This window comes from Paenalicyclobacillus ferrooxydans, from assembly GCF_001399675.1.
In the GTDB taxonomy this organism is placed as follows: Bacteria; Bacillota; Bacilli; order Alicyclobacillales; family Alicyclobacillaceae; genus Alicyclobacillus_B; species Alicyclobacillus_B ferrooxydans.
The window spans coordinates 1-57,671 of sequence record NZ_LJCO01000054.1 but is presented as its reverse complement, the minus strand read 5'-3'; the positions used below and the strand labels follow the sequence as shown (position 1 = coordinate 57,671).

Here is a 57,671-nt window from a genome sequence, read left to right as displayed (position 1 = left end):
GGGTGGATTTGGGCAAAGCCTGGTAAGCGGGCAGCCCGCTCATTGCGCTTTGGATTGTACTTCATCGTACACGACCCGAGTGGATAGAAACCTGAATCGACGCCGTGATTGCGAGTCGACAGGGCAGTAAAGTGACGAATCACGTCTACTTCGCTGAGTTCAGGCAATCTTGGCGCGCTTGTACGTACCATCCCGTTCAGCTCACCGACCGAGCTCTCTGGTACATCGAGTTGTGGCAAGGTATATGCTTTGCGATCCGTTTCACCAATTTCAAAAATCAGTTTTTGGTCGCCATGAACTTGCACCGTCACAGCAATTCCCCCAATCGTCTGACCGTCTCGTCCAGTTCTTCCCGGCTCCGCACCTCAGTGACGCTGATCAACACGCAGTTTTCCAGATCCGGATAAAATGTACCGAGATTCAGGCCAAACAGGATCCCGTCTTGAAGCAACTGATCTTGAACTTCTGCCGCGGATTTTGGGAGTTGCACGACAAACTCGTTAAAAAATGGCCCATCAAACGGTATTTTCACACCTGGAAGAGCCTTCAATGCGTTGTACAAGTAATGAGCCTTATGGAAGTTCTGCAGCGCAACTTCCTTCATGCCGTTGGGACCCATGTAAGACATATACACGGTTGCAGCAAGCGCATTCAACGCCTGATTTGAGCAGATGTTGGAGGATGCCTTTTCGCGGCGAATATGTTGTTCGCGAGCCTGCAACGTGAGCACGAAACCGCGTCTCCCATCATGGTCGCTCGTCTGGCCGACAATCCGACCAGGAAGGCGGCGCATCAAGTCTCTTTTGGCCGCCATAATCCCAAGATACGGACCGCCGTAGGCCATTGGGTTCCCAAGCGATTGACCCTCTGCGACCACGAGGTCTGCTCCCAAGGCACCAGGTGTCTCCAGTAGCCCTAAGGCAATCGGATATGTGCTGACAACAAGCACCGCTCCGACCGCATGCGTTGCATCAGCGATGGCACGCACGTCTTCCACGCGACCAAAGAAGTTTGGATACTGGATGAGTACGCCAGCCACACTGCCGTCAAGGACCTGTGCCAACGCTGCTGAATCAACCACACCGGCAACAGACGGCAATGCCACGACTTCAATCGACTGTCCTCGTGCGTAAGTGTCGAGAACAGCACGGTATTCCGGGTGCACACTTCCAGCGACGACCAGTTTGTCACGTCGAGTGTGCGCACAGCAAACGATACCCGCCTCAGCGAAGGCCGTCGGCCCGTCGTACATCGACGCATTCGCAATATCCATCCCGGTGAGTTCAGATACCATCGTCTGATACTCGAATATCGCCTGCAGCATGCCTTGGCTGACTTCGGGTTGATAAGGTGTGTATGACGTATAAAACTCGGACCGTGAGATAATGGCGTCCACAACGCTCGGTTGATAGTGCTCATAGCTGCCTGCGCCCAAGTAAGATACGACTTGTCCAGCATCTTGGTTTCGTTGTGCCAGCTTGCCTAAATGCCGCTCTAGCTCGAGCTCTGACATGGCCGGCCGCAACTGCAACGCACGCTTCATCCGCAGTTGTTCGGGAATGTCGTCAAACAACGCTTCCGTGTCCGCAATGCCAAGGAATTCAAGCATTGTCGCACGGTCCTTTTCAGTATGTGGAACGTAGCTGAAGCTTCGCACGAAATGACCCTCCTGTGGTCTTAACTACGCCTTCGGGCGCCGGTAAAACGGGGTTTTCACAACCTCTGCTTGCAGTTTTTTGCCACGGACATCGACGAAAAAGCGCGTTCCTGCCGTGGCATGGTCTGCCTCTACAAGCGCGATGCCAATGGCTTCCTTCAGCGTTGGAGACATGGTGCCAGACGTTACGAACCCGATTTCCTTATCTTCTGACAGCACTGTGTACTCGGCTCGTGGGATCGCTTTGTCGATCATCTTGAACCCGACCACCTTACGGGTTACACCTGTCGCTTTTTGTTCGCGTAATGCATCACGCCCGATAAAAGTGTCAGCGTCAAGCTTAACAAACATACCAAGTCCAGCTTCCAGCGGACTGATGCTCTCCGTGAGCTCGTGACCGTACAACGGAAGCTTAGCTTCTAGACGCAAGGTGTCTCGCGCCCCCAAGCCGCATGGAACAAGCCCAACGCTTTTACCGATTTTAAGCAGCGATTGCCAGAGTTCGATGGCATACTCGTTGGCAACGTACAGTTCAAAGCCATCCTCACCTGTGTAGCCTGTTCGAGATAGGACGACGTTTGCATCCCCAATCTTGCTCGTCTGAAACCTGTAGAATGCAATCTCCGAGAGGTCAAACGAAACTAACTGTTGCAAGATGGATTCAGAACGCGGACCCTGTAAAGCAATCAAGGATATCTCTGCACTGCGGTTGATGAGTGTAACTTGTTCGTTTGGTATCATTGCCGCTTGCATCCAAGCGAAATCCTTGTCAATATTTGACGCATTGACAACGGTCATGAACCAGTCCGGTGCGAAACAGTAGACCAGCAGATCATCAACGGTACCGCCATTTTCATAGGTCATGGGAGAATACATGGCCATTCCTGGTTCTAATCGGTTGATATCATTGGTGACCAAACGCTGGAGGAACTTCCTGGCATCCGGTCCTTTGACATCGAACTCACCCATGTGCGACACATCAAACAAACCGGCTGCCGTGCGGACCGCCTCGTGCTCGGCAATGATTCCGGAAAACTGCACAGGCATCTCAAAGCCGCCAAAATCGACTGTCTTGGCACCGAGTTCCTGATAGACCGGATACAGAGGCGTGCGCTTCAATTCAGACACCATTTAGCCCCCTTTGGCCGAACGGGATAGCGTACCAGCAAGAAATCATGCAAGATTCGACGGGAATCGCTCATACTACGGAAACGCGAACTTGCGCGATGACCAAATTTGACGCATTGGCACGTTACAGACTGGTTCGTTATCGGAGGTGTTAAAATGTCTCCCTATCATCAAACCAACCTGTCCCAAATCGCACATACGAACCCGCTGGTACCGCCAGTCGTGTGGCCTGACGAAGATATCAAAACTGCGTTTACAGCATACCTAGAAAATGTACCAGTTGGCAACAGTCAGAACAGGGATTGGGAACTATTCCAACTCGGCAGAATTGCGGCGCAAGCGCGGCTTGTCGAAGATTTTGAAGAGCTGTATGCACTGCAGCATATCCGAGGGTTTACGCCGCTTCCCCACCAAGTGGACACGGCTCGTCAGGTTCTGCAATCTTTGCACGGACGAGCGATTCTTGCAGATGAAGTGGGACTTGGCAAGACCATTGAGGCAGGCTTGATAGCGAAGGAATATTTAGTTCGTGGTCTGGCGAAAAAAATCTTGATTATGGCGCCAGCCTCCCTCGTGTTGCAATGGACGAGAGAGTTTAACGAGAAGTTCGGGATTCGTGCTGTCGCACAAAAGAAAGCGTGGATGTGGACGCAGTACGATGTACTTGTGGCATCCCTCGATACCGCGAAGCGTGAACCGCACCGCTCCATTGTGCTCGGCATGGATTGGGATCTCGTCATTGTGGATGAAGCACACAAGCTGAAAAACCCACGAACCAGGAACTGGCAGATGGTGAACCAAATCCCGAACAAATACATGTTGCTTTTGACAGCAACACCGATTCAAAACCAACTGACCGAACTTCACACCCTAATCACACTTCTTCGCCCGGGTCAGCTCGGCAGCACCGCTCAGTTTGTCGTCGAGCACATGGCATCCAAACGAGAGGCGAAGGATCCCGAGGCCCTTCGCTCGCGTCTTTCCGAGGTCATGATTCGTAATCAACGCAATGATGGAGCGACGACACTTCCACCTCGCCATGTACAGGCAGTCTCACTGTCTCTGAACGACCAAGAACGCACCCTCTACAACGGCGTAGTGCAGTTTCTTCGTGACAGCTACGAAGAACAAAAAGGGAATCGCATCTCAGTATTGCCACTCATCACCTTGCAACGGGAAATCTGTTCCTCTCCACACGCGGCAATGACCACATTGTTAAAAATGCGAAAGAAAGCGCAGAGCCCGCGAAAAATTGAGCAGATTGATGAGTTGCTTGCCCTTTGCCAGAACGTGGAACATCATACAAAGATCGAGACAGTTCTCCAGTTGATTGAACAACTCGGAGGAAAGTGCATCATTTTTACGGAGTATCGCGCAACGCAAGACTTTTTGATGTCCATGCTATACCAACACAAAATCCCCGCAGTTCCGTTTCGAGGCGGGTTTAAACGCTCTAAAAAAGATTGGATGACTGAGCTGTTTCAAAGACGCGCTCAAGTCCTTGTCGCGACGGAGTCCGGCGGCGAAGGCATTAACCTGCAATTCTGCCACCAGATGATAAACTACGACCTGCCTTGGAACCCGATGCGTCTTGAGCAGCGGATCGGGCGCATTCACCGACTCGGTCAAGAACACCCGGTCGCTGTTTTCAACCTGGCTACAAGGGACACGATTGAAGGGCATATCGTAACTTTACTTCAGGAGAAGATTCGAATGTTTGAACACGTCATCGGAGCTCTTGATTACATCGTCGGAGACCCTGCATTCGGAGAGAAGATGGAGCGAGAACTGCTTGACATTGCCTTGACCACCAATTCCGACCGAGACTTGGAGCGGCGCATTGCAGACTATGGTGAGCGGCTGCTAGAACGTCTCAATTCAGGAGGTACACCATCTTGACCCAAGCTCGTCACGCTCTGCTGATGCAGTCTGTGGATGCACGAATTGAATTTTGCGACCGATACTTCACCGCAGTGGAAGCGAAGACGAGATACGCTGCGGATAGCTACCGGGAATACGAACTTCCGCGGGATATCGATAAAGAATTGACTGACCGGCCCTATTACTGGATGTGGGTGGAACAGACAGGCCAGGACGTTCCACCAACCGTCCTCAGACTTGCTTTCGATGACGACGCGCAAGCGAGGGAAAGTACTCGAGTTCGGGAACAGGCCCTCGCGGAAGCATCTCCCTACCTAACGGATATACAACGTCAGTACTTTGTGGCCCCCAAAGTAGAACTTGTAACCCTGGGGAGCTTTCGATTGGACAAGCTCTACAAATCCTCGATGGAACGGGGCCGGTTTGCAAGCATCGCTCCGAGTACGGCCGTTGCTATAGGTGGTCTTGTTCCCTGGTTAATGTTCAATCTGCTCGTTTCCTATCGCTGCGACATCACAGAGCAGACTTTAATGTCCATTGGGATTTGCCTTGAGAACGGTCAAATTGTAGAAAATTTCTATTCGCTGATTGAAAACATCGAGATGAGTGTGCTCAACCCGCACCACATTCGAAACAGAATGCAGATGTCCGTTGATGATGGTTTTCGGAGACTTCGGGAGTACATCGAACGCAAGATTGCAAAATCCGATCATCAGTGGGCAGAAGAAGCTGAGGAGCGGTTGAGCCGCGAAATTGAGCAAATCGAGACTTATTACGACAGTATTCGTCATGAAAAGACGGAAACCGACCAGAAAGTGCTTCAGGCGGAGTGCAGGCGAAAAATTGATCTAGCCATTGCGCGCGGAGCCGCCAAAGTGGAATTGGACGTAAAACAAGTCGCACTCGTCGGTCTTGTCGACAAGGGCGACCTGTCCAGGACACATACCTCCCAGCGCAATCCTATGTGAGCGACTGCAGGTTCCTTTGCCTAGCATCGTCTCCCTCAACTCGCGCAAGTTTTGCCATTTGCATGACGCGGCTGCGCAGCGCCGGAACGCTGTCGTGTACATCAGAGCCATTTTTCCGATACATGTCTGGCGGTGCATAGTTACTGGTGAACCAGGTCGGCAGTTGACTATGGAAGCGATGGTTGATAATCCGAAACAGCTTTTCGAGCGTAAAATCATTCGCGCGTTCCTGCGCAAACTCATCAATCCCAAGCACAGGCACCGTTGCGTAAGCCTCAAGCAGGGGTTCGAGGTCGCCATTGTCAGCAATGAGATGGCGCATCCGGTCGAAGATGGAATCGGAACGGACAAACAAAGCCGGAATTCCACGCTCAGTCAATCGGTTCAACACGCCGAGGAGAAGATGCGTTTTGCCTACACCTGGCGGACCGAACAGGTACAATCCGGACGTTGTCTGACCGACTTCAAACGTCTCGGCAAAGTCGTAAGCGTAGCGAAAAAGCTTTGGATACTTCCGGCGTTGCTCCACTGGGAAATTCCCGAGGCGAAATTCGCTGTCCTGTTTCAGTGCACCGGAGAACTCATGCCATCGGTTGACAGTTTCTCGAAGCTGTGCTTCGAGAAACGGCCGACACCGTCGGACACCAACGGACAAAGTAGGACCATATTGCTCCAACGTTTGAATAAAGCCCTGCATGTCCCCTTCCTTGCCGCAGGCATTAAACCCTTGGCAATGCTCACAAATGGATTGCTGCCGCACGTACTCAAGCAACATGGCACGGTGTGCCAAAATCTGAGCGTCGGACGCGCCCCACTCATTCAATTGTGGAACACGTCGCCGAAAGTACGATGTGTCATATGCCTCGACCTTGGCCTGAACGTCTTCAGGGAACATGGATCGCAGGCTCTGCAAGTTTAGTCGCTGCACGTCATCCACCCTCCCAGTTGACAGATCTCTCGTGCAATCGAGTCGACGTCACGCCCGTCAACTGTTACCGTAAACCGGGCTACGCTTCGATACCAGGCTTCTCTAACTGAAGCAAGTTGCACAATCCGCGAGAGTAAGTCGCTGTCACTATCCAGCATCGGACGGTGGTTCGTTTCCGATTGCAGGTGACTAAGCAATGTGCTCGGTTCTGCATTCAGCCAGATCGTCGTCCAATGCTGACCCAGCACTTCTCGGGCAGCAGCTGTCGTCACAATACCACCACCCGCAGCGAGTACCAGCGAAGTCTCCAATGTTTCGGATGTAACACGCGACAGCAGTTCGGATTCGCGCAGTCGAAATCCAGTTTCACCTTCGCGAGCAAAAATCTCGCGAATGGTCATTCCTGCTTCTGTCTCTATCATTTTATCAAGATCGACCAATGGGCAGTCGAGCATGCGGGTCAGAGCACGACCCACAGAAGACTTTCCTACGCCCATGGGACCAACCAAAGCAATTCTCTGCACATTCATCGTTACCACCTCTAGCAGGGCCATCGTATCACAATCTTAAGCCTCTCGGTAGACGGTGTTGCTAGAGAACGTCGTATATCGATAGTAGACTACGTACCACTATCGACCCACGAAGTCACGGATTTGCTCATTTGGTCGAAAGTAAAGTGTACCGCGTTTGTGGCATGATCTGTCACTGCCCGTACGATAACGGTCCACGGTGTTTGGGTGCTTACGGTCACCGTCACCGTGCTCCCGGAGTCCACCCAAACTGCCTGACTTTCCACGACTTTCCCTTTACCCAAATCCGAAATTACCTGCAGCGCCTCGCTTCTTGCCAGCCAGTATGCCTGCCGCTGAAAATGGTGCAGTTGTTCAATCTCGACTGCACGCAAAGAAACACTCACGAGCGTAAAAGCTACCAGATTGAGCAACATCGTTAAGATCAAGACTTGGATCAACACAATCCCTGAGTCACCAGACTTGTACCAGGACCTTCGAATCTGACGTATGAAATACATTTCATTTCCCACATCGCTTTGCTGGGTCTTTGCACGCCTTGATTCGGGAGCGGAAGCGAAAGTTACTTCCAAACAAGCGTTATTGCAAACCATAGGAAGCAGGCAGGAAAGTCGTATAAAGTTGCTCTGACGAACGGTCTGCAAATTGCAGAGTCACCTTCACACCGTACACATCGACACTTGCGGCCATGGCTTGAACGCCAACGGCAAGGACAGATGTTCCACCGCCAACCTGCGTGCGAACAAGCTCGGCACTCGTGTTGACTTGATAACGATAGACACGCCCATCAGCTTCGGAAACGTCCATGCCTCCGGGAACAGATTGGACAGTCTTTGCGCTGTGCACATCCTCTCGTACAACTCGTGCCGCACTATTCCACATTGCATTTGTGTCCAACCGTTGATAAATCTCCCGTTGTCCGGCGACCAATGCCACAACAACCTCACATACGAGGGCCACCAACAGCGCGCCAATCGTTAGATTGAACATCGCCTCAACCATCAGACTTCCGGCATCATTTCGGAAGTGTAACGTACAGACTTTGCGTCTCTTGTGCGTGTGTCACCACAACCTTTCGTCCCCCGTGTGGGTCCGTGATGACTGACATTTGGTACGTCTGCCCATCTGAACTTGTCCATGTCGATGTCGAGTTCGATGTGAAGGCTTCGGGGTCTGACCAAACAGATGCCAAGACTTGCTCCGCGTAGGAGTCCGCCACATCATCAAGTTGACCCATGACTTTTACCTCGAAAGCTGCATGCGCCGTCTGATACCACAGATCTGCCACCGCGCCTCCGGTCATCGCGAACAGCATCAGGGCAAGCAAGGTTTCCACGAGGGTCATGGGGTTGTACCTAGTTCGTGCAGTGACTGCAAACCGCTGCCCATGTACAGCGTTATATCCGTCTCCAGCGCACCGCTCTCCAGCCGAACGACGCCGCTTTCTTGAGCGTTGCCGGACGGATCATAACTCACCCTTCCAGACGTCATCTGTAAGTACCCATGGTAATAATTCACTCCGGAAGCAAATGTCACGCGGGAGATAGGTGTGGTTCCGTTCAAAATGGTGTAGTCTGGTGTGTATTTTGACAATTGCACGCTCCAGGCATGGCCTGAAGCGAGAGCGCCGGCCTGAGCATAGCGCAAATCCTCAATGAGGCGAATCGATGTCGCTGTGAGTGAGGCCTTTGTCAACCATGCCTGTCCAACCAGTAAAGTGGTTGTGACGAAGATGGATAGAATGAATAGGGTTCCAATGAGCTCGAGGAACGTAAACCCTTTTTCGTTGTTATTTTCCCTGAGCATCGATTCACGGCGCCCCAAGTTGATTGTGAATCGAACACTCTACAGTGACGTTGTTTGCATCTATGTCATTGATGACATAGCTGCCTCCTGACGGCTCTTTCGGTACTGAGTCCAAGATATTGTCGTCAACCAAGGCTTGCAACTGAACCGAGGTGTCGCCGGTTGGATACGCGCCGTGTAACAGGTCGTATTCAGCCAGTGCGGCTCGAATATTGCGCTGGTTTTGTTCACAGGCTGTGGTTTCGGCACGTTGACCGGCGCTGATGAGTCGAGGTGTAACGACGGTAATCATGACAGCAACAATCAAAACCGCAACTACCATTTCAATCAGCGTAAAACCTTGTTCGCTGTCTTTGCCACGGTATTTAGGCATTCTGAGTCCTCCTCTTGGATCACCCGATCGTATCATCCGGCGACATTCGAGATGAGCGTGTACATCGGTACGTATAAACTGAACATGGTGCCCCCAACCAACAATCCAATCATCAGGGACATGGCTGGTTCTAACCACTGCTGTAGCCTGTCAACGCGCCTGGCAAACTCTTGACGAGTAAAAATCTCTGTCTTGCGAAGCGCGTCTGGAAGGTCCCCCGAGACTTCTGCACGACTCATTTGCAGAGCTAACATAGAGTCATAGTCTCCGCGAAAACATTGGGAAAGGGTTGCCCCGTCCGTCACTTGTTTCGCAATCTGCTCTGCTGCTGTTGTCAACCAGTTTTTTGATTTCGTGCGACTGAGCGACGACACCCCGTCAAGCAGCGGAACGCCGGCTTCAGTCAGGAGCGCCAAGGCAAAACTGAGCTGGTAAGTTCTGTGAATCCGGATGAGTTGAGTGCCAGGAAGCCGTTTGCAAAGCCAGTTCCACGCAGCCGATGGCTGCCCACGCCAGAGGCGGGTTGCAAGCCAGAGAAGTGCAAACAAAACGGCTGTTAAAGAGACCGCCTTTGGAAGCACACCCCAAATTGAAGCAATGATTAACGTTGTCGCTGGGACAGGAAGCCCCATTGCACCATACATACGTTCAAACTGCGGTAGTACTACGGTGCCAATGACAACCATGGTGATCACCGTACCGGCCAAAAGCACAAGTGGATAGGACGCCTTTTTCAACAGTTCTGATCGCCATCGGCGTTGCTCTGTCATCTGGGCAGCCCAATTCTGAAAGACCAAGGGTAATTCGCCAGTCATTTCGGCGCTTTGTAACAGCATTGTTAACCACGCGGGCAAGATGTCCCGATAAACACTGGATATTGGGCTCCCATCGCGGACTGCGTTTCGCAGCTCGGCGAGGTATTTTTGCGAAACCTTGCCTCGAGAAACTTTACGCGCATATTCCACCGCTTCTTCAATTCCGATGCCAACGGTCAGAAGTGTGGACAGAAGAACAAACACCTCCGGAAGTTCAGTTTGCAACCTTCGGCGCATGAGCCACCCACCGCGATTTGCATGTATTATCCCAGTCACCCTGTTGCCACGCTCATGAGACCACATATTGATGTCCCCTTACCCACTGAGCCAACTGCTTACGGACTAACGGCCAACTCAAGTCCGATGCAAGCAGCATCGAAAGCTCTTGGGTCATGGCGTGAATCGAAAAGACGCCAACTTTCTCTACCGGTATGTCACTTGAAGACATCGCTGCAGTCTGAGCGGCCGGTTGGTCAAAACTCCTGCTGCGCAGCTCCAGGTTTTGTACTATCACAGCAGTTAGCGCTTCACTCACAAGAGCGCGGTCCAGTCCGAGATCGACGAGGCGAGCCACTGCTCCAACGAGATCGCGCGCGTGTGTTGTGCTCAACACCAAGTGCCCGGTCAGAGCTGCTCTCAACGCGGTTCTTGCCGTCACATCGTCACGAATCTCTCCAACCATAATGACATCCGGGTCCTGACGCAGCGCGGCTCGCAGTCCAACGTCAAACGTAACGCCAATTCTCTCTCGCACCTGCAATTGGTGGCAGTCCTCGAGGACACGTTCGACTGGATCCTCGATACTAATGACGCGCCGTCCCAGACGGACCAATTGCTCCATCATGGCGTACAACGTGGTGGTCTTTCCGGACGAGGTTGGACCGGCCACGAGGAGCAATCCTGCTTCGGAACCGAGCAGATGCCCAACCGTCTGAGCCTGATTTTGGGTCAGTCCGAGCGCAGATAAGTCGAGTTGCCCTCGGCGCTTAGGCAAGAGTCGCAGTACCATCGCCTCGCCATCCACAGTTGGAAGCGAAGCCACACGCACTGCGGATTCATGTGATTCTGACTCCCAGTGAAACGCTCCGTCCTGAGGTATGCGTGTTTCCGCGACATCCATCTTGGCTAATGCCTTGATCCGACGGAGCACACTCGGTCCCTGGCTCGGCAAACGCAAAACCTGCACGAGCCCGCTGCCAACTCGAAATTGCACGACCAATTCTTCGCCAACCGTGAAGATGTGCACGTCGGAGCACTCTTTGTCGAGTGCTTCGTTAAGTACTTGCTGCAGAATCAACCCAACCGACAGCTCTTCCACCGATATCCCTCCTTTGCTAGGAGAGTTCTAGATGCGGGTATCGCGGCCTGTTTTCCATACATCAGGTTCCGTCTTCTTTTGGGGAACTTTTCAAGATTTGAAGGCGGAGATACAAAAAAACACCCTCGCGTCCCGTTGACAGGTAGCGCAGGGTGTTTCAGATGTGTTCTACAATGTGTGTTCTACAATGTCACTAGCTTATGAACATGAGAGTCCACGCATTTGCACGTTTTACTGCGACAGCATGATGTCTGGCCCACATGCGAAGCATCTCATCCCGCTCCGAAAACCGCATCTGACCGCCCGGATGGGAATGAAACGTAGCGATCGGCACTCGGTTTTGTTGTTTCAACTGATATGCAAACTGAATGACTTCCTGTGGATTGGCCGCCACGGAAGTAGGTGAAGCGTACCCGTGAAACAGATGCAGCAAGAGCGAAGATTCATCGTCGATGAAGCCCGTGTGTTGACTCCAACCTGACTCTTGTGATTGGTCCATGTCACTGATCCGCTCTGTAAGCGGAGCCGTAATCAAGCCACATATTTCATTTGGCAGTGCACCTCTGGCTGCGCGGACGCAGGCATCCGTCAGTTTTTGGTTCCACCACCGCGGCGGGTCACTCGACAAACTCGAATTCCATGTCCCCAATTCGAATGACATCCCCCTCCGCAGCACCGCGTTTTCTTAACGCGTCATCTACGCCACTCGTCCGGAGGATCCGCTGAAATCGTTTGACTGCATCGAACTGAGCAAAGTTCGTCATCTTAACGAGTTTCTCGAGGTCCTTTCCCTCAACCACATATACATTTCCGTCTCGACGAATTTCGAACGACTCTTTCGGTTCAAAGCGAAATACCTTTTGCGTTTCCGGAGTAACTTCTTCCTCTGTCCAGAGGGCGGTTTCCGGTGCGCTGTCGAGAGCATTCGCCATCGCATAAACAAGTTCCTGGACTCCAGAGCCGGTCACGCCAGAAATGGCGTAAACCGCCTTGTCAGGATAAGCCTCTTTGAACGACTGCAGGTTCATCTCTGAGTCCGGAAGATCCATCTTATTTGCTGCAATCAGTTCCGGCTGCACCTCGAAGCGTTTATCGTACGCCAACAGTTCTTCGCGGATAACTTGGTAATCCTCGATGGGATTCCGGCCCTCGGTTGCCCCCATATCAAGTACATGGACAATGACCCGTGTTCGCTCAACATGTCGCAGAAATTCATATCCGAGCCCGTGACCTTCATGCGCACCTTCGATCAACCCGGGAAGGTCAGCAAGTACAAAGCTGCGACCGTCGCCCACATCAACAACGCCGAGTTCCGGAGTCAGTGTCGTAAAGTGATAGGCGCCAATCTTCGGTCGAGCAGCTGAAACAACAGACAGCAGTGTCGATTTCCCTACGCTTGGGTACCCAACTAACCCAATGTCCGCGAGAACCTTGAGCTCAAGGATCAGATTCCGTTCCTCACCTGGTTCTCCTTTTTCCGCCATGTCGGGAGCCTTGTTGGCTTCTGTAGCGAACCGCGTATTTCCTCTCCCGCCGCGGCCTCCGTGTGCGACGACGAGAGACTGCCCGTCACGAACGAGATCGCCGAGGAACGCACCTGTATCCTCGTCTTTCACGATGGTCCCCGGCGGCACCTTGACAATCATGTCCGGCGCACCCTTCCCGTGCTGGTTTTTGGTCTTGCCATGCTGACCTCGCTCAGCCTTGAAGTGCCTCTGATATCTAAAGTCAATCAGTGTACGCAGGCCCTTGTCGACGATGAACACAACATCACCGCCGCGACCACCGTCACCTCCCGCTGGTCCGCCAAGCGGCACGTACTTTTCTCTTCGATAGGAAACGATCCCGTTTCCACCGTCGCCGCCTTTCACATAAATCTTTGCTTGGTCGACAAACATTATCTGTCCCCCTTTCTATGTTATCCGTTGGTGTGCCCCTGATGGATCATCTTCGTTTTGATTTCCGCGGTCACCACGACGCCTTGCAAAACGTTAGCTGCCAAACTGGGAGACCACCACTCATCAAGGTCTGGTCCGTCAATCAGAATTTGCCACTTTGCATGGTCTGCCGTTTCTGCATCATCACTCAACGGATGTGCAGGGTTCGACAACGGCTCTTCCGTCCTGTTCGATGGCAGATGGGTAAGTTTTGCGTTTATGTATTTGCTATTGTGTACCGCGGCCTGTTGCTCAAGCCATGCAATTCCTTCGCATAACGGAGATACGTCAAGGACAGGCGAAAAATTCAACAAGCTTACGCGGAGATGGGAACACGTTGCTGCGGTCCAGAGCAACCTTGCTCCACCAGCATCCTCACTCAGCTGACTCTGCAGCCGCGACAAAGAAGTCAGCCAGCCTGCACACTGGTTGGCTGCATCCAAAGCTTTCTCCGGTTTCCCCAACTGAAGGTACGCCTTGACGAGCTGCATGTAATTCTGCAGGTCATGGCGATGCAACTGAAACGCTGTCCATGAAGACTCCGTCACGCCGTTTGCTCCTCCCAGATTGGTAAAAAGGGACCCGGCATCTGCCAGGCCCCTTATCCGATCTCTCTTTGCTTACGCTTGCAGGGTGACCGCTTCGTCAACAGGATAGACGCTGACGCGCTTTTTGTCACGGCCGAGACGCTCGAACTTCACATGGCCCTCAACCTTAGCGAACAAGGTGTCATCCTTGCCAAGACCAACATTGGTCCCCGGGTGAATTTTCGTGCCGCGCTGTCTGACGAGGATGCTTCCTGCTGTAACGAGCTGTCCATCAAAACGCTTCACGCCAAGGCGCTTCGATTCGCTGTCGCGACCGTTGCGAGTACTGGACACGCCTTTCTTATGCGCAAAACGCTGCAGATTAAATTGCAACATGCCGTTCACTCCATTTCCTGTCTGTACTTTACCTTCACGTGCTTCGGATACGACTCGGCCATCTGTTCGATGCCAAACTGCAAACTGTGCAGTAAAAGTTGTACATTTGCATCAGAACGATAGGCTCTCGGGACCTGGCAATACAGCCTATCCTTTGTATCCGAGGCATCTAGTTCAATGCCAAGCAATGCCTCACAGCTGTTCACTGCATTGTATACCAAGGCGCTGACGCCCGCACATACAATGTCTGTACCTGCCTCGCCATATCCTGAATGTCCTGTCACAGTAAACTCAAGGATATTATCGCCAGACTGGCATACTGTAAACCGTATCATGGGCGACACCCAAATTACGCTTCGATGTTTTCAATCTGAAGCTTCGTAAACGGTTGACGGTGTCCCTGCTTCTTGTGGTAGTTCTTTTTGGATTTGTACTTGAAGACGATGATCTTCTTGCCGCGGCCGTGATCGACCACTTTCGCAGTAACCTTCGCTCCAGCTAAGGTCGGTGCCCCTACCTTCACGCCATCATCGGCACTGACAAAGTAGACCTTGTCCAGAACTACACTGTCACCGACAGCTGCTTCTAACTTCTCGACATAAATGGTGTCTCCCGGTGTGACTTTGTATTGCTTGCCACCGGTTTCTACGATTGCGTACATTCGTGCAACTCCCTCAAGTAGACTCGCTGAAACAGGCGCTCAATCGAGACTTTCGACCGCAATCGGTCGCCTCGCTTCATGCGGCAAAATGTGCACCCTATGTGCACACTGCCCCAAGTATAGCATAGGGTCTGCTCAAGACTCAACCACAGAAACATGTGATTGCCAGGAAGCCGCAACTCGTCCGTAGTGTGCATCTACTCGACAATAGACCGCAGTGTCGACAACAAGTGCCCTGCAAAGACCTCATCTAAGAGTTCGTCCTCTTCGAGGATGGTAACGACCGCTCCTTCACTGTTTCGAACGTAAACCATATGATAGCGATCCGGTGCAAATTGCCTCACCACATCGCGTACGGTGGCGTCAAGTGGAGCCGCGAACGCACGCACGACTTCCGGTGATCTGTCGTGGCGTCTCCGTTTCGCATCGAGAAACCGGATGGTTTCCGTGCTTATCTCCCGCCGTCCCGTGATGGCGCTGACCAGTAAGAATCCTCCGAGCAACAGCGCACCCAGATGGGGGTATCCGGCCCATAAGGATGATGCACCAACAACGAGCAGCAGACCTGCCAGCACCAGTCCCATTCGATACGCCTCCCTCGTCGCAGCTGCAAACCCAATACTCCGAGCCCGGGCTGCACGCAGGATCCGACCTCCATCGAGAGGGAGTCCAGGCAGGAGATTAAACACTGCAATCCACACATTCAGCTGAATCACCATGACTACGAAATCTCGCGGCCAGAGTGAGACTACTTCGCAGAACCATGCCAATCCCACCATCACGAGATTCACAAACGGCCCTGCAATGGCGATATAGGCTTCATGCTTGGGCCGAAAACCAATGCTTCCGTAAGACAGCTTTGCAACACCGCCAAACGGCAGCAAACTGACTTCCTCAATCTGATATCCCAACTGATTTGCAACCGCAGCGTGCCCTAACTCATGAAGAGATACGAGAGCGAACAAAACCACTGCATCACGCCACATTCCGAGTCCCACGGACACCAGAACCACAATGACGAACAGTGGATGAAGGCGAACCTTTCCGATTCCGAGGCCAGGTAAAGCTTTAGACCGGGTGAGAAATCTCGTCAAGGCAATTTTCACGTTGTACCGGCAGTCGATGAAAATACGATGTACTGATGCGGGTTGACTGCCTTGCCCCCCTGCTCAAGCTCGAACATCAGCTTCGGGTTCTTTGAATTCGTCGGCAGTTTTCCAATGACTTGACCACTCGCGACCGATTCGCCTGTCTTCACTGAGGTCGTACCGAGGCCGAAGTAAAAGCTGTTCCCCAGTGTACCGTGGTCAATGACAACCATGATACCGCTTTGGAGCTTCACAACCCTCGACACAGTACCCGAACCGGCTGCTAGGACAGCTTCACCGGGCGTACCCACGATCGCCATTTGCGGATGTGTGGAAGAATAATCTTCTGCAATCGTACCTTGCAACGGCACGTGTAACTTCATGGCACCGGCATTTGTCAAAAACGCAGGTACTGCAATGTTATGCGACTTTAAAAACTGGCTGATAGCCGGCGCTGCGCTTTGCGTGTAATCAGACGAAAACGCTTTTTGATAGACGGTTCGAATGTTTGTCGCAAGGGGAGTTGATGCGTTGTGGGCATATAAACCGACCAGTGCGAGAACAATCGCCCCTCCAAGTTGAAGCATCCATGTCGATCCAGCTGAGCTCCCGCCAGCACTGGTTCGGATGCCTGTTCCTTGGCTTTGTCTCCGTCTGTTCTCCTGGTCATCATTTTGCCAGCGAGCCCGGGTCTCCCCAAATCCCGTGTGCACTGGTTCTCCAGTTCGGCCTGCAGGCTTATTCCGCGTTCGCGGTACAAACCGACGTGCTTTTGGCCGTTTCACTCGGACCACTCGACGCCAGTTTACACTGTCTATCTCCTTTAAGGTTCCGTCCTCGTCAGAAATCCCATATGGTGACTCAAGTTCACTCAGCCACCGTGGACGGTTCTCACCCTGCACCTCATTCGTTATTGATTTTGCTCCCGTCGGGTGCATGACTGATCTCGCATTTTTTACACCTCGCCGCTCTCCAACGACACCATCTGCGTTCATACTGGCTGCATGTTCATCTTGCGCTGCATACAACTGCTCTGCCGCCTTGTTCGTCTCTTTGGGCTTAGCGGAAAGGAGAACCCACGGTAACGGTTGTTCATCATCGGAGGGAACGAGGACTTCTTCATTCCGGTTGCCTCCATCCTGCTTTAGGGGCCACAACGACCAATTAAATCTGCGGGCTGCCATCATAACGCCTCCCCAATCGCACCATCATGCAACACGACATATTCGGATGACTCTATCACATGTCTATGCCGAAGGTGGACAACTATTCATGCATAGGAGGGACCGCCGTGGATGAAAGCTCGCTTTACAACAAAAAAGCACATGAAAAAGGCACATGATGATTTTCGTCATCCATGTGCCTTAGGCTTGCGTTAATACCCTGTCGTGAACCCTTTACGCACGACTCCCAAACAGCTTACGGACCTTTGCCCACAACCCCTGTTCTTCATCCAATACCATCAGAGGCACGGAATCCCCAAGAATTCGCCGCGCAATGTTTCGGTACGCGAGAGAGGCTTTTGAATCAGGCTTCAGAACGGTCGGTTCCCCTTTGATGTTGTGGGCAATCACCGTCTCATCGTCCGGCACAATGCCTAGCAAATCAATGGATAAGACCTGGACAATTTCATCGATGTCGAGCATGTCACCAGCACGCACCATTTTCGGGCGAATACGGTTAATGACGAGTTTCGGCGAACGAATTTGCTGGCCCTCGAGGAGGCCAATCACACGGTCTGCGTCTCGTACGGCTGCCGTCTCTGGCGTTGTTACGACGATGGCTTCATCAGCACCAATCGTGGCTACCTTGAACCCGTGCTCAATGCCTGCAGGAGAGTCGATGATGACAAAGTCAAATTTTTCTTTTAACTGCTGCACAATTGCAAGGACCCTGTCCGCATCGAGCGCAGTTTTATCCTTGGTTTGCGACGCCGGTAAAATAGACAACTGATCTACTCGCTTGTCTCGAATCAGCGCTTGTTCGAGTCTGCAACCACCGGTGGCAACATCAACGATGTCATAGATGATCCGGTTTTCCAGTCCCATTACCACATCCAGGTTTCGAAGGCCGATATCAGCGTCAATCATGCACACGCTCTTTCCCAGCAGTGCAAGCGCCGTTCCGATGTTCGCGGATGACGTGGTTTTACCGACGCCTCCTTTTCCCGAGGTTATGACGATGGCAGTTCCCACAGAACATCTCTCCCTAAGTCTGAATCGATCCCGCTCTCAGTTAACCTGACCCTTTACTTACGCACACTGTGAACGTACAACAGCTTATCCACAGCCATACCGTCCTCGCGAAGATAGGCAAACTCCATAAAAGTTCGGAGAGGTTGACCATCTAGCTCCGGGGCCCGCGATACCCAGTCGGCAATCTTCAACTGCATTGGAGAAAATTCCGCAGCTGCGATGATGGCCGTTTGATTTCCCTGAACACCGGCATGAACTACCCCGCGAAGCCTGCCAAGAACATATACGTCTCCGGTCGCGGCCACTTCTCCACCAGGATTGACATCTCCAATGATTACCACGTCACCGTCAAACAGGAGCTGTTGGCCTGCCCTCACGGTTCCCTTGTATATATGCTCTTTGACTTGACTCATTTTATCCTTGTGATGATAGAACAACGAGTTGCGTGCGCGTGTTTCGTTGCCAAATTCTTTCACGATAAAGTTCTCTTTGTCAATGAAGATGCGCAACAAGTCACGCGTCTCTTCTATCGACAGCTTACGAGCGCCGTAATCGATGAAGACGTTTGTTTCAGGTCCAGAAAACAGAGTGGACAGTTCGCCGTGGAACATTTCCGTCAAATGATTCAGCAGTTCGTCGTGAGGACAGTGATCATCCAGTACGAATAACAAACCACCCTTAACGCCCTTTACAGATACGGGCGGTTTTTGATCTATCTGTCTCTGTTCTGTCATTCGACTTCCCACTGCGTCTCCTCCAAACTCCTGGCCACAATACGGCAAAAGTACTTCGCGATGGTCAAGGAAATCTCCTGCATTTAGTCGAAATTACTCAAAAAATGTCTTAGCGATCCGCTGTTTCGTACCGTCGTTTTTCTTCAGTCCGAAACCAACGCAGAGCAAATGGATAGAGAATCAGCAACAAGACGCCATTCAACATCATCTGCTCCAAACTGACAGACATCACGCCGCTCCATGAATACGTTGAAACATCAAACAGCCGCGTCATTCCATAAGTCAACCAGTCATATAGAAATGTGCACATTAACCCAACAAGAAAGGTAACAACGAAACTGCGCGCTATCAGTTGGGCTAATAGCGTGCCTGCTAAGTAGCCGATAAATCCGTAGGCGAAGGCATTGAGACCGATAAAGGCACCGTAATTGACGTCCTCGATAAAGCCGATGATGATGCCGAGGACCAGCGCCACGCGCGGTCCTCTCGTGGCCGCAATCAACACCAGCAAAACGACGTCAAGGTTCACTTGCACCGACGAGATAGGTGGAATCTGCAGCACAGTGGCTTGCAGTGTTAACCCAATCCAGAGCAGAATGAAGGCGAGTAGATTCCTCATTGGCCAGACTGCCCCTTTACTTTCACCACAAAAACGTCCTCCAGATAGTCAAAGTTCGCTGCCGGAGCGACGGTTGCGGACCTTGTTAATCCTTGGACTCCTTGCGTAACGTTGACCACCTTACCGATAATGATGCCTTTCGGGAAAATATTACTCAGGCCGGACGTCACCACTGTTTGACCCGGTGAAATTTGCGCAATCGGCGACAAGAAGGTCAAATCAAGCTGATTTCTAGCTGTTGATGACCCCACAACAACTCCAAACGGAGGTTGTGAAGAGCCGTTTTGCACCAGGGCACTGACCCCGTCCCCAACTTGAGTATCCGTAATCAGAACCACTTTCGCGCTGTGCGAGGATGCTTCTGCAACACGTCCAACCAGACTTCCGTCTCCAGCGATGACCGCCATGTTCGGCTGGATGCCATCTGCCAATCCAACGTCAATCGTCAATTGGCTTCCCCACTCTGCAGGTTCACGTCCGACAATGTGCGCTGGAACAAGGTTCCATGACGAATTGGCAGACTGTTTAAATTGCAGCATGGTATTTAACCGGGAGTTCTCGGCTTGAACATCTGCAAGTTTTGCCCTCAACTCACTGTAGTTCTGCATTTCGGTCTTCAGTCGAGCATTCTCCACGTACATTTCGTGGAGGTTTTGGATGTCCCCTAGAACCCCGGTGAGTTGGCTAACTGGGCGATAGACCCAGCCGCTGATGGTACTCTGCACGTCCATAATGACGCGCTCAGGCCACGACGCAGTCCGCGCCTTGGCCCGGAGTGTGATTCCTGCGATGATGATGAGCAGAATGACACTCAAAAGCAGCGTAAATAAACGACGGTTGGTAATCAGTCGGGACACCCGCATCCCACTTCCTTTTTATGTACCGACATGCATCAAGCCCTAGCACGTCCTCGTCTCGAAGCGGAGTTCCGCTTCTTGTACACGTCATAATTATCCAGTGCTTTACCAGTCCCTATAGCAACACAGTCTAACGGATTTTCAGCAACGATAACCGGCATGCCTGTTTCCTCGCTCAAACGCGTATCCAGGTTTCTCAGCAACGCACCGCCGCCGGTCAACACGATACCTCTGTCCATGATGTCTGCAGCCAGTTCCGGAGGGGACTTTTCCAACGTCACCTTGACAGCATCAATAATGGCACCGACTGTGTCCGCAAGAGCTTCACTGATCTCACTTGCCGTGACATGAAATGTCTTGGGGAGTCCAGTAACGAGATCGCGGCCGCGAATATCCATTGATTCGGTACTCGACTCAGTCGTCATTGCGGTGCCAACAGAGATCTTGAGTTCCTCTGCTGTCCTCTCTCCAATCATCAAATTATACGCCTTTTTGATGTACTGGATGATGGATTCGTCCATTTCATCGCCAGCAACGCGAATCGAGCGACTTGTAACAATGCCGCCGAGCGAGATAATGGCGACTTCCGTCGTTCCGCCGCCGATATCCACGACCATGCTTCCAGTAGGTTCGCCGACAGGGAGACCTGCGCCAATGGCAGCAGCCATCGGTTCCTCAATCGTTTGTGCATGTCGTGCTCCTGCTTCCACTGCTGCGTCTTCGACGGCTCGCTTCTCTACGGCGGTAATACCAGACGGGACACAAATCATAATTCGAGGCTTTCCTGTCCAGCCGCCTTTGGTTTTCATGGCTTGACGAGTAAAATAACGCAACATTGTTGCAGTGGTCTGAAAATCGGCAATTACGCCGTCTTTCATGGGGCGCACAGCGACAATGTTTCCGGGAGTACGTCCAATCATCTGCTTTGCTTGTTCACCAACAGCTTCAATTGCGCCCGTGTCTGTGCGCATCGCGACCACGGAAGGCTCGCGTACGACGATGCCCCGCCCCTTTACGTACACCAATGTGTTGGCGGTTCCTAAATCAATTCCCATATCTCTGCCGGAAAACATACTTAGAATGCTCCTCTCAAATCCTGTTGCACGGCGCTCGCCGTCATTTACAGTGGCCTTCTGCTCGCAAACTCACATAACGGCCGTCACCGACCACAATATGGTCGAGGACGTCGATGCCTAGAATGCGTCCGACCTCACATAACCTCGCCGTCACAGCCTTATCCTCCGGACTCGGCGTCGGATCCCCGCTTGGGTGGTTGTGCAGACACAGTATCGCCGACGCGCTTTTTTTGACAGCGGACTTAAAAATTTCACGGGGATGCACAATGGATGCATCAAGACTTCCAACGGACACAATTTCTTCACCAATGAGTCGGTGTTTGGTATCCAGGTGCAAAATGAAAAAATGCTCCTTTTTAAGGTGCCTCATCCGATCCATAACATACTCGGCAGCATCTTCTGCACAGCGAATCTGATGTTTATTTTCACCCGGACTACGCACAATACGCCGGCCAATTTCCACGCATGCCGCAATTTGCAAGGCTTTGGCAACACCAATGCCTTGCACTGCCATCAATTCTTCAACGGTCACGTCAAGCAGTCCCAGCAGACCGTTCGCCTGCCTCAAAACCCGATTTGCCAACTCAAGCACCGGGACATTCCGATTCCCGGATTGCAGAACAATGGCAAGAAGCTCATCATTCCGTAACGCTGCCGGACCTTGTTCGAGCAGTCGTTCACGCGGTGCATCAGCTTGCGTAAAGCGAACTCTACTCTGGTTGTGCACAATCGTTTGCATCTTGATCCCCCCGACGTCATGCAAGATACCTCTTACGTTAGGGCGAGGGGAACTTCTGTTCAAACGCCATGGGAGTGTTTTTGTGTGGATGGTGAGCATTTTCGATGTTCTTGTGAAAGACCACTATTCCGGACCAGCACACCTCACGCAAATGGCCTAGGCAAGATTCTATGTACACTACCGATCTTAACCGCCTATTTCATCATGCGATGTGCAATTGCAGCAACAATCACCCCGACGAGTGTCATCCAATTGACTCTCAAAGTGATGTCCAGTGAGTAGCGAATCACCGCCAGGTCAGCTTGGGGCCGCCACTCAACCGAGGTTGTCCGACCAAGGATCGGGATCTGATGGGCTAGCAGTTGCCCGGCAAGGGTCCCGAGAATGGCGCCAAGAAAAAGCATCCCTAGAAGTCTCCAAAATGACCTGCGCACACAAATTCTCCTTCGAACAATAGACCTGCGGTCAGACTCCTGGTGATAACTCGATCACCGACATTTTGTACGCCTATTCGACAAGTACTCTATCGTCTCCTACCCACAATTGTCAATCAAAAATCGCTACCCTCATCGAAATGTAATCAGGTTGGATGGACGTGGTTGGGTGATCTAGTTCGCGGCAAGCGCTTGCTGACGAATGGCATACAACTCTGCCCAGGCTTTGAGGATTTCCCCTTCCGCTTGTTGAGTCTCGTTCCGAGAAAGAAGTGTCGACGCAGCAGTGACGTCATTGTCGAGGGCCCCGAACGACGCCGGCACGCTGCCTGCGGACCAGATTGAGTCTGCCGGCTTCTGTTTGTTCGCATTTTTCACAGCCTGAAGAACATCCCGCGTCGCTGTTTCACCCGCTGCCGCTCCAGTTTCCACTCGCAGCGCAGTTACAACCTCAGCCAACCATTGATTTGCGGCGGCACTGCCTGCCCCGGTGTCGACAAGTGTCGTCGGCAATGATTCAGCCGCCCAACCGACCATATCGACCGATGATTTTGCCCTGGAGGAACTGAGCTTCACCGGCATCTTTACCGCATCTTGCCTAGCCAGTGCCGCATGAACCCAAACGGAGTAGCCGTTCGAGTTTTGAATCACCTCTGCGGTTACACCAGCTTGTCCCAGTTGTTTTTCTGCCGTGTGCGCCGCAGTTGTCGTTCGAAACGGGCCAAACTCCATCATGTAAACCTGAGCACTTGGCAATGTAACCTGAAAGGCGCTGCTTGGTGCGAGCGCAGGCCGCACGTTTGACGACGAGTTCTCAACCTGTCCGGATGAGGCTGCGCTCGCAGCCGGAAGTGTCACCTGATGGAACAAAATGAGGCTGAGACAACCGAGCACAAGTCCAGCCAATGCCCCGCGTTGGAAATGGTCAGACCAGGTAGTAGGAGCCGCTTCAAACCTTTTTGCGGTCTTTGCAATCCGGTTCATCAGCCTCGTCCACGCGGATACTCCGCGCGTTGATGACGGGGACTTCTGCCCGCCCGAGGCATGAGGCCGAGGGCGGGCAGATATCACGCGGAAGTGCACATTTTGCGATCCGGCGTACGCTTGAGAGTCCTCCGTTGGCCCGTGCGACACTCCCGTACGCCGCTGCCATCGGCCACTCGGCTCGCGAGTTCCTCCCAAATCGGCCTCAAACCCGCGAATGTTTTCTTGCTCACGAATATGTTGTTGCTGTTCAAACGACTCAAGGGACGTGTTCTGAGATTGCCCGTCCACCGCAGATGTATCGCTGGGTTCTCTTTCAATGGCTCTGTTTGGTTGGGGTGAAACATCATCCCGGACCCGAACAGTTCCTCTCTCCGCCCCTCTTCGTGAGATATTGCCGTTTTCCTCCAATGTCTTATCCGATGCCTTGTTTTCATCACCTATGTGCCAAACGAACCCGCCGTTCGTACGTACCAGTTTGCCCGCAGGGGTCCGAGACTGTGACTGTTCCGTGATTTCTGCTGTGTGCTGTGTCATTTGCAATGCCCCCTCCATCATCCGTTATCACAAATCTATGACTCTACTTCTAAAGTCATTCCAGTGATATGTCCCTGTCAGACGCAGGACATCGATGTGGAGGAATGCACGGTTCCCGGTTCGGAAAATCGAAATCGTCGAGAGTATGAATCTGATTACGCATTACCGTCAACACGAAGGTATTGATGGAGGTTCTGCGGTTTGGTTACGAGAGAGGAAAATTTGTTCGTTATCTACGATTTCACGCTGAGAACGGATGTAAGAGCGAACAAAATTTCCTCTACTCCCGTGACACTTCGGAGAAAACTGTGCGAACAAGCGTAGAAAGGAAAATTTTTCCCCTATCACAACGAATCAGACGCCAAAATAACGCTGAGAGGCAAGAACTTCCCTTGTTTCGTTTTGGCGATCCGGCATTATTCCTTTTTCTGATCCGGTACTACCCCTTTTGGTGATCCGATGTGTGACCAATGAATCAAATAAATAAGGAGTGCATATTTCTACGCACTCCACGATGGCTCGCGAACAAGCCGACTCCAATCTTTATTTCCCCCTGTGTTCTTCCCCATTAAACCACTCTGCAGTGCTGTATCTAGACCCTTCTCAGTCAATGCACCTCATAGATTGTAATCGTTCGCGCTCCCCAACTGTCCGCCAGCCCAATGGATGACACACAGATGTCAATCCGATAGCCTTGAATGGCAGACCCCGTATCCTCCGCTCTGACAATCCCGATACCGGGAATGTACAACTTTGTTCCAAGCGGAATGACTGACGGGTCTACGGCGATAACACCAGGCTGCGCTGGGACACCGGTTGCAGTGACTCCGCCTGCCACGTAGGCGGTTGCTACCACGGTAAACTGTCTAAGGATGACAAATGATCCTACACCACGGGCAGACAGATGCTGGACATGCGGTCGCGTCCCGACTTCGATAACTTCGTTTACTGGTTTTCGGACCACTCTTGTGGTCGTCGTTGTTCGGATTGCCTTTCCATCCCTCAAGACAGTTGTTGTTGTAATTGCTTCTGACCCTTTCACACCATGCGTCAGCACGCTTTGTTGCCCGACATATAGACTGCTGGTCCGCCGACGTATGGTCTGAAATTGTATTGCCTCTGTCTTGACGCTGGTCGTCGTTCGGTAGTCGTGAACCTGTATTTGTTCTCCGTCACACAAAGCCGATTGCAAAGGTACACTGACTCTTGATTCAGGTCCAAGTTGAACCCCTTGCTGCGATAAAAACTCCGACACAGTTGGTGCAAAGGTTTGCAGTGTCGCGCTGGATTTTCCATCTACAAGCGTCACAACTTTCGGGCTTTGAATGACGATTGCCATTCCGTTGTGTACGTGTGCAGATAAGCCCGGCGAAACGCGATCGCGCTGGCTCACCGGAATGTTCTCCTGACGAAAGAACGATCCCAGAGTACCAAACGTAAATCCACGTACCACGCGGCGTTGTCCATGGTTCACCACCGTCACTGTCTTATAGGCTGCCTTTGCTGTAACACCAGCACCCGCAAGAACTGCAACAATGGCACCGAGAATCAAGTACAACGCCTTGGACTTTGGAATTTGCACTCCATCACCTCTTCTCATTTTGGAGAGAAAAGGAAGATTTCACAAGGGTTGAAGTTGTGCTCATTATATAGACAACAATGGAAGAGTGCAATCCCTCAACTGGACCAGTTGGGAAATCATGTTCAAAACTGTTTACACTTACCATTCCAAGAGGCGGGACCTAGACAAGCGGTACCTAGACAAGGTGAAGGATCGCACTGATATACCAAGAAGCGAGTCTCGGACCGAAGAATTCCGTCAAAATAGTTCCGACTAGGATGTACGGAACAAACGGAATGTACGTCCGCGGCGGAAGCAGTCCCGTAAACCGCATTGCAAGCCCCACAAGCGAACCTGCGGCAGAGGCAAAGACGAGTGTTTCGAGAGCTCCATAAGGTCCGAAGATCGCACCGATGGATAAAAAGAGCTTCACATCTCCCATCCCCATCTTTCCCCGTGAGATGAGATTCAGAAAGAGCATGACAAAAAAACCTGCACCAGCACCAAACAAAGAGGCTGACCAGGTTTGTGTGCCGGTAAGGACGACGATACCCAGCGTTACAAGCGCCCCTGGCAGGGAGAGCACATTCGGTACCCGCATTGAAGTCAGGTCTGTGGCTGTCACGGCGATCATCAACGCCCAGAACACACACCACGCAACAGCGTGAGCAAAGTCTTGCACGTACAGCGTTGTCGCAAAAAATAAGCTGGCTGTAACCAATTCCAAAATTGGATAGCGGACCGATATCGATGTATGGCAGCTTTTGCAGCGACCACGAAGGAGCAGCCAAGAAAAGATGGGGATCAACTCATACCATTGCAGAGTATGGCTGCAGGCAGTGCAGTGGGACCGAGGCGAGAGAATCGATTCCCGTCTTGGTACACGGTAGCCGACGACGTTTAAAAATGACCCTACTACAAGGCCGAAGAGAAACATCGGAACACGCAAGTTCACGGCGTATGATGCGATCACGATAGGAGTCCCTCCCTGAACAGGCGTTTCCGGAGCATACTTGAATACGGTTCCGGATGGCTGTCTCTCCTCACGCGAACTCTCTGTCGACAAGATTCGAGACTACGTGCGACCGTTATCGACAACTTCTTCGACAAACGGAACGTGAATCCTGTTGAACCCTGCTGATCAGTGATATAGTGACGTTAGGGCGTATGATAAGGACAAGCCATGAACATTGCGCCCTGCGGAGGTTGAACAAGTTGCAAAACTGGCTTCGGATTCTCATCACTGTGGCAGTCGTTGTGGTCGCCTTTGCAGTCCTCGTGGCGTTCTTGTCGATCGCCATTCGTATTGCCTTTGTGCTTGCCCTGTTGGCAATCGCATATTACTTCTTTCATCGCGCACTGCAGATGCGGCGGGACAGACAAAACTGGCGATGAACGGGCGTTGCTTGGTATTGCCTTTAACTAAGTCTGCCTTTAACTGAGTCTGACTTTAACTGCAGTGGCCTTCAAAACGAGTGCATTTGACAGGTGTTGCCCGAAACAAAGAAAAAAGGCCTTCGCCACCATTGGCCAAGGTCTTTTCCGGCGTCAACAGACGCTGTTGTTATGTTCATCCGTGTCAAATCTTACAGAGAGGAAGTCCGTTTCAGACCCCTTAAGACATGGCAGCCGCCTTTTCCCGATTGTCAAGGGCATCGCCAAGACGATATGCCACTTGCCAGATATCGCCTGCCCCCATTGTAATCACGAGATCACCGGATTCCACTCGCCCAAGCAGATAATCGAATACGTCGTCCTTTGTCTTTTCAAAGCGAACGTTTCGATTGCTGTTGATTCGAATCTCTTCAACAAGCCGCTCCGCAGAGACTCCTTCGATTCTCTTTTCGCCTGCCGGGGAATAAATGTCCGCAATGACCACCTCGTCAGCACCTTCAAATGCTTTGGCAAAAGCATCAAACAAGAAAAAGGTTCGCGTGTACCGCTGCGGTTGAAACACCGCGACAATCCTTCGGCCGGTAGCCCGCGCAGCATCAATGGTGGCCTTGATTTCTGTAGGATGGTGTGCGTAGTCATCAATTACGAGCACGCCGCCATTTTCTGAGACAACCTGAAAGCGCCGCTTGGCTCCGTGAAAGTCGTGCAAAGCTTCCGCAATAGCTGCAAACTCAAGTCCTGCAAACCTCGACACGGCAATCGCAGCCAGCGCGTTCATCACGTTGTGTACGCCAGGCAACGTCAAGGAGAGCGTACCTAAGTACTCACCTTCAAAATAGATCTCGGATGTACTGCCCCGCCCCGACAGTTCGACATTTCGAGCCTTGTACGTGGCGTCGCCTTCAACCGCGTATGTGACCACATTGCACTCTGCAAATGGAAGCAATTCTTGCAGGTCAGGATCGAGTCCGGAGGCGACCAACAGACCCTCATTCGGGACCTGCTCAATAAACTGTTTGTAGGCCTTCTTCAGGTTAGAGAAATCTCCGTCATAGTGCTCCAGGTGATCGGCTTCGATATTTGTGACTACCGCCACTTGAGGACGGTAATGGAGAAAGGAACCGTCACTTTCGTCTGCTTCGGCAACCACGAAATCCCCGCGCCCTGCCTTTGCATTGTCACCAATGTTGCTGACTACGCCGCCAATGACGAACGTTGGATCGAGCCCGCAGTGCTCCATGACGTACGCAATCATCGATGTTGTTGTCGTCTTCCCATGTGCGCCAGTAACCGCGACACCAACTCTGTCAGCCATCAGTCTCGCAAGCATTTCCGAGCGGTGAATCACCGGGATATTCTGCTGTTTGGCTGCCTGAATCTCAACGTTGTCCTGCGCAAGCGCGGTACTGTAGACTACAACGTCAGCACCGCTGACCTGTTCGGCCTTATGCCCTTGATAAACTTTGGCTCCGCGGGTAATCAGCCGTTCCGTGAGTTCCTGGGATGACACGTCGGACCCGCTTACGTCAAACCCCATATCGAGCATAACGCGTGCAATTGCGCTCATTCCGTATCCGCCAATACCGACGAAGTGAACATGTTCCCGTTGTTTCACGCATTTCACCGTCCTTGTTTCCCAAAGTGTTGCATCGTCTCCATAGCTTTCCTCGCTTCGTCAACCGTATACAAGGATCCGAAGCAACATATGGAATCTGCATCTGCCATCGAAAGCGCCTGCGATATCGCTTCGGCAACTGTATTGGCAGCCGTTGTTTCTACATCTGATTTGATCTCATTGATGACGTCCGCAAGTTCCAACCCCGTCATCGCGCGGTGATTTTGCGGCTGAACGGCAATCACTCGCCCTGCAAGTGGTAACACGGCGCGCAGGATACCGCGAACGTCCTTGTCTCGAAGTACTCCGACTACCAGCGTCCACTTCTTATGTCCATCATGAAGCTCACCGAGTGCTTGTGCAAGCACTCGCGCACCATCGGGGTTGTGTGCCCCATCAAGTACAACCGTTTTGTTCTTGTGCTGGAATACTTCGAACCGCCCCGGCCAGGATACTCTATCGAGTGCCAATCGGGCCTCCGCCACTGACAACCTGGGGGCGTCCTGTTGAAGCATCCCTGCCTCAAACATCGCCAGCGCAACACTTGCGTTATAACATTGATGAAGCCCTCTCAACTTGACTGGCAGGTGGAACCAATCGTTCGTAATCCCGCGGTAGTCCACAAACTGTTCGCCGTCTCGATAGATGCGTGTAAACCCGAACTCAACTCCGTTTCGAAAGAGCGGTGCTCCCTGTGCCTTTGCATGCTCCTCTACTACGTCGAGTGCCTCGCCGGTTGCTCCCGTAATAATGGGTATGCCAGGCTTGATAATACCTGACTTATCTGCTGCAATCACGCGTACGGTTGGACCTAAGATTTCCATGTGGTCCAATCCGACGTTGGTGATTCCAGTTACTGCCGGTGTGACAACATTGGTCGAATCATACCGCCCGCCAAGACCAGTCTCCCACACGACAGCGTCGACGCCTGACTTTGCGAAATACAATATGGCCATTACGGTCAGCACTTCGAACTCCGTCAACGGGTCGTCCGGGGTAACTCGATGCATGGCTTCTCGCACTGACTCAGCCAGCATCTCGAAGTCCGTGTCAGAGATAAGCTCGTCGTCGACAATAAATCTCCCTTGGTAGCCATCGAAAGCCGGAGAGGTAAACAATCCGACGTGCCATCGTGATCGCAGAAGTTGATAGAGTACAGCACAGACTGACCCCTTGCCGTTGGTTCCGGCAACGTGGTAAAACCGCAGCCCATCCTCGGGATGGTGCAAATACTCCAGCACCCGTAAGGTTCTATCGAGTCCCGGCCGAATGCCAAACCGGCTTAACGAGGAGAGCCACGACTTCCCTGTATTTCGTTCTACAGCCACAATCTATTCTCCTTTGCCCGATTTGGTCACTCAGACCGGGTACGCGATGTGTAACGATGGGCGATTGTTCAATCGGCCATCAGCGCAGCCAGACGCTCTTCAACACTTGCCAGGCGCTGCTGATATTCAGCTGCCTTCTGCTTCTCACTTTCTACAACCTCTGGCGGCGCCTTCGCCACAAACTGTTGGTTAGACAGTTTCTTCGTGGCTCGCAGAACTTCTGACTGCAACCGATCACGCTCTTTTTGCAGGCGTTCCTGCTCTGCCCCCAAATCCACAAGGTCTGTCAGTGGTACGTAGATCTCGCCGCCGCCGAAGACTGCGGTCACTGCCTTGTCTGGGGCCGTTTGGTTGGTGCCGATGTCGACGGCTTCTGCGTTGCAGAACCGCTTCAAGTACGGTTCAACGGAATGGAGCAACGCGTCAGACTGCACAGAATTTGCTCGAATTAAGAGATGAATGGGCTTGCTTGGCGCAACGTTCATCTCCGCTCGAATGTTCCGTACACTGCGAATCACCTCGATGACCTGCCGGACTTCTTCCACAGCAGCAGGAAATGTCCACGTCTGATCCGGCTGTGGCCAGGAAGCCAGGATGAGCGAAGGCCCAGATACCGGCAGGGACTGCCAAATTTCCTCTGTAACAAACGGGATCATCGGATGTAACAACCGGAGAACATTATCTAGTACATAGACGAGGACAGCCCTCGTTTGTCCCTTTGCGGCCTCATCCTCGCCGTACAGGCTCAGCTTGGCAAATTCAATATACCAGTCGCAGAATTCATCCCATGTAAAATCGTACAGGGCCCGTCCTGCTTCGCCGAAATCGTATCGAAGCAGGTGTCCGGATACCTCGTCGACGGTCTCCTGAAGCCTGGTCACAATCCATTTGTCAACAACGCTGAATGCACCAGGATCGAGGTCTTGAAGAGGCTCGTCTGCTGGGAGGTTCATCAAAACAAAACGGGATGCATTCCACAGCTTATTGATGAAGTTGCGAGAACCCTCCACTTTCTCCCAGTAAAACCTCTGGTCATTTCCCGGCGATGTGCCGTTGGCAAGTGTAAAGCGCAGTGCATCTGCACCATACTTCTCAATTACCTCGAGCGGATCGACACCGTTACCTAGGCTCTTAGACATCTTTCGACCGTCAGCTGCCCGAATCAGTCCGTGCATCACAACTTTTTCAAATGGCATTTTATCGGTGAACTCGAGTCCCGTGAATACCATTCTGGCAACCCAGAAAAAGACGATGTCGTAGGCTGTAACCAGCACGCTGGTTGGATAGAAAGCTTGGAGATCCTCTGTGTCATTGGGCCACCCCATCGTGGAGAACGGCCACAGCCCAGAAGAGAACCACGTATCAAGGACGTCATCATCTTGTCTCAAGTCCTTGGAACCGCAGTGCTGACAGGTCTCCGGCGTGTCCATCGCGACGGTGATTTCTCCACAACTGTCGCAGTACCATGCCGGAATTCGGTGCCCCCACCAAAGTTGCCGCGAAATACACCAATCGCGCACATTGTCCAGCCAATGCGTGAACACCCGCTCAAAGCGTTCCGGCACAAATTCAAGTTCCTTTCGCCCAAGTGAAGCAAGCGCCTTTTCTGCAAGCGGCCCCATTTTGACGAACCACTGATCGGACAGGAACGGTTCCACAACGGTATCGCAACGGCTGCAGTGTCCGACCGCATGAAGCAGTTCTTCCTCTTTGACCATGTATCCGCCCTGTCTTAGGTCTTCAACGACGCGTATCCGAGCCTCTTCGCGGGAAAGTCCCGCGTACGCGCCAGCCAAGGCGGTCATTTTGGCATCCGCATCGATACATTGCGGCATCTCGAGGTTGTGCCGCAGCCCAACTTCGAAGTCATTCGGGTCGTGCGCGGGCGTAATCTTTACACAACCTGTGCCGAACTCTTGTTCCACATAGTTGTCGGCGATGACCGGAATTTGCTTATCTGTCAGCGGGAGCTGCAACATCTTCCCAATCTTGTTTTGATAGCGCGTATCGTCGGGATGAACGGCAACGGCCACGTCGGCAAACATCGTCTCGGGTCGGCTGGTTGCGATGACGACTTCACCAGACCCATCCACATATGGATACCGAACGTGGTATAACTTTCCGGGCACCTCCATGTGCTCTACTTCAATGTCTGACAATGCCGTCGAACACCTCGGACACCAGTTGATAATTCGGTTACCGCGGTAGATGAGTCCTCTGTTGTATAGCTCGACAAACACCGTGCGCACAGCCTTCGACAAGCCCTCGTCCATCGTAAAACGTTCGCGCGACCAGTCACATGACGATCCGATGGCCCGCACTTGGTTTGTGATACGGTTTCCATATTCCCGCTTCCAGTCCCAGACACGCTCCACAAACTTCTCGCGTCCGAGGTCGTACCGACTCTGTCCAGTTTCTTCTCGCAGCATTTTCTCAACGCGTGTCTGCGTCGCAATACCTGCGTGGTCCGTTCCAGGGAGAAACAAGGCCTCATACCCGGCCATTCGCCGGTATCGAATGATAATATCCTGCAATGTGTTGTTCCAGGCGTGACCCAAATGGAGCGAGCCGGTGACATTCGGGGGCGGCATAACAATTGAAAACTTTGGCTTCTCACTTGAACTGTCTGCTTGAAAAGCGCCGCTCTCTTCCCAAAACTGATAAATGCGTTTTTCCACACTCTGTGGTTCGTACACCGTCGAGAGTGTTGGCTGATTCTGATTCTCTGCCTGTGTCATCTTCATCCCTCCAAAATAAAAAGCCTTCCGTCCCTGTCAGGACGGAAGGCTTTGATTCCGCGGTACCACCTGAATTTCCTGTACTCATACACGCACACCGGCTGTATTTATGCGCACTGAACGTGTATGAAACCAGAACACTCGTCATCGATAACGGGATGATCCGGTGTCCGCTTCTGCGGACAACATTGCTCCAAGACGACGTTCGGCCGGATGCACTGGTCTGACTCGCAGCATTCGCCAGACTCTCTGGACAGCCATGACCCGCCTACTCCTTCTCTTCACTGCAACACGTCATTCATGTAACTATCGAGTTTGGACAACTCATTCCGTGCTGTTTTCACAACTGTCGACATAGTGATTATGTAGTATAGTACTGATTCGGCACCCGAACTGTCAAGCGTGTTTGCGCTTAAAGTGCTTAACGGCGCCGCTTCTTTTTCTTTTTACTGTGTCGGCGTACCGGTGGTGGCGGCGCGCTGTCAGCTCGTTCACGGTTTCGCTTGGCCTCGATTGTAGCTCGTTTTTTTTCAGACCACTCTGTCAGCCTAAGATAAGCGAAAGCCACGACGAGTCCGAGCAACAGCGGGAAAAGCACGTAAAACTTAATGTAGGTCATCAATTGGTGCTTGGCGATAGCAGTCTGCATCTCGCCCGGGACAAAAATCTCCAACAGTACGCCAATCACAAATGCTGCAAGAACACCGATAATGGCGTTCATCAGCCGACGCTCCTTGGCCCTCGGAATGACGAGATACGCGACAACCAATTCAGCGAGTGGAAGGCTTTGCGAAATTGGATAGTGCAAGGCGTATTTGGCGACAACCTGGAGCGCCGCTACGGCCACTACAGCGATGCTGAGAAAACGCCAATAAATACCATTTCGAATACCTGCTTGTAAACCGTCATTACTCATACCTCGACTACCCCCAAGCGTACACATCTTGTCCCATCTTACCAAACAACACGATAACTTGTCACTTGATGCAAACGTCCTCCCAAACACGCATATACATCGACAGGAGGGAATCTTATGGGCTTCTTTTACGCTTTAGCGCGATTTGTCAAACTGCTTCTTGCGATTGCGATTTTCTTGTTGTTTTTGCGAGCGATCCTGTGGCCCAGCGCCCTCGACCTCATCATTCTGCTCCTCTTGTTCATTGTGTTCGTAACCATGTTCCTCGGCGCCCCTTAGGCTCACTAAAACTCAAATGGGCTGCCCCCGTACCATCCGGGAGCAGCCCTCGAGTTTGTTACGCACCAATTTGCTTGGTCAGGCTTTGACTGGTGCTCTCCCCCTCTGTGGACTTATCAAGAAGGAGACATGGCAGGCCGTCCTGGTGCCTTCAACACTTGTCCGGCAGCGACGGAGTCACTGTTGATGCGGTTCATTCGAAGCAGGTCTCCCTCGCTGCAACCAACCCGTTCAGCCACGGAACCGAGAGATTCTTCGTCCATCACGATGACATACCTCAAGGTGTAGTAGTTGTCCGGTGCGTTAAAGTCTACAAAAGACCACAAAGACGTGTCGACAAGTGCGCTGCGCTGGTCGTTCTCAGGGGGACTGGTCTCCTCGTCAGGTTCATTGTCTGATGCCTGCGCGCCGACTCGGACGGTTGGGATAAATCCAGACGTTGCCTGAAACCCGTCCTCAGAAAATCCCCGCGAAGCCACAAATGACTCGTCCTTGGCTTGAACGGCGGGTTGCAGCTCAGCAGACGTCTCATCGGAGGGTGGTTCTTCTGCCCGCAGCGGGACTTTTTTCAAGTCAACTTGATGTTGAAACTCGAACTCAGAGGATTCCGCCTCTGCATGCGGTGTCGCTTCTGACTGGTGCAAAGATAGGTTTGCACCCTCTGTCTCATCGAGCCCCGTCTGCACGTGCTTATCCAAGTTCACGAGCTCGTCTCGCACAGAAGGTTGCTCCGGTACAGCATCCGTCTGCGCAGCTGCGCTGACATTTGCTGCCGGTTTCTCGTCACCAGGTTGTCCTTCCGAGACGCCGCCGCGGGCTTGACTCACCTGACTAGCCAAATTGTCAAGCTTGGACTCCGGTGCACTTTCAAAGTCACGTGCCCCATCTCCGCGTACGAGTTCAAAACTGTCTTCCACGAGTTGTTCTGAATCAGCGGCGCTTGCATTGATGTCGTCTGCTACCTCAGCGGCATCCATTGCCTCAGCGGCCGGCACACGAGCTCCAAACAGCACGTCGCCTTCTTCCTGAGCCCCGCACTGGAAATGGTATCCGTGCTTGCCGTTCAGACCGACAATACTCAGTGCAGCCTGAACCCGCAGCCACCCGTCACTAATGACGTCGAGCTGCCAGTCCGAGATGCGGCTTGCTACGTTGACGACACCGCGTGGTTGAAACTGCGTCGGGACCCGGAGCGTAAACGGCATCCGATGATGAACATGTTTCGAATAAGGTGCGCCATCAGGTCCGGCTTCCGCCTTCGTCAAGTACGCAGCAAACACAATGGCTCCTTCCAAGACGTACGCGTCACCGGCGCGTTCAAAAGAAGTTACTTCAGTGGCAACATTGGCATCTTCGACTTTATGATCCTGCTGTACCGATTCGATGAACACTTCCTGGTCTACTGCCAGACGTATTTGTCCGGTTCGATCCGCTTCGCTCACCAACTCTCCCTCCCTCGCACAAGTGCGCACCCAATAAACTCGTTGCACAAGCACTTGTGCCTCACTGTATGACTCTATGCCTGGCTCAGTTTCAATATGTCGAAACCGCAACTGAAGCAAACAGGGTCGCCCTTATCGACAAAGGGCGACCCTGTTTATACCAACGAAAATGAGTTTGACAAAGTGCCAAGCACGCTGCTTCTCGAGTTATAACTCAGCAAAGACTTTATTTATCGCCTCGATGGTTTCGGCTAGTTCTCTATCACCATGGACAGCGGACATAAACCCTGCCTCCTGTTGCGAAGGGGCAAGCGAGATACCGGCATTAAGCATTCCGTGAAAGAACTGAGCATATCGTTCTTTATCGCATGCGCTGGACTCTGCATAGTTGGTGATGGGACCGCTGTGGAAGAATAGTCCAAACATACCGCCAATCGCGTGACCTGAAGTCGGGATGCCGTGTTTATTCCCAGCATTTATAAATGCATCCACAATTTGCTTGCCGCGAGTTTCAAGGCCGGCGTACAACCCGTCTCTCCCCGCATCTTTAAGCATCCGGAGCGCCGTCATACCGGCTGCCATGGCGAGGGGATTTCCCGACAATGTACCGGCTTGATACATCGGACCTGCAGGGGCAACCATGGCCATGATGTCCCGTCTTCCACCGTAGGCACCAACCGGCAACCCGCCGCCAATGACTTTACCGAATGTCGTCAAGTCAGGAACGATTCCAAACCGCTCTTGAGCACCGCCAAAGGACACACGAAACCCAGTCATGACTTCGTCGAAAATCAGCAGTGACTGATGTTCTGCGGTAATCCGGCGCAAAGCTTCAAGAAATCCCGGTACCGGAAGGATACAACCCATGTTTCCCGCTACAGGTTCCACAATCACGGCCGCAATTTCATGTCCACGTTGTTCAAACAGCGCTTCAGCCGCTGCAATATCATTGTACGGAATCGTGAGTGTAGACTGAGCAGTTGCACTTGGCACGCCCGGACTGTCAGGCAGAGCGAGGGTAGCCACCCCGGAGCCTGCCTTCACCAACAGGCTGTCCGCGTGACCGTGATAACACCCTTCAAACTTCACGATATACTGGCGACCGGTAAACGCCCGTGCTAACCGCAAAGCGCTCATCGTGGCTTCGGTTCCGCTGTTCACCATTCGCACGATTTCCACGGAGGGTACAGCGTCAATTACCGCTTGGGCCATTTCGGTCTCCAGCGTCGTCGGCACGCCAAAACTGGTCCCTTTCGCTGCGGCAGCTTGCACAGCTTGGACAATTTCAGGATGCGCATGCCCCCAAATCAGTGGTCCCCAAGACAACAAGTAGTCGATGTACCTGTTCCCGTCGATATCGAAGAGAAAGGGACCTTCCCCTTTGTCCGCAAAAAACGGCGTGCCCCCTACAGCACGAAATGCCCGTACAGGGCTGTTGACACCGCCTGGCATGACTTTTTGCGCTTCCCCAAATGCTTTCTCTGACGCCTTTCTCACCAACAATCACCTGCCTCTGTGTCGATGTTTTACAGCATTCTTGAGACAATCTGCCCATGAACAACGAAACTCAGACCCCTTCACCAGGCCTCGTTCTTGGTCTTATTCTACCTCTCGTTGCCACTGTGCGAATTCTTTCGCGTGATAGGTCAGAATAAAGTCTGCACCGGCGCGTTTGAACGAAGTCAGGATTTCACCGACAATCGCGCGCTCATCGATCCACCCCTGCATTGCGGCAGCCTTCACCATACTGTATTCCGCGCTCACATTGTAAGTGGCGAGGGGCAGATCGAATCGTTCACGGATCCGCTGCGTGACATCGAGATATGACAGTGCAGGCTTAACCATCAGCATGTCAGCCCCTTCAGCGACGTCCGAAGCCGCCTCGCGCAGAGCTTCGCGTGCGTTGGCAGGATCCATTTGATACGTTCGCCGATCTCCGAACGCGGGTGTCGAATGAGCAGCCTCCCGAAATGGACCGTAGAAGGCGCTCGCGTACTTTACCGCGTAAGAGAGAATCGACACGTTCTCAAGATGGTGGGCATCCAGACGCTGACGAATGGCCGCAACCCGCCCGTCCATCATGTCAGACGGTGCGACAATGTCTGCACCGGCCGCCGCGTGGGACAATGCAGTCTCAGCAATCAAATGAAGGCTGTCATCGTTTACGATTTGGCCATTGCGAACAATCCCGCAGTGTCCTGCCGGGTTATATTGGCACAAACACACATCGGTCATCACCAACAGCTCAGGATGATCCCGTTTCAGGGCACGAATCGCCTCTTGGACAATCCCTTTTTCCGCATAGGCGCTGGAGCTTTCATCGTCCTTTTCGAGCGGAATTCCAAACAGAATAATCCCCGGAATGCCAAGCTGTACAAGTTCGTCCACTTCACGTCGCAGATTATCAAGCCCAAAGTGATAAACCCCAGGCATAGACGCAATCTCTTCTTTTCCGGAGAGTCCCTCCTGAACGAACATCGGCAAGATTAAATCTCCAACAGATACTTCCGTTTCACGAAGGAGGCTCCGCAACGGACCAGAAGCGCGAAGTCGGCGATGGCGTTGAAATGGCGGGAAATGATTATCTAGTGGATTCACTTGAATCTCTCCTCTGATAAGTTTTTTCATGGACTTTTAAAAGCGTGTCTATCACGCCTTCAAGACGTGGCTCTAGGGCCATGAACACCCCTGACACTCCTGCATCCGAAAGAGCCTTTGCCGTCGTCGGACCAATGGCAATCACATCTAACTCGCCTTGCAGCGGGTGCTCCTGTACGACAGGACTGCCAAGAAAAGCAGACACTGCTGAAGGACTGTAAAACACGACGACTCCACGGCCAGCTCTCACTTCGTCCCACGCAAGCCTGGACAGCTCGATGGCAACGGTGTCGTAACACACCACATCTTCAACCACAAAGCCGGTTTCTTCCAGGTAGTGTTTAAAGGAAAGATCGGCAAGGCTTCCCCGCAGCCAAAGCAATCGACGCGGGGCTTCTTGAAACCGCATCCCGGACGTTGGACCGATATCCCGTTGTTCGGATAAATACACGGCTAAGTGATGAGCTGTCTTCACCTCCGGAGGATGTATAACCCGAAGGCCAAGCTTTTGAGCTTCTTTCGCTGACCGTGCCCCGACCACAAAGCAAGGCAAGAGAGCAGCCAGACCGGGGAAGCGTTCAAAAACATCGCGCAGTGAATCCAAGGCATTCGCAGACGTCACCACGAGACCGGTAAACTGCTCGAACCAACGGCCAATTTCCGCCTCTATGAGCGCCCGGCCGCGGCCAATTTGTCGAAGTAATTCGCCTGGACGCTGCACAATCTGAATTAATGGGCTTTCCACCACAGCCCCGCCTAAACTCCGGATGCGTTTGGCCAGTTCTTGATTGTCTTTCGGTTCCCTTGTCAGTAAAACGCAGAGGCCACTTAAGTTTTCCGTGCGAGCCACCCCCCTCGGAGGAACTTCATGGCCGGTCTTTCAGTCAGTCTGTTCCTGTGCAAGGAGTACGTCTGCACCGTGCTCGCGCAGGTCAGCCGCAACCTTCAGGCCGACCTGGACAGGGTCAGAGCCCTCATGCTCGGCAGTCAGCATGGTGTGACCGTCGACACTGGCGACAAGGCCACGCAAACGAACCGTGGACTTGTCGCCAGAAACGACTGCGTAGCCTGCAATCGGCACCTGACAACTGCCATTGAGTGAGAAGAGCAGGCTGCGTTCAGCTATCGCGGCGAGGTGTGTCAGTTCGTCATTGATTTGTGACAAGAGTCCCAACAACTCGGTGTCATCGGCACGGCACTCAATACCGAGGATCCCCTGCCCAACCGCCGGCAGACACATCTCCGGCTCCAAATAGGCCGTGATCTCGTGTTCCCACCCCATACGCTGCAATCCTGCCGCCGCCAGCACAATGGCATCAAACTCACCATCGCGCATCTTGCGAAGCCGAGTATCGATATTTCCGCGAATGGACGCTATGTCCAAGTCGGGTCTGACTCGTCTAAGCTGGGCTACTCGACGGAGACTAGAGGTACCGACCCGTGCGCCTTGCCGAATAGAACGAAGGTCTTCCCCGGTTTTCGAGATCCAAGCATCCCGTGCATCGGCCCGGACAGGGAATGCAGACAATGTGAGCCCCGGTGCGAGCTCAGCAGGCACGTCCTTCAGACTGTGGACCGCCAGATCCGCACTCTTTGACAAAATCGTCTCTTCGATTTCACTGACAAACAGCCCTTTGCCGCCTACCTTTGAGAGCGTTACGTCAACGATTTTATCGCCTTTCGTCACGACTGGCACAATGTCAAACTCGTTATCAGGAGACAACTCTTGAAGCCGCGCGATCACCCATTTTGTCTGGGTCATCGCTAAAGCGCTGGTTCTTGATGCAACACGGATTTTCGACAACAGTGACCATCCCTTCTCTATAAGGCCCGGTGGTAAATGGAAAACTTGCTGATCAGGATAAAGTTGATAGCGAGTCCAATGAAACATACTATACTATACCAGACCAAACGTGACGCACCCCAACCCATCCTCAGCCGAAGAGTAAGCAGAATCCCGTACATCACCGCGACGATCCCGGTACTCCATACCTTGGGGTCCATGAAGAATCGCCAGCCTGTTGTCAGTTTTCCCCAAACAACGCCGAGGATAATGGCCACAATCAGCAATCCGAACCCCAAAATCAGCGAACGCGTTGCGTTCAAGTCGAGTTTGTGCAAGGCAGGTAACCGAAAAAATAAGTGCCCAAAGCGTTTTGAACGAAGCATGCGTTGCTGCAAGAGATACATCACAGAAAATACGAATGCAAAGGTGAAGGCGCCGTAGCTTCCAACGGCCATAGCGATATGGAGGGCGAGCAAATCCCCCTTGGGAGCCGTGTACGCGACATGTCCGCTCGATGCAAATGCCGCAAATGCGACAATCAAAAATCCGAGCAAGTTCGCCAGAAACACCAGAATATCAACCCGAAAGAGGGCGTTGACGACGACGGCCACAAGCATGATAAACCATACAAGCAGCAACACCACATCAAACGGGGTATATAACGGAACCGTCCCGCTTTGCCACAACTGCCGAAGAAAAAATCCTGTCTCTAAGCAAAATGAGGCAAATAGCAAAACAAGGGCCGCTCTATTGACGGCCCTGCGTGGTTGTACCGTTTCGATGAATAATAAAACCAGGCTCACGGCGTAAAGCGCGACAAAGGCGTCAAATAACGCACGACCCCAAAGCATAGAGTGCCTCCTTAGCGCAAGGCAGGGCGCACGAGCGGCCTCGGTTCGTCGGAGACCTGCAGATCGCGCAACAGACTTTCACTCCATTGACGTACCAGTTCAACAAACCCAGGCGTGTCTATCCCACCGTCCGTTGCAGCACAATCAACAAGTCCCATCGGTGAGTGCTGCGAAGCCATGTCTTGGGCGGATACGCCGAACAGCTCCGCAAACACACGAACATGCGCGCTTCCACCAGAGGCAATCGCAAGTTCTTTCATATTTTGAATCGGATCACGCAGAATTTGGTTCACAATACTCATCGTGTGCTTTTGCAGCACTTTTTTGTCGTGTTCACTCAGGTTCGGTAACTTGCGCTCCAGGCTTTCCATGACGTTCGCCTGGATGCGGGTTCCCTTCTCACGAATCGCAGCAATCAGCGGGACCACTTCCTGCTCTGCAGTCCACCTTGCGTAGTCTTCGCATGCCTCTCGCACCATGTGCATCACGACCTGAGCCTGCTTTTCGCGTTCATGCAAGTTCGCCTCAACAACGCCTTCAAGGTCATCAATGTCGTACAAATACACGTTCTTAAGTTCACCGATTGCCGGTTCGAGGTCTCGCGGGACGGCAATATCGATTAAAGTCATCGGGACGGATTTACGACGACGTGATTTCATTGCCCCGCGCAGCAGTTCCGCCGTCAACACAGGTGTTGGCGATCCGGTCGACGAGATCACAATGTCGACTTTAGCCAACTCGTCAGGAAACTGCTCCCACGTTACAGCGGTACCGCCGACAGACGCAGCCAGCTCCAGGGCACGCTCAAAGGTCCGATTCGTGATCACAAGTCGCTGTACGCCAGCCGCTTGGAGATGTTGCGCTGACAACCGGCTCATCGATCCAGCCCCGATGACCAAGGCTGTACTCCCCCGTAGATCGCCATATATCTTCTTTGCTAGTTGAACCGCAGCATAGCTGACAGAAACGGGCTTTTGACCAATTTCTGTATCCGACTGAGCCTGCTTCCCGAGCTGAATCGCGCGGCGGAATAACTGGTTTAACAAGACGCCGGTAGCTTCCACACTCTGCGCAACGAGATACGCACTGCGTACCTGACCGAGAATCTGGGTCTCTCCGATCACCATTGAGTCGAGACCGCAAGTCACACGCATCAGATGTTCCACGGCATCGGATCCCGTGTGCGTGTACAAATGTTGCATCATCTCATCACGTGACAAACCGGCCCTGCGCGCCAGTACCGTAGCTAGGTAGTCCTGGCCGGCATGGGCTGTGGTCACAACAGCGTATATTTCAGTCCGGTTGCATGTCGATACAACGACACACTCAAGAACCGTATGTGTGTTCCGAAGTGCTGCTAGGAGATCATCCAATTCGTAATCCGCAACACTGACACGTTCGCGAATTTCGACAGGAGCTGTATGATAGTTTAGACCGACTGCGACGATATGCACGCAGAATCACTTCCTTAGTAACTATGAAACCTATAGTCGTAGGGTACGGATTCTATTATAACACGAGAATTATGTCGAAGCTGTTACAATCCGTAGACTTCCCCATTGACCGAAAAGTAAGTCCATGTGTACACTTTGCTTCATGAATATACAAGGTCAGACTCCAAGACGCTGGACAGCTACCATTACGCTTTTGTTGGTTACACTCGTCTGGGGCGCCACCTTCAGTTTAACCAAGGGTGCGCTCGTACATATCGGCGTGTTCGCCTACCTCACGGCACGCTTCTTTACCGCTGCTCTTGTCCTCACGGTTGGTGCCTTGCTTGTCCCATCCGTGCGCCGCTCCTTCACCAAACAAACCTGGATTGCGGGTACATTTCTTGGCACCTTGTTGTTTGGCGGATTTGGTTTTCAAACCCTCGGTCTGAAAACCACGACTCCGGCCACCGCTGGTTTTCTCACCGGGCTGAGTGTCGTCATCGTGCCGCTGCTCGCCTATCCGATCTTAAAATCCATCCCCCATCCGCGCAGCTGGATTGGAGCCGTAGTCGCGCTGGTTGGGCTCGGGTTATTGACCGGTGTAGATATCGTCAGCCTGCACGTCGGCGACCTGTATGTACTCCTGTGCAGTATCTTCCTCGCCCTTCAGATCATTTACACGGAACGTTACACGGTTGAGCTCAACGCCCTCGCCGTAACGACGGTTCAGATTGCCGTTGTCACCGTATGGTGTGCAGCGAGTCTGTTCCTTCCCACCGCCAGGTTCCATCGTCCTCTTATTCCGGACGCGTTTGCTGTTCATGCTTTTTCCTATCCGATTGTCTGGATTGCCGTAATCGTCTGCGCTCTGCCTGGGACTGCTTTCGCCTACTTCGCACAGACATTTTTCCAAAAATCGACATCTTCCACAGAAACCGCCATTATCTTCTCGATGGAGCCTGTGTTTGCTGCCATCATCGGATGGCTGTCGTTTCATAACACGCTGTCACTGAGCGGCTACATCGGTTGCCTACTGATTTTCGTCAGCATGTGGATTGCTGACCCGAGTATCCGATTCCGGAGAAGGCGCCCCCGAGTCCCCCAACGAGACATTTAATGAGCCTTCAAAGACGGTTTGCTCTTGTGCCGTGGCCACAAGGGTCTCAATCTCCGACCACAGTTCATCAATCCCTTGCCCCTTTTCGGATGATACAGGGCGGATGGACTCCGGTTTGTTCATTTCCGTGCGAATCAGCCGTACAGCCTTCGCTTGGTGCGATTTTCCCACTTTATCGAGCTTTGTCGCCACAACCGTGACCGCCAGCCCATTGCGGCGCATCCACTCGTTGACCTCGATGTCCATCGGCATCGGTGGGTGCCTGATATCCACAAGTTGGAACACGCGGACAAGCGGTTCCCGAGAAGTCAAATACGTCTCCATCATTTTCGCAAAGCGAGCCCGATCCGCTTTACTGACGGCGGCATAGCCATACCCCGGAAGGTCGGCAAAGCGGAACTGCTCATTAATCCGGAAAAAGTTAATCTGCTGTGTTTTTCCCGGTTTCTGTGACACGCGAGCCAGTGACTTTCGTCCGAGCAGGCGATTCAACAGGGATGACTTTCCGACGTTACTCCGTCCCACAAAAGCAAATTCCGGCAACCCGTCATCGGGCCATTGCCCCGGTCGCACAGCACTGATTTCAAATTCGGCGCTCTTTATTTTCACTGATGCCTTCCATCCTCGCGATAAGGTTCTTCGTCGAGCACCTCTGCATAATTGGCCATCAGGCCTCCGATGCGCGGTGCTTCTCCGAGCGGATCTCGCAGGGCTGTCTGAAGCACCTCGTCCATGTGTTTGACGGGTACGAATTTGACGTCCTGCAACACCGATTCCGGAATGTCCCGCAAGTCCTTTTGGTTGCCTTCCGGAATGATGATAGTACGAATGCCCGCCCGATGTGCAGCGAGTGCTTTTTCTTTCAGTCCGCCAATCGGTAAAACCCGACCTCGCAGGGTAATCTCTCCGGTCATTGCCACAAAGCGATTGACCGGCCGCAGCGTGAATGCCGACGCAATAGCTGTCGCAATGGAAATACCGGCCGACGGTCCGTCCTTCGGAATCGCTCCTTCAGGAACATGAACATGAATATCCGAGTTATCAAAGTTGTCCTTATCCAAACCGAAATCGCGTGAGCGCGACCGAACATAGGACAGTGCCGTCTGTGCACTTTCTTTCATCACGTCCCCGAGCGATCCCGTGAGCACGACTCGGCCGCCGCCGGGCACAATCGACACCTCAATCGTCAAAGTGTCCCCGCCGACCGGCGTCCACGCAAGACCAGTGACCACGCCGACCTGATCCTCGTCTTCGACCATGCCGTACTTGTAGATCGGCGGACCAAGGAGTTCCTCAAGTGTTTTGGCAGTTATGGTGACTCGCTTGCTGTCACCCCTTGCGACCTTACGGGCAACCTTGCGGGTAATCGATGCAAGCACGCGGTCAAGTTGCCTCACACCAGCTTCGCGCGTGTAGTCACGAATGACGCTGAGCAACACAGCATCTGACATTCTCAGCTTGTCTCCACCGACAGCGTGCACCTCTCTTTGTCGTGGCAACAGGTGCCGCTTGGCAATCTCCAGTTTTTCGACCTCTGTGTATCCGGACAGTTGAATGACTTCCATCCTGTCCCGCAGCGGTCCTGGAATCATGGATATGTCGTTCGCGGTCGTGATAAACATGACCTGAGACAGGTCAAACGGGATTTCAATGTAGTGATCCGAGAAGTTCGCATTCTGTTCCGGGTCGAGCACCTCGAGCATTGCCGAGGTTGGGTCGCCGCGAAAATCGCTTGCCATTTTGTCGATCTCATCGAGCAGAAACACGGGGTTGTTCACACCAACCTGCTTCATCCCCTGCAAAATGCGCCCAGGCATGGCCCCAATGTACGTTCTGCGATGTCCCCGAATCTCAGCCTCGTCCCGCACCCCACCGAGTGAGATGCGCATGAATGGCCGGTTCAGGGATGTCGCGATCGACCTTGCCAGTGACGTCTTGCCAACACCAGGCGGCCCCGCTAGACAGATAATCGGCCCAACCAGCTTGTTCGCCAGCTGCGACACGGCCAAAAACTCAAGGATCCGGTCCTTCACCTTGGTCAGTCCAAAATGCTCACGATTCAGGACATCCTCTGCCTTTGCCACGTTGACACTGGATTCTGCCGACTCGCTCCATGGCAGGGCGAGAATCCAATCAATGTAGGTTCGAATCACAGTGCCTTCTGCGGAACTCGACGGGATACGTTCCAACCGTTCTAATTCCTTTTGCAGACGTTGTTCAACCGTTTCAGGCATCTGTTTCTGTGCCATTTTTTCACGCAGCTCTTCCACTTCTCCGGCGCGCCCCTCGCGGTCACCAAGTTCCTTTTGAATTGCCTTCATCTGCTCACGCAGGTAGTATTCTTTTTGCGTTCGTTCCATCTGTGAACGAACGCGTTGGTGAATCTTTCGTTCCAGCTCAAGGACTTCTCGTTCGTCAGAGAGGATTTGTAGAACCTTTTCCAAGCGATCCGAGACCGGAAATGCCTCAAGGATACTCTGTTTATCCTTGACCTTCAGCGGCAGGTTTGAAGCGATTGCGTCGGCCAGGCGACCCGGGTCTTCAATGTCCGTCACAGAGGCATACGTCTCCTGCTCCACTTTTTTAGACAGTTTCACGTACTGTTCAAACTGCTGCAAAACAGACCTCACCAAGGCCTGGATCTCCGGCTGATTTTCACTGGGCTTTTTCACATCTTTATGACGCTTTACGCGAACTTCAAAAAAATCGTCTTCACGGGTAAAACGTGTTATGGCTACCCTTTCCACACCTTCAACCAGAACACGAATCGTGCCGTTCGGGAGCTTCATCATCTGTTTGACACGTACCAAGGTACCCACTGAATACAGGTCTTGAGCCGTGGGGTTGTCCAGTTGGCCGTCTTCTTGCGATGTGAGGACAATCAAGTGATCGCCGAGCATCGCTTCATCCAACGCCTTGACACTCTTCTCACGCCCAACGTCGAAGTGTAAAACCATCGAAGGAAACACGAGCAGACCTCTCAGAGGCAACAAAGGAAACGTGTTGTTTGGTTTACTGTCTGCCGACATCTGTCCACCCCCGTTACATCTCACTTGCACCAGTTGCCTGGTACAGACTATGTAAAGCACATTGATTCAGAGCTAACCACCATTTTCCATGTGTGAGAACAAATACTGTTTGGCCTACATTGTACAGAATCACCATACCGAAGTCTAATAAAGCCAAGGCACATCAGTGCATATCCTACCCTGAAAAATATCTGTAATTCTCCGTAATTGAGTTTGAACAGAGCGGAACAGACATGCCGATTTACCTCAGCCCCATGACAGCGCATAAAAAATCCCCCAGTCCAACAAAAGGACTGAGGGGCACACATTTGACTTTTAATGACTTGCAGGAAACGACGTTGGATTGTTTATCGGTGCCGCCGCTACAGACGATGCATCAAACAGTTGCAGCTCTTCAACTCCGCCTTCAAGAGCCAACCGCAACACGTCTTCAAACCGTTCGACTGGCACTACGCGACACCCTTCACCAACATGCAGGAACGTCTCCTGCCAGTTTTCTTTCGGAATTAACACAGTCGTTGCGCCTGACTGCATGGCTGCTTCCACTTTTGCGGTGACACCGCCAACAGGTTTGACAAACCCGCGCAAAGAAATCTCACCAGTCATTGCGACCGTGTTTGACACAGGAACCTCTCGAATCGCGGAGTATATGGCTGTTGCCATTGCGATTCCGGCACTCGGACCGTCCACTGGCATCCCACCCGGGAAGTTGATGTGAAGGTCGTAGTCTCTCGCGTCAATTCCCATCACCTTGTGTAAAGCCGTGATAACGTTGTCAAACGACGCTTTTGCCATTGATTTACGACGAATACTGCGACCGCCGGAGCTCATCGTCTCCTCTTCAACCAAACCGCTCATGGTCACAGACCCTTTACCCGGGCCCGCTGCACGCCGAGCGGTAACCTCAATCTCCAGCAACAGACCTGTACTTGGCCCAGCTACCGCGAGGCCATTGACGACCCCAATTTGAGGCTTCGGATTCACGTGCCGATCGGGTCGCGGATTGATTTGACTGAACTGGATAACCCACTGCACATCTTCAAGATTAATCTCTTTTCGCTGTTCGGTTAATGCCAATCCACCAGCTATCTGGACCATATTGACGGCTTCTCGGCCGTTCGTTGCATATTTCGTGATCTCTTCAATCGCTTTTGTCGCCATCGGCATATTGAGCTTCTTGGTAGCCTTTTCAACAATTGTGTAAATCTCACCCTGTCCCAGCGGGCGGAAGTAGACTTCCAGACACCGCGAGCGGATGGCTGGAGGGATCTCTTCGGGCGATCTCGTTGTCGCCCCGACAAGCCGAAAATCGGCCGGCAGACCGTTTTGGAAGATATCGTGAACGTGAGCCGGTATACCAGAGTCCTCGCTGCTGTAATACGCACTCTCAAGGAACACTTTCCGGTCCTCCAGCACCTTCAACAGTTTGTTCATTTGAATCGGGTGCAGTTCTCCAATCTCGTCAATGAACAGGATCCCGCCGTGAGCCTTGGTGACCGCTCCAGCCTTTGGTTGTGGGATACCTGCCATGCCCATTGCGCCAGCGCCTTGATAAATAGGGTCATGTACGCTCCCTATCAGCGGGTCGGCAATTCCTCGTTCGTCAAAGCGAGCTGTAGTAGCGTCAATTTCTACGAACTTGGCGTCGGATCGAAACGGAGATTGCACACTCTTCTTCGCCTCTTCCAATACGACACGAGCTGCCGCCGTCTTACCCACGCCAGGAGGACCATAGATTAAGACATGTTGTGGATTTGGCCCGCAAAGCGCTGCCCGCAGTGCCTTCAATCCGTCTTTCTGTCCAACAATATCATCCATGGATGCAGGACGTGTCTTCTCAGAGAGCGGTTCGCTGAGCGAAATGGTCCGCAACTTTCGTAGATTGTCTAGTTCCTTCCTGGATTCTCGTTCGATTGCATGTCGGTTGCTGTTCTGTGTTTTCAACAGATTCCAGAAGTACAGTCCAATTACAACCGCAAAAAATATCTGGATCACTGCTAAAACGGTTGCACTCACGTGATGTCCCCTCCCTTTTGCGGCAAATCATAGGTTTAGTATTGCCAGGGTTCGCCATCAATAAACTAAGGCGCCGCGGGTATCTGCCCGGGCGCCGGAGGGTGCACGTTTGTGCTGGCTGTGAAGTTTAGGAAACAACAGACGTCTTACGCAGTCTCTTCGGACTTGCGAACGACCTTTGTGGTTTTACCGTCCTTGCCAAGCAATGTCGGGCCAGATTCACCCGCTGCAGCTTCACGCGTAATGATGCATTTTTTCACATCATCCCGCGACGGCAACTCATACATGACATCAAGCATAATGGACTCGATGATGGCACGCAGTCCACGGGCGCCGGTGCCCCGCTTGATAGCTTCTTTGGCAATGAAGTCCAGAGCTTCCTCGTGGAATTCAAGGACGACATCGTCAATTTCGAGCAGCTTCTGGAATTGTTTCACCAGCGCATTCTTTGGCTGGGTCAAGATCATCTTCAAAGCGGCCTCATCGAGCATTTCAAGCGTCGTCAAGACTGGCAGGCGCCCGATAAACTCAGGAATCAAGCCGAACTTAAGCAGATCCTCCGGCAACACCTTGGACAACACGTTGTTTGAGGTGTCTACGGACGCATTCGCGGAACCAAAACCGATGACCTTCCGGCCCAAACGCCGTTTGATGATGGTCTCAATTCCATCGAATGCACCACCAACGATGAACAGAATGTTCGTGGTGTCGATCTGAATGAATTCTTGATGTGGATGCTTGCGCCCGCCCTGGGGAGGAACGCTCGCCACAGTGCCCTCCAAAATCTTCAGCAATGCTTGCTGGACGCCTTCACCAGAAACGTCCCTTGTAATGGAAGGGTTTTCGGACTTTCGTGCAATCTTATCGATCTCATCGATGTAGATAATGCCGCGCTCGGCTTTCTCCACATCGTAGTCAGCAGCTTGAATCAGCTTCAGCAGAATATTCTCAACATCCTCGCCCACATAGCCAGCTTCCGTTAAGGAAGTTGCATCTGCAATGGCGAATGGGACGTTTAAAATCCGGGCCAATGTCTGTGCTAACAGGGTCTTACCACTTCCGGTAGGGCCAATCAGCATGATGTTGCTCTTTGAGAGTTCCACGTCATCATTCTTGGACGTTCCACTGTTGACGCGCTTGTAATGGTTGTACACCGCTACGGACAGTGATTTCTTTGCGGCTTCCTGTCCAATCACGTACTGGTCGAGGATGGTCTTGATCTCGGTCGGCTTCGGTACTTCCTTTAGGTCGAACTCCTCTTCTTCACCCAGTTGCTCTTCTACAATCTCATTGCACAACTCGATGCATTCGTCACAGATATACACACCAGGTCCAGCAACCAACTTCCGCACCTGTTCCTGTGTCTTGCCACAAAACGAGCACTTGAGCTGGCCCTTTTCCTCGTTAAATTTAAACATTCACTATCCCCTCCCTAAAGAAGATACTCGTCGTCGGGGTCTGAGGTACACGAGTCGTGCGCGTGAGTGCGATCCTCAACCAAGCTGCTGTCTGATTTCCTTAGCGTTTCCTGCACACCTTCATTGTAACCTATGCGGCAGCTTTTGTACCGCATCTTACGAACGCCTTACTTGTGCAGTGGAGAAATCACATCGTCAATCAAACCGTACTCCTTCGCAGCCACAGCAGACATGAAGTTATCGCGGTCTGTGTCACGTTCCACCGTTTCGAGCGGTTGCCCTGTACGTTCGGATAAGATACGGTTTAACTTTTCCTTCGTCTTTAACATCCAATCGGCGTGGATCTTGATATCAGACGCTTGACCCTGTACTCCGCCCAGAGGCTGGTGAATCATGATCTCGCTGTTTGGAAGAGCATAGCGCTTACCTTTAGCACCTGCAGCAAGCAAGAACGCTCCCATACTGGCAGCCATTCCGATGCACATCGTGGAAACGTCAGCCTTGATGTGCTGCATGGTATCATAGATAGCCATACCGGCAGTGACTGAGCCGCCAGGGCTATTAATGTAGAGTTGGATATCTCTATCGGGGTCGTCTGCGGCGAGGAACAGCAACTGCGCCACAATCGAATTCGCCACAAAATCATCAATGGGAGTACCAAGGATGATAATGCGGTCTCTCAGCAAACGTGAGTAAATATCATACGACCGTTCTCCACGGCTCGTTTGCTCGATGACAATCGGAGTCAGACTCATGATTTTCCCTCCCGAGAGCGAAGATGCACAACTTTGGTACGACTGGGGTACTTTTCTTACGCAGGCACAGTCGAGATGTTGTGGGTATCGGTAGTATTTGAGAAAACAAGGCACGTAGTACGTGCCTTGTTCATCATCGTAACCGATATAGGGTTATTGTACATCAATTTACACTAATTTGCTATGTTCAACCAGCAATTCGACTGTCTTGCGGCTCCTCAGGTCAGCCTTCATGGACTCAAATCCAGGATCCCGCATGGCGAGCATTTGCTTGACACGGTCAAGCGGCAGACTCGCTGACTCGGAAATCTTCTGCAATTCCGCCTCAAGTTCTTCCTCACTCGGTTCAAGGCCTTCGGCTTTCGCAATGGCTTCGAGCACCAAACCTGTGCGAACACTCTGCTCTGCAGATTCGACAAATTGGCTGCGCAGTTCATCTCGTGTCATACCCGTGAACTCAAGATACGCATCAAGCGGAATCTGCTGCATCTGAAGTTGTTGCGCAAAGTTGTCTACCAAGTGATCCGCTTCATGATCGATCATCGCCTGGGGCACATCGATCTGTGCAGCAGCGACAGCTGCCTTTACAGCCTCGTCTTCGAGGTACCGCTTGTGCTCTTCCGTCTTTCTGGTTTCAAGCTGTTTCTTCAAGTCTTCCAAGAACGCATCAACCGTTTCAAACTCGCTGATTTCTTGGACAAACTCGTCATCCAACTCGCGCAGAGACTTGCGCTTAATGTCGTGAAGCTTGACCGCAAACTGGGCTTCTTGCCCGGCCAGGGACTTGACATGATAGTCCTCCGGGAAGGTGACCGTAATGTCGCGCTCTTCACCAGGCTTCAGGCCAACCAACTGTTCCTCGAATCCCGCGATAAACATACCGGATCCAATTTCAAGTTGATAGTTCTCTGCCTCGCCACCCTCAAACTCTTCGCCTTGGACTGTTCCGCGAAAATCGATGTCAACCGTATCGCCTTGCTGCACTTCTCCGTCTTCGACAACGTCAATTTGCGCGTGGCTTGCACGGATGCTTTCGACCTCTTCCGCAACAGCTTCATCATTCACGGCGAATTCCTTGTCTTGCAGTTCGACACCCTTGTATTCACCAAGGACGACTTCCGGTTTCACAGTAACGGTCGCCTTGAAGATAAGTGGCTTGCCTGCTTCCACCTGTACCACATCGACAGCTGGACGGTCTACCGGCTCAATGCCCGTTTCACGAACAGCTGATTCATAAGCAGTCGGCAATACGTAATCTACTGCATCTTGGTAAAGCGATTCTACCCCGAAACGAGATTCGAACAACTTCCGGGGAACCTTGCCTTTCCGAAACCCAGGAATGTTCACCTGTTTAACAATCTTTTTAAAGGCCCAGTCTAGTGCCTCCGAGAACCGCGCGGAGTCTACCTCAACCTCGAGGACACCGACGTTCGCCTCTGTCTTTTCCCACTTGGCTGTCATCTAAAGTTCCTCCCCAAAACACAGCTTCGCCATGAACCGAAGTCTCTTGTTTCGTTCCATTAGCCCGCATCCGCTGCGCACAGGCGCAAATCGCAGATGCAGGCATTTACACAGCTGCACGATGCATATCATCATACAGCGGCACCAAAAGGTGTCATGGACCTGGCGTCTCAGGAGGGATTCGAACCCCCGACCCACAGCTTAGAAGGCTGTTGCTCTATCCTACTGAGCTACTGAGACATGGAGCGGGTGATGGGAATCGAACCCACGCTACCAGCTTGGAAGGCTGGAGTTCTACCATTGAACTACACCCGCAAGATTTACATTTTAACCGGACACACAAGATTACATTTCGACTGCACGCGCAAGATATACATTTGAACTGCACACGCAAGATTACGTTGGCGAAGCTCTGTCCGTCAAAACAACCAAACACAGTGCTGTGGTGCACTCAAACAGTTTAGACGATGAACACGCCTGAGATCAAGTCCGATTATCTGAAGACCTTGGATGAAAGGTATGGAGAAACGAATGTACAATATCTCCCTGGACCGTCACGTGCGAGGCACGAACCTGATAATACTCTTCGTCTCTCAAACATTCAATCTCAAGTAAGGCACAGGTGCGTTCCCTGCCTCCACGTGGTGACGCGAGACTTCCTGGATTGACGTATAACCGCCCGTTATAGACAACCGTCTGCGCTTTGTGGGTATGTCCATAGACGACAACCTTCGCGTCGATCTCGTCAGCGTGTTGTTGCAATTGAGTGAGTCCTTCCTTAACACGCAGCTTGTGTCCATGAGTCAGCAACACCTTGAGACCGCAGTTAAGGATGCGCTCGTGAGGGAATGCCGATGTAACTGCATCCCAATTGCCCGCCACGGCGTAAACGGGCCAGTCCACACGTTCCATGAGCCATGCAGCGTCCGACGTTTCATCTCCCGCATGAAGGATGCCGTCAAGGGGTTGCAGAGTTTTCACCGCCCGTAACAGCTCGTGGCGATGACGGTGACTGTCACTCACCAGACAGAGACGCATAAGACGCCTCCCCCTTCCATTGCGCCATCAATCGTTCAACCGCCTTTGCCCGATGTGACAGGCGGTTCTTTTGCTCTGCGGATAATTCGGAGAAGGTCTTGCCAGACTCAGGGTGATAAAACAGCGGGTCGTATCCAAAGCCACCCTCGCCGTGTTCCTCGGTGAGAATGGATCCCAAAACATCGGATCGAACGACGAGTCCCTGACCGAGCCCACGGTGAAACACGGCAATGGCACACGCAAAAGATGCCGTGCGTGCCGCATCAGGAACCTCACGAAGGTCCGCAAGGAGCTTTTGTCGATTCGCCGCGTCATCCCCGTGCACCCCTGCGTAACGAGCCGAAAATATTCCTGGCCTCCCCGCCAACGCATCCACGCATAAGCCGGAGTCATCGGCGAGTACCCATCCGTCGACAAACGACGAATAAAAAACGGCCTTTTCTATCGCGTTGGCTTCAAATGAAGAACCGTTTTCAGGGCTCTCCGGCACATCTTGAGGCAACCCCGTCGCATCCAGTTTCCACGGCGACAGAATGGCTTGGAACTCCGCGATTTTATGATTGTTTTTGCTTGCCACGACTATCCTTTGCATCGACATACTCCTTCTGACGACAGACTGCGGCGTCAGATTCAGCCGCAGTCTCCAGACAAGTTGTATGGCGTCTATGCTATCATATCATTGCTCAAATTGGGATCCTGTTCCGTCCATGAGTGCCCAGTCGACACGACGTACATCAGCCTCATGTTCCTGAATCCCGAGCCACCCCGCCAGAAAAGCACGCATCCGGTGACCGTCCCCGGTCGTGTAAAACACGTGATTCCCAGGGGGCGGGTCAGAAGCTTCGAGATGTTGCTGTTTCAGCACCCGACCAACCTCAAGAGCAGTTTTCTCGGCTGAGGAAATCAACTTGACGCGAGGCCCAACCACTTTGGCTATCGTATCTTGCAATAGTGGATAGTGTGTACAACCGAGGACGAGTGCGTCCAATTGTTGGTCCAGTAAAGGCTGCAGCGTTTCTTTGACTAAGGTTTCCACCAAAGGTCCCGTGGTTTCCCCTTTCTCGACGAGAGGAACAAACTTTGGACAAGCAAGGCTGTATACCTCGACATCAGGCCGCAGCCTCTTCACTGCACGCTCATACGCTCCGCTGTGAATGGTCACAAGCGTCCCTATCACACCAACCCGGCCGAGAGTTGTCGCGTTGGCAGCAGCACTGGCACCTGGTTCGATGACACCAACCACGGGTACCGAATACCGCTGGCGAAGCAACGGCAGCGCGACAGCAGTCGCAGTATTGCAGGCTACCACAAGCATCTTTATACCTTGTTCGACGAGGAAATCACAAATTTGTACTGAAAATCCGCGAACCTCTTCAGGTGTCTTGTCGCCGTATGGACAGCGTGCCGTATCGCCAAAATAAATCATGGACTCATGCGGCAGCCATTCGCGAATCGCGGACGCAACCGTGAGTCCACCCACACCAGAGTCAAAAATCCCTATCGGTAAGCCGGGTTGCACAGCCTTCATCCTTCCGTTCCCAAACATTATGTAGTCACCGTATGCTGTAAGCCGGCTATCGTTTCTCAAATCACGCAGAGCGTTTGATCGCAGAAGAGTTTTGGCAACTCTTTAAAAAGTCGACTGAAAACACAACGCTGTGCCACGTCGGGCACAGCGTCACTCAGTACCGAGCATGCGATCATGAAGTACATTCAGCACCTTGAGAATTTGAAGTCGTTCGGATTCATCCAGAGATTCAAGCACGACCCCGAGATACGCTCGTCTCGCGTCAAGGACCCGCTCAATCACTTGTTTTCCCTTCTCTTGAAGCTTAACCAGTACGACTCTGCGGTCTGCTGTATCGCGAGACCTGACAACGAATCCAGCGCGCTCAAGTCGGTCGACCAAGTCCGTTGTTGTGCTGTATGCAAGATAAAGCCGATTACTGAGTTCTCCGATAGTCAGATCTCCCGCTCTGTCAAGGATGACGAGCGCGTCGAACTGCGGCGGCGTTATCCCAAACTGCTCCAGTAATGAGCGACCCCGCCTTCGAACAACTCCTGCAATCTGGCGTAACTCCTGCTCAATTTCGACTACGTGAACAGGCAACGAAGCCTCCACGACCACACCTCAAATCGAAGTTACTCAATTCGCTTTTATCCGCAAAGATTGTACCACCGTTCCACAAAAACCGTCAATCAAAGGAAAAACCCCTACCAGATGTAGGGGCTTTCCATGTCATATGCTCAACTCTCCCAGGCGAACCAGCTCAACGACGGCTTGTGAGCGCCCTTTCACATTGAGCTTCTTCATGACATTAGAGATGTGATTGCGAACCGTTTTCTCACTCACAAATAATTGCTTTGCGATTTCTTTCGTTGTTTTGTCCTGCACAAGCAGTTCAAACACTTCTCGCTCGCGGTTTGTGAGCAACGATTTTCCCCGCAGGTCACCACCGGATGCCATGTCTAGATCCCTCCTTGTCGGTCGGTCTACAAGAATGGGATACAGTCAGGGTATAGTATGTTGAGCATGGATCCGGCGTGCCACGAACAAACAACATGGGCGAAAAATTTATCACCCGATGGACAATTCAGAGTTAGGACCCGTTCTCCGGGATATTTCAGCTCGGATCGTAGTACTTTTTCAGCGTCGCCATCACAAGCCGCGCTGAGTTGTCTGCAGCAATATGTAAGAACTCTTCATGCGTCATGCGTGCATCATTGCCAGCCAAATCAGATACCGCACGAACGATTAGGCACGGGATGTTAAAATGATGGCACACCTGGGCTATCGCGGCCGCCTCCATCTCTACAGCTCCCACGTTTGGAAACCTTGAGCGTACGAGTTCGCGCGCTTGCACATCGCCAAGAAAGACATCTCCTGAGGCTATCAGCCCTGTACGTACGGACACGCCAGCAACATCTTTCCCAGCTTGCAGAGCGCTCGACAAAAGCGTGGGATCCGCTGCGAACGTGGCTGGTTCTCGCGGGACCTGGCCGTACACATAACCGAATGCAGTGGCATCCACGTCGTGGTAGGAAACAATCTCACCTAAGACAATGTCACCAACATCGTATTCGTCCCTAAGACCACCTGCAGTGCCTGTATTCAGAACCACCGAGGGAGAAAAGATATGCAGCATCAGCGTGGTCGCCAAGGCAGCATTAACCTTGCCAATCCCGCACTCACCAAGTACAACCGGCGTTCCATCCAGGTTTCCGGTGTAAAATCTCACACCGGCTTGTTCTGTTGCTTCTTCAAGTTCGAGTGCGTGGAGGAGGATTTCCAACTCTTCTTCCATTGCTGCCAGAATTCCGGTTCTCGTCGTCATGGAATACTCCTTTGCTCCATTCAAGGTGTTCAATGACTCGTGCACCACTTCGGCACAATGACAATCATGTCACGTCAAGTCGGCGAGAGCAAGGGGGGCGGTTATCCGATGAGTCAATTATGCAGTTTGTACTTGCACGCGAGCACCTCTTCGGTCCAATTGCACGCGAGCACCTCTTCCGTCCAAGAGGGCAGATTCACGTTTGGCCAAAATACTCCGTTCCACACTACGGAGCCGATGCCGTGCCGCCGAGCAACTGCCCTACCTGCTGCTGCAGCAACGTTTGTTCACCAGAAGTGAGATCGTTCTTTAATTCAAGAACAGCCTGTTGCAACAGTTGAACGTCGACTTTGGAAAAGGCAGCACGTCCCTGAAAGTGCATCAAAAGCCATTGCTTATCCGTCGTACTCAAGTGCGTATTGAGTACCTTCATCAACTCTTGTTGCGCCGCCGTCGAATTAGACGATCCAAGTGCCTGTTCGACGTTCGTCCAGTCTGAAGGTGTCATGGAAGCAACAAGCCTCGTGATGATTCCGCTCAAAGCCTGAACATCAGCAGTGGTCCACCCCTGAAGTTGCAGTGTCGAACCTAGCTGACTCATTGCGGTTGAAGCCGACCGCTCTCCGGTCAAAGCTGTCACTGCTGTCGCTCGCGGCTGTGGCAGAGCACTGTTAGCACCTTTCACCACATCTTGCGAAGACGGCTGCCGTGGCGCGGATGGCTCCCCGGTCGCATTTGCATTCGCAGTGCCAGCTGACCTCGATCCTGTTTCCTTCGCCGGCGGCGAAGGTTTGGCAATCACAGGCGTTGTGGTTTGGTTATTCATCCACGACTCAACGTGTTTCCAGCCCTGACTGACCCATCTCGCAACCGGATCGCTCGCGGTCGTCCCTGCATTTTGATCATGTATCACGGTAGCCGTGGTCAGCACTGTCAAGGCCCCAATCGCGACCACAAGGCCTGATTCGATTCGTCTACTCAACTGGCATTCCTCGCTTTCCGTACCAGTATGAGCCAATAGTCTGCCAACTAAACGGAACTGGGGCATCCGGGAAGCAAGGCGAAGCAAAAGATGGATTGTGCGTGTAGAATGCACAATCCAAAATTAAACAGCTACAGATTGGGCAGATTGGGCAGATTGGGTGGATTGGGTGGATTGGGTGGATTGGGTGGGACCACCGTGAGCATAGAGGCGAATTTGTTCGCTAATCGCCCCAATCGATGATCACGGCGCCATCCAGCAAACAATATTTCCCTTGTTGGGTCTGGATCCACTCGATCGGGGGTGAAATCGGGTCACAAGGGAAGTTTTATACTCTAATTCGCCGACGGAACCCGCATTTTAGGCAACAAGGGAACGTTTGTTCGTTAC

59 protein-coding genes, 2 tRNA genes and 1 other annotated feature (1 of these 62 running past the window's edge) are annotated in these 57,671 nt (G+C 52.4%); of the genes, 5 read left to right on the top strand and 56 right to left on the bottom strand.

Translation table 11 applies throughout. The features are described from left to right. The 3 genes in view from gcvPB to gcvT are tightly spaced (at most 24 nt apart) and all read right to left on the bottom strand, a layout consistent with a single transcriptional unit that may run on beyond the window. Positions 1-305, bottom strand: the 5' end (the start) of a protein-coding gene (gene gcvPB / locus AN477_RS13445) for an aminomethyl-transferring glycine dehydrogenase subunit GcvPB (protein WP_054969726.1). It extends 1,156 nt beyond the left edge of the window; the window shows 305 of its 1,461 coding nt (coding positions 1-305); the start codon lies at positions 303-305; its stop codon lies off the left edge, out of view. Between the two features lie 2 nt (positions 306-307). Further along, the gene (gcvPA, locus tag AN477_RS13440) at positions 308-1,657 is read right to left on the bottom strand and encodes an aminomethyl-transferring glycine dehydrogenase subunit GcvPA (RefSeq protein WP_083486279.1); all 1,350 of its coding nucleotides are present in this window, start codon (positions 1,655-1,657) and stop codon (positions 308-310) included. A gap of 24 nt (positions 1,658-1,681) precedes the next feature. Next, the gene (gene gcvT, locus AN477_RS13435) at positions 1,682-2,785 is read right to left on the bottom strand and encodes a glycine cleavage system aminomethyltransferase GcvT (RefSeq protein WP_054969676.1); all 1,104 of its coding nucleotides are present in this window, start codon (positions 2,783-2,785) and stop codon (positions 1,682-1,684) included. Positions 2,786-2,941: 156 nt separating this feature from the next. On the opposite strand from gcvT, the gene AN477_RS13430 reads away from it, so the two are divergent. Both AN477_RS13430 and AN477_RS13425 read left to right on the top strand, forming a co-directional pair. Then, positions 2,942-4,684, top strand: coding sequence for a DEAD/DEAH box helicase (locus AN477_RS13430; protein ID WP_083486278.1), 1,743 nt, complete (start codon positions 2,942-2,944; stop codon positions 4,682-4,684). Continuing rightward, the gene (locus AN477_RS13425; protein ID WP_054969675.1) at positions 4,681-5,634 is read left to right on the top strand and encodes a YqhG family protein; all 954 of its coding nucleotides are present in this window, start codon (positions 4,681-4,683) and stop codon (positions 5,632-5,634) included. The genes AN477_RS13430 and AN477_RS13425 overlap by 4 nt, the downstream gene beginning before the upstream one ends. Here AN477_RS13425 and zapE read toward each other — a convergent pair. The 27 genes from zapE to AN477_RS13290 form a co-directional block, all read right to left on the bottom strand. Continuing rightward, a complete protein-coding gene (gene zapE / locus AN477_RS13420) occupies positions 5,627-6,562 on the bottom strand; it encodes an AFG1/ZapE family ATPase (RefSeq protein WP_245631824.1) in 936 nt (311 codons plus the stop codon). The two genes, AN477_RS13425 and zapE, sit on opposite strands and share 8 nt — an antisense overlap. After that, positions 6,550-7,092, bottom strand: a complete 543-nt coding sequence (locus tag AN477_RS13415; protein ID WP_054969674.1) for a shikimate kinase — start codon at positions 7,090-7,092, stop codon at positions 6,550-6,552. The genes zapE and AN477_RS13415 overlap by 13 nt, the downstream gene beginning before the upstream one ends. Positions 7,093-7,181: 89 nt before the next feature. After that, positions 7,182-7,592 (bottom strand): hypothetical protein, encoded by a 411-nt coding sequence (locus AN477_RS13410; RefSeq protein WP_054969673.1) that lies wholly within the window; start codon positions 7,590-7,592, stop codon positions 7,182-7,184. Positions 7,593-7,671: 79 nt separating this feature from the next. Continuing rightward, positions 7,672-8,094, bottom strand: coding sequence for a hypothetical protein (locus tag AN477_RS13405; protein ID WP_054969672.1), 423 nt, complete (start codon positions 8,092-8,094; stop codon positions 7,672-7,674). Between the two features lie 13 nt (positions 8,095-8,107). Next, the gene (locus AN477_RS13400; protein ID WP_054969671.1) at positions 8,108-8,437 is read right to left on the bottom strand and encodes a hypothetical protein; all 330 of its coding nucleotides are present in this window, start codon (positions 8,435-8,437) and stop codon (positions 8,108-8,110) included. Continuing rightward, positions 8,434-8,898, bottom strand: a complete 465-nt coding sequence (locus AN477_RS13395) for a prepilin-type N-terminal cleavage/methylation domain-containing protein (protein WP_054969670.1) — start codon at positions 8,896-8,898, stop codon at positions 8,434-8,436. Before AN477_RS13395 ends, AN477_RS13400 begins: the two co-directional genes overlap by 4 nt. Positions 8,899-8,902: 4 nt before the next feature. Beyond that, positions 8,903-9,271 carry a competence type IV pilus major pilin ComGC gene (locus tag AN477_RS13390; protein WP_054969669.1) on the bottom strand — a complete coding sequence of 123 codons (369 nt, stop codon included), beginning with the start codon at positions 9,269-9,271 and terminating at the stop codon, positions 8,903-8,905. Between the two features lie 32 nt (positions 9,272-9,303). After that, the gene (locus AN477_RS13385) at positions 9,304-10,323 is read right to left on the bottom strand and encodes a type II secretion system F family protein (protein ID WP_169787896.1); all 1,020 of its coding nucleotides are present in this window, start codon (positions 10,321-10,323) and stop codon (positions 9,304-9,306) included. 52 nt (positions 10,324-10,375) lie between these two features. Next, positions 10,376-11,404, bottom strand: a complete 1,029-nt coding sequence (locus AN477_RS13380; RefSeq protein WP_054969667.1) for a GspE/PulE family protein — start codon at positions 11,402-11,404, stop codon at positions 10,376-10,378. A gap of 193 nt (positions 11,405-11,597) precedes the next feature. After that, positions 11,598-12,053, bottom strand: coding sequence for a Mov34/MPN/PAD-1 family protein (locus AN477_RS13375; protein WP_169787895.1), 456 nt, complete (start codon positions 12,051-12,053; stop codon positions 11,598-11,600). Continuing rightward, positions 12,022-13,302, bottom strand: a complete 1,281-nt coding sequence (obgE, locus tag AN477_RS13370; protein ID WP_054969665.1) for a GTPase ObgE — start codon at positions 13,300-13,302, stop codon at positions 12,022-12,024. Before obgE ends, AN477_RS13375 begins: the two co-directional genes overlap by 32 nt. A gap of 20 nt (positions 13,303-13,322) precedes the next feature. Next, on the bottom strand, positions 13,323-13,889 hold the full coding sequence (locus AN477_RS13365; RefSeq protein WP_054969664.1) for a Spo0B domain-containing protein: 567 nt from the start codon (positions 13,887-13,889) through the stop codon (positions 13,323-13,325). Between the two features lie 72 nt (positions 13,890-13,961). Next, positions 13,962-14,264 (bottom strand): 50S ribosomal protein L27, encoded by a 303-nt coding sequence (gene rpmA / locus AN477_RS13360; RefSeq protein ID WP_054969663.1) that lies wholly within the window; start codon positions 14,262-14,264, stop codon positions 13,962-13,964. A gap of 5 nt (positions 14,265-14,269) precedes the next feature. Continuing rightward, positions 14,270-14,599 carry a ribosomal-processing cysteine protease Prp gene (locus tag AN477_RS13355; RefSeq protein WP_054969662.1) on the bottom strand — a complete coding sequence of 110 codons (330 nt, stop codon included), beginning with the start codon at positions 14,597-14,599 and terminating at the stop codon, positions 14,270-14,272. A gap of 14 nt (positions 14,600-14,613) precedes the next feature. Further along, positions 14,614-14,925 carry a 50S ribosomal protein L21 gene (gene rplU / locus AN477_RS13350; protein WP_054969661.1) on the bottom strand — a complete coding sequence of 104 codons (312 nt, stop codon included), beginning with the start codon at positions 14,923-14,925 and terminating at the stop codon, positions 14,614-14,616. 197 nt (positions 14,926-15,122) lie between these two features. Further along, the gene (locus AN477_RS13345) at positions 15,123-16,019 is read right to left on the bottom strand and encodes a M50 family metallopeptidase (protein WP_054969660.1); all 897 of its coding nucleotides are present in this window, start codon (positions 16,017-16,019) and stop codon (positions 15,123-15,125) included. An 8-nt stretch (positions 16,020-16,027) separates the two neighbouring features. Next, the gene (locus AN477_RS13340) at positions 16,028-17,197 is read right to left on the bottom strand and encodes a murein hydrolase activator EnvC family protein (protein WP_054969659.1); all 1,170 of its coding nucleotides are present in this window, start codon (positions 17,195-17,197) and stop codon (positions 16,028-16,030) included. 213 nt (positions 17,198-17,410) lie between these two features. After that, positions 17,411-18,208 carry a septum site-determining protein MinD gene (gene minD / locus AN477_RS13335; protein ID WP_054969658.1) on the bottom strand — a complete coding sequence of 266 codons (798 nt, stop codon included), beginning with the start codon at positions 18,206-18,208 and terminating at the stop codon, positions 17,411-17,413. A gap of 53 nt (positions 18,209-18,261) precedes the next feature. Then, positions 18,262-18,954: a septum site-determining protein MinC gene (locus tag AN477_RS13330; RefSeq protein WP_245631823.1), complete on the bottom strand. Its 693-nt coding sequence runs from the start codon at positions 18,952-18,954 to the stop codon at positions 18,262-18,264. 97 nt (positions 18,955-19,051) lie between these two features. Beyond that, positions 19,052-19,561, bottom strand: coding sequence for a rod shape-determining protein MreD (gene mreD / locus AN477_RS13325; protein ID WP_054969657.1), 510 nt, complete (start codon positions 19,559-19,561; stop codon positions 19,052-19,054). Further along, on the bottom strand, positions 19,558-20,418 hold the full coding sequence (gene mreC / locus AN477_RS13320) for a rod shape-determining protein MreC (RefSeq protein WP_054969656.1): 861 nt from the start codon (positions 20,416-20,418) through the stop codon (positions 19,558-19,560). The genes mreD and mreC overlap by 4 nt, the downstream gene beginning before the upstream one ends. Before the next feature lie 35 nt (positions 20,419-20,453). Then, a complete protein-coding gene (locus AN477_RS13315; protein WP_054969655.1) occupies positions 20,454-21,491 on the bottom strand; it encodes a rod shape-determining protein in 1,038 nt (345 codons plus the stop codon). A gap of 43 nt (positions 21,492-21,534) precedes the next feature. Continuing rightward, on the bottom strand, positions 21,535-22,233 hold the full coding sequence (gene radC, locus AN477_RS13310; RefSeq protein WP_054969654.1) for a RadC family protein: 699 nt from the start codon (positions 22,231-22,233) through the stop codon (positions 21,535-21,537). Positions 22,234-22,427: 194 nt separating this feature from the next. After that, positions 22,428-22,667, bottom strand: coding sequence for a DUF4321 domain-containing protein (locus tag AN477_RS13305; protein ID WP_245631822.1), 240 nt, complete (start codon positions 22,665-22,667; stop codon positions 22,428-22,430). Positions 22,668-22,841: 174 nt separating this feature from the next. Next, the gene (locus AN477_RS13300; RefSeq protein ID WP_054969652.1) at positions 22,842-24,188 is read right to left on the bottom strand and encodes a hypothetical protein; all 1,347 of its coding nucleotides are present in this window, start codon (positions 24,186-24,188) and stop codon (positions 22,842-22,844) included. 607 nt (positions 24,189-24,795) lie between these two features. Beyond that, positions 24,796-25,770 carry a resuscitation-promoting factor gene (locus AN477_RS13295; RefSeq protein ID WP_054969651.1) on the bottom strand — a complete coding sequence of 325 codons (975 nt, stop codon included), beginning with the start codon at positions 25,768-25,770 and terminating at the stop codon, positions 24,796-24,798. A gap of 175 nt (positions 25,771-25,945) precedes the next feature. Then, the gene (locus tag AN477_RS13290; protein WP_054969650.1) at positions 25,946-26,722 is read right to left on the bottom strand and encodes a prepilin peptidase; all 777 of its coding nucleotides are present in this window, start codon (positions 26,720-26,722) and stop codon (positions 25,946-25,948) included. A gap of 242 nt (positions 26,723-26,964) precedes the next feature. On the opposite strand from AN477_RS13290, the gene AN477_RS13285 reads away from it, so the two are divergent. Further along, complete coding sequence (locus AN477_RS13285; protein WP_054969649.1) at positions 26,965-27,144, top strand: hypothetical protein; 180 nt, start codon at positions 26,965-26,967, stop codon at positions 27,142-27,144. Positions 27,145-27,364: 220 nt separating this feature from the next. Here the strand turns inward: AN477_RS13285 and murC are convergent, their stop codons facing one another. The 4 genes from murC to AN477_RS13265 form a co-directional block, all read right to left on the bottom strand. Beyond that, complete coding sequence (gene murC, locus AN477_RS13280) at positions 27,365-28,759, bottom strand: UDP-N-acetylmuramate--L-alanine ligase (RefSeq protein WP_083486273.1); 1,395 nt, start codon at positions 28,757-28,759, stop codon at positions 27,365-27,367. 5 nt (positions 28,760-28,764) lie between these two features. Next, positions 28,765-30,087 carry a bifunctional folylpolyglutamate synthase/dihydrofolate synthase gene (locus tag AN477_RS13275; RefSeq protein ID WP_054969648.1) on the bottom strand — a complete coding sequence of 441 codons (1,323 nt, stop codon included), beginning with the start codon at positions 30,085-30,087 and terminating at the stop codon, positions 28,765-28,767. Between the two features lie 68 nt (positions 30,088-30,155). After that, positions 30,156-32,825 (bottom strand): valine--tRNA ligase, encoded by a 2,670-nt coding sequence (locus tag AN477_RS13270; protein WP_054969647.1) that lies wholly within the window; start codon positions 32,823-32,825, stop codon positions 30,156-30,158. Between the two features lie 34 nt (positions 32,826-32,859). Further along, positions 32,860-33,119 (bottom strand) — a binding site (T-box leader). 127 nt (positions 33,120-33,246) lie between these two features. Next, positions 33,247-33,741, bottom strand: a complete 495-nt coding sequence (locus AN477_RS13265) for a hypothetical protein (RefSeq protein WP_054969646.1) — start codon at positions 33,739-33,741, stop codon at positions 33,247-33,249. A gap of 117 nt (positions 33,742-33,858) precedes the next feature. Here AN477_RS13265 and AN477_RS25050 point away from each other — a divergent pair, with 117 nt between their 5' ends. Then, complete coding sequence (locus tag AN477_RS25050; protein ID WP_169787894.1) at positions 33,859-34,020, top strand: hypothetical protein; 162 nt, start codon at positions 33,859-33,861, stop codon at positions 34,018-34,020. Between the two features lie 116 nt (positions 34,021-34,136). On the opposite strand, the gene AN477_RS13260 is transcribed toward AN477_RS25050, so the two are convergent. From AN477_RS13260 to hemA, 7 genes are all read right to left on the bottom strand, one after another. Then, on the bottom strand, positions 34,137-35,462 hold the full coding sequence (locus AN477_RS13260; RefSeq protein WP_054969645.1) for a LysM peptidoglycan-binding domain-containing protein: 1,326 nt from the start codon (positions 35,460-35,462) through the stop codon (positions 34,137-34,139). 207 nt (positions 35,463-35,669) lie between these two features. Next, the gene (gene hemL, locus AN477_RS13255; RefSeq protein ID WP_054969720.1) at positions 35,670-36,962 is read right to left on the bottom strand and encodes a glutamate-1-semialdehyde 2,1-aminomutase; all 1,293 of its coding nucleotides are present in this window, start codon (positions 36,960-36,962) and stop codon (positions 35,670-35,672) included. A 99-nt stretch (positions 36,963-37,061) separates the two neighbouring features. After that, positions 37,062-38,060: a porphobilinogen synthase gene (hemB, locus tag AN477_RS13250; RefSeq protein ID WP_245631821.1), complete on the bottom strand. Its 999-nt coding sequence runs from the start codon at positions 38,058-38,060 to the stop codon at positions 37,062-37,064. Beyond that, positions 38,044-38,910, bottom strand: coding sequence for a uroporphyrinogen-III synthase (locus AN477_RS13245; protein ID WP_054969643.1), 867 nt, complete (start codon positions 38,908-38,910; stop codon positions 38,044-38,046). Before AN477_RS13245 ends, hemB begins: the two co-directional genes overlap by 17 nt. Positions 38,911-38,940: 30 nt before the next feature. Continuing rightward, on the bottom strand, positions 38,941-39,864 hold the full coding sequence (gene hemC / locus AN477_RS13240) for a hydroxymethylbilane synthase (RefSeq protein ID WP_054969642.1): 924 nt from the start codon (positions 39,862-39,864) through the stop codon (positions 38,941-38,943). Between the two features lie 17 nt (positions 39,865-39,881). Then, positions 39,882-40,697, bottom strand: coding sequence for a cytochrome C assembly family protein (locus AN477_RS13235; RefSeq protein ID WP_054969641.1), 816 nt, complete (start codon positions 40,695-40,697; stop codon positions 39,882-39,884). A gap of 11 nt (positions 40,698-40,708) precedes the next feature. Then, positions 40,709-42,151: a glutamyl-tRNA reductase gene (hemA, locus tag AN477_RS13230; protein WP_054969640.1), complete on the bottom strand. Its 1,443-nt coding sequence runs from the start codon at positions 42,149-42,151 to the stop codon at positions 40,709-40,711. A 142-nt stretch (positions 42,152-42,293) separates the two neighbouring features. Here hemA and AN477_RS23815 point away from each other — a divergent pair, with 142 nt between their 5' ends. After that, on the top strand, positions 42,294-43,247 hold the full coding sequence (locus tag AN477_RS23815; protein ID WP_169787892.1) for a DMT family transporter: 954 nt from the start codon (positions 42,294-42,296) through the stop codon (positions 43,245-43,247). Here AN477_RS23815 and yihA read toward each other — a convergent pair. From yihA to AN477_RS13145, 15 genes are all read right to left on the bottom strand, one after another. Further along, positions 43,161-43,856 carry a ribosome biogenesis GTP-binding protein YihA/YsxC gene (gene yihA, locus AN477_RS13215; protein WP_083486269.1) on the bottom strand — a complete coding sequence of 232 codons (696 nt, stop codon included), beginning with the start codon at positions 43,854-43,856 and terminating at the stop codon, positions 43,161-43,163. The genes AN477_RS23815 and yihA overlap by 87 nt on opposite strands. Continuing rightward, positions 43,853-46,276: an endopeptidase La gene (lon, locus tag AN477_RS13210; RefSeq protein WP_054969637.1), complete on the bottom strand. Its 2,424-nt coding sequence runs from the start codon at positions 46,274-46,276 to the stop codon at positions 43,853-43,855. Before lon ends, yihA begins: the two co-directional genes overlap by 4 nt. A gap of 315 nt (positions 46,277-46,591) precedes the next feature. Further along, positions 46,592-48,292, bottom strand: coding sequence for an ATP-dependent protease LonB (lonB, locus tag AN477_RS13205; protein WP_054969636.1), 1,701 nt, complete (start codon positions 48,290-48,292; stop codon positions 46,592-46,594). 146 nt (positions 48,293-48,438) lie between these two features. Continuing rightward, positions 48,439-49,710, bottom strand: coding sequence for an ATP-dependent protease ATP-binding subunit ClpX (gene clpX, locus AN477_RS13200; RefSeq protein ID WP_054969635.1), 1,272 nt, complete (start codon positions 49,708-49,710; stop codon positions 48,439-48,441). Positions 49,711-49,877: 167 nt separating this feature from the next. Then, positions 49,878-50,465: an ATP-dependent Clp endopeptidase proteolytic subunit ClpP gene (gene clpP / locus AN477_RS13195; protein ID WP_054969634.1), complete on the bottom strand. Its 588-nt coding sequence runs from the start codon at positions 50,463-50,465 to the stop codon at positions 49,878-49,880. Positions 50,466-50,633: 168 nt separating this feature from the next. Then, positions 50,634-51,926 (bottom strand): trigger factor, encoded by a 1,293-nt coding sequence (gene tig / locus AN477_RS13190; protein ID WP_054969633.1) that lies wholly within the window; start codon positions 51,924-51,926, stop codon positions 50,634-50,636. Between the two features lie 163 nt (positions 51,927-52,089). Next, positions 52,090-52,166: transfer RNA gene (locus AN477_RS13185), tRNA-Arg, on the bottom strand. 1 nt (position 52,167) lies between these two features. After that, positions 52,168-52,241, bottom strand: a tRNA-Gly gene (locus tag AN477_RS13180). A 168-nt stretch (positions 52,242-52,409) separates the two neighbouring features. Next, positions 52,410-52,964: a metallophosphoesterase family protein gene (locus tag AN477_RS13175; RefSeq protein WP_054969632.1), complete on the bottom strand. Its 555-nt coding sequence runs from the start codon at positions 52,962-52,964 to the stop codon at positions 52,410-52,412. Further along, positions 52,942-53,556: an RdgB/HAM1 family non-canonical purine NTP pyrophosphatase gene (rdgB, locus tag AN477_RS13170; protein WP_054969631.1), complete on the bottom strand. Its 615-nt coding sequence runs from the start codon at positions 53,554-53,556 to the stop codon at positions 52,942-52,944. Before rdgB ends, AN477_RS13175 begins: the two co-directional genes overlap by 23 nt. Positions 53,557-53,640: 84 nt before the next feature. Further along, positions 53,641-54,510, bottom strand: a complete 870-nt coding sequence (gene murI, locus AN477_RS13165; RefSeq protein WP_245631820.1) for a glutamate racemase — start codon at positions 54,508-54,510, stop codon at positions 53,641-53,643. A 132-nt stretch (positions 54,511-54,642) separates the two neighbouring features. Further along, positions 54,643-55,074: a MarR family winged helix-turn-helix transcriptional regulator gene (locus tag AN477_RS13160; protein WP_083486285.1), complete on the bottom strand. Its 432-nt coding sequence runs from the start codon at positions 55,072-55,074 to the stop codon at positions 54,643-54,645. A 129-nt stretch (positions 55,075-55,203) separates the two neighbouring features. Next, a complete protein-coding gene (locus tag AN477_RS13155; RefSeq protein ID WP_054969629.1) occupies positions 55,204-55,431 on the bottom strand; it encodes a helix-turn-helix domain-containing protein in 228 nt (75 codons plus the stop codon). 157 nt (positions 55,432-55,588) lie between these two features. After that, positions 55,589-56,299: a 5'-methylthioadenosine/adenosylhomocysteine nucleosidase gene (locus tag AN477_RS13150; RefSeq protein WP_054969628.1), complete on the bottom strand. Its 711-nt coding sequence runs from the start codon at positions 56,297-56,299 to the stop codon at positions 55,589-55,591. A gap of 226 nt (positions 56,300-56,525) precedes the next feature. Then, positions 56,526-57,281 carry a hypothetical protein gene (locus AN477_RS13145; protein WP_054969627.1) on the bottom strand — a complete coding sequence of 252 codons (756 nt, stop codon included), beginning with the start codon at positions 57,279-57,281 and terminating at the stop codon, positions 56,526-56,528. Positions 57,282-57,671: the final 390 nt, after the last annotated feature.

Bases quoted from the DNA above. Each gene is read 5' to 3' on its own strand.
- radC (WP_054969654.1), bottom strand. From the start codon at position 22,233: ATGCAAACGATTGTGCACAACCAGAGTAGAGTTCGCTTTACGCAAGCT.
- AN477_RS13405 (WP_054969672.1), bottom strand. From the start codon at position 8,094: ATGGTTGAGGCGATGTTCAATCTAACGATTGGCGCGCTGTTGGTGGCC.
- AN477_RS13430 (WP_083486278.1), top strand. From the start codon at position 2,942: ATGTCTCCCTATCATCAAACCAACCTGTCCCAAATCGCACATACGAAC.
- AN477_RS13385 (WP_169787896.1), bottom strand. From the start codon at position 10,323: ATGCGCCGAAGGTTGCAAACTGAACTTCCGGAGGTGTTTGTTCTTCTG.
- clpP (WP_054969634.1), bottom strand. From the start codon at position 50,465: ATGAGTCTGACTCCGATTGTCATCGAGCAAACGAGCCGTGGAGAACGG.
- mreD (WP_054969657.1), bottom strand. From the start codon at position 19,561: ATGAGGAATCTACTCGCCTTCATTCTGCTCTGGATTGGGTTAACACTG.
- rplU (WP_054969661.1), bottom strand. From the start codon at position 14,925: ATGTACGCAATCGTAGAAACCGGTGGCAAGCAATACAAAGTCACACCG.
- AN477_RS13150 (WP_054969628.1), bottom strand. From the start codon at position 56,299: ATGACGACGAGAACCGGAATTCTGGCAGCAATGGAAGAAGAGTTGGAA.
- AN477_RS13355 (WP_054969662.1), bottom strand. From the start codon at position 14,599: ATGATACGGTTTACAGTATGCCAGTCTGGCGATAATATCCTTGAGTTT.
- AN477_RS13400 (WP_054969671.1), bottom strand. From the start codon at position 8,437: ATGACCCTCGTGGAAACCTTGCTTGCCCTGATGCTGTTCGCGATGACC.
- AN477_RS13390 (WP_054969669.1), bottom strand. From the start codon at position 9,271: ATGCCTAAATACCGTGGCAAAGACAGCGAACAAGGTTTTACGCTGATT.
- AN477_RS13415 (WP_054969674.1), bottom strand. From the start codon at position 7,092: ATGAATGTGCAGAGAATTGCTTTGGTTGGTCCCATGGGCGTAGGAAAG.
- AN477_RS25050 (WP_169787894.1), top strand. From the start codon at position 33,859: ATGGGCTTCTTTTACGCTTTAGCGCGATTTGTCAAACTGCTTCTTGCG.
- clpX (WP_054969635.1), bottom strand. From the start codon at position 49,710: ATGTTTAAATTTAACGAGGAAAAGGGCCAGCTCAAGTGCTCGTTTTGT.
- AN477_RS13340 (WP_054969659.1), bottom strand. From the start codon at position 17,197: ATGGCAGCCCGCAGATTTAATTGGTCGTTGTGGCCCCTAAAGCAGGAT.
- lon (WP_054969637.1), bottom strand. From the start codon at position 46,276: ATGTCGGCAGACAGTAAACCAAACAACACGTTTCCTTTGTTGCCTCTG.
- AN477_RS13315 (WP_054969655.1), bottom strand. From the start codon at position 21,491: ATGTTTTCCGGCAGAGATATGGGAATTGATTTAGGAACCGCCAACACA.
- tig (WP_054969633.1), bottom strand. From the start codon at position 51,926: ATGACAGCCAAGTGGGAAAAGACAGAGGCGAACGTCGGTGTCCTCGAG.
- AN477_RS13265 (WP_054969646.1), bottom strand. From the start codon at position 33,741: ATGAGTAATGACGGTTTACAAGCAGGTATTCGAAATGGTATTTATTGG.
- AN477_RS13270 (WP_054969647.1), bottom strand. From the start codon at position 32,825: ATGACACAGGCAGAGAATCAGAATCAGCCAACACTCTCGACGGTGTAC.
- rdgB (WP_054969631.1), bottom strand. From the start codon at position 53,556: ATGCAAAGGATAGTCGTGGCAAGCAAAAACAATCATAAAATCGCGGAG.
- AN477_RS13300 (WP_054969652.1), bottom strand. From the start codon at position 24,188: ATGACACAGCACACAGCAGAAATCACGGAACAGTCACAGTCTCGGACC.
- AN477_RS13155 (WP_054969629.1), bottom strand. From the start codon at position 55,431: ATGGCATCCGGTGGTGACCTGCGGGGAAAATCGTTGCTCACAAACCGC.
- AN477_RS13175 (WP_054969632.1), bottom strand. From the start codon at position 52,964: ATGCGTCTCTGTCTGGTGAGTGACAGTCACCGTCATCGCCACGAGCTG.
- AN477_RS13395 (WP_054969670.1), bottom strand. From the start codon at position 8,898: ATGCTCAGGGAAAATAACAACGAAAAAGGGTTTACGTTCCTCGAGCTC.
- rpmA (WP_054969663.1), bottom strand. From the start codon at position 14,264: ATGTTGCAATTTAATCTGCAGCGTTTTGCGCATAAGAAAGGCGTGTCC.
- murI (WP_245631820.1), bottom strand. From the start codon at position 54,510: ATGTTTGGGAACGGAAGGATGAAGGCTGTGCAACCCGGCTTACCGATA.
- AN477_RS23815 (WP_169787892.1), top strand. From the start codon at position 42,294: ATGAATATACAAGGTCAGACTCCAAGACGCTGGACAGCTACCATTACG.
- AN477_RS13410 (WP_054969673.1), bottom strand. From the start codon at position 7,592: ATGTATTTCATACGTCAGATTCGAAGGTCCTGGTACAAGTCTGGTGAC.
- obgE (WP_054969665.1), bottom strand. From the start codon at position 13,302: ATGTTTGTCGACCAAGCAAAGATTTATGTGAAAGGCGGCGACGGTGGA.
- AN477_RS13235 (WP_054969641.1), bottom strand. From the start codon at position 40,697: ATGCTTTGGGGTCGTGCGTTATTTGACGCCTTTGTCGCGCTTTACGCC.